This window comes from Paenibacillus mendelii (genome assembly GCF_024498075.1).
In the GTDB taxonomy this organism is placed as follows: domain Bacteria; phylum Bacillota; class Bacilli; order Paenibacillales; family Paenibacillaceae; genus Paenibacillus_Z; species Paenibacillus_Z mendelii.
Map to the genome: position 1 here is coordinate 1 of NZ_JANHOF010000012.1, position 57,671 is coordinate 57,671.

General features: G+C 50.6%; 49 protein-coding genes, 7 tRNA genes and 1 other RNA gene (1 of these 57 running past the window's edge). 51 read left to right on the forward strand and 6 right to left on the reverse strand.

The window, feature by feature from the left end; all coding sequences use genetic code 11:
• The first annotated feature begins 245 nt into the window (after nt 1–245).
• From NNL21_RS26135 to NNL21_RS26290, 32 genes are all read left to right on the forward strand, one after another.
• A tRNA-Met gene (locus NNL21_RS26135) sits at nt 246–322 on the forward strand.
• Between the two features lie 5 nt (nt 323–327).
• Nucleotides 328–403: transfer RNA gene (locus NNL21_RS26140), tRNA-Val, on the forward strand.
• A gap of 13 nt (nt 404–416) precedes the next feature.
• A tRNA-Asp gene (locus NNL21_RS26145) sits at nt 417–493 on the forward strand.
• A gap of 5 nt (nt 494–498) precedes the next feature.
• Nucleotides 499–574 (forward strand) — tRNA-Phe (locus NNL21_RS26150).
• A gap of 27 nt (nt 575–601) precedes the next feature.
• Nucleotides 602–687: transfer RNA gene (locus NNL21_RS26155), tRNA-Tyr, on the forward strand.
• A 16-nt stretch (nt 688–703) separates the two neighbouring features.
• Nucleotides 704–779: transfer RNA gene (locus NNL21_RS26160), tRNA-Lys, on the forward strand.
• Between the two features lie 164 nt (nt 780–943).
• Entirely contained in the window at nt 944–1,885 is a 942-nt protein-coding gene (locus NNL21_RS26165; protein ID WP_204821442.1) for an MraY family glycosyltransferase, read from the forward strand.
• 70 nt (nt 1,886–1,955) lie between these two features.
• Nucleotides 1,956–3,098 carry a PucR family transcriptional regulator gene (locus NNL21_RS26170; RefSeq protein ID WP_204821441.1) on the forward strand — a complete coding sequence of 381 codons (1,143 nt, stop codon included), beginning with the start codon at nt 1,956–1,958 and terminating at the stop codon, nt 3,096–3,098.
• Nucleotides 3,099–3,191: 93 nt separating this feature from the next.
• Nucleotides 3,192–4,313 (forward strand): ABC transporter ATP-binding protein, encoded by a 1,122-nt coding sequence (locus tag NNL21_RS26175; RefSeq protein WP_204821440.1) that lies wholly within the window; start codon nt 3,192–3,194, stop codon nt 4,311–4,313.
• A gap of 151 nt (nt 4,314–4,464) precedes the next feature.
• Nucleotides 4,465–5,022, forward strand: a complete 558-nt coding sequence (locus tag NNL21_RS26180) for a sigma-70 family RNA polymerase sigma factor (protein WP_204821439.1) — start codon at nt 4,465–4,467, stop codon at nt 5,020–5,022.
• A complete protein-coding gene (locus tag NNL21_RS26185) occupies nt 5,019–6,497 on the forward strand; it encodes a DUF4179 domain-containing protein (protein ID WP_204821438.1) in 1,479 nt (492 codons plus the stop codon). The genes NNL21_RS26180 and NNL21_RS26185 overlap by 4 nt, the downstream gene beginning before the upstream one ends.
• A 140-nt stretch (nt 6,498–6,637) precedes the next feature.
• A complete protein-coding gene (hprK, locus tag NNL21_RS26190; protein ID WP_204821437.1) occupies nt 6,638–7,576 on the forward strand; it encodes an HPr(Ser) kinase/phosphatase in 939 nt (312 codons plus the stop codon).
• A gap of 18 nt (nt 7,577–7,594) precedes the next feature.
• On the forward strand, nt 7,595–8,686 hold the full coding sequence (lgt, locus tag NNL21_RS26195; protein WP_204821436.1) for a prolipoprotein diacylglyceryl transferase: 1,092 nt from the start codon (nt 7,595–7,597) through the stop codon (nt 8,684–8,686).
• Nucleotides 8,687–8,690: 4 nt separating this feature from the next.
• The gene (locus tag NNL21_RS26200; RefSeq protein ID WP_204821435.1) at nt 8,691–9,362 is read left to right on the forward strand and encodes an HAD-IA family hydrolase; all 672 of its coding nucleotides are present in this window, start codon (nt 8,691–8,693) and stop codon (nt 9,360–9,362) included.
• Nucleotides 9,355–9,837 carry an acyltransferase gene (locus tag NNL21_RS26205; protein WP_204821434.1) on the forward strand — a complete coding sequence of 161 codons (483 nt, stop codon included), beginning with the start codon at nt 9,355–9,357 and terminating at the stop codon, nt 9,835–9,837. Before NNL21_RS26200 ends, NNL21_RS26205 begins: the two co-directional genes overlap by 8 nt.
• A 196-nt stretch (nt 9,838–10,033) precedes the next feature.
• A complete protein-coding gene (locus NNL21_RS26210; protein WP_204821433.1) occupies nt 10,034–11,248 on the forward strand; it encodes an acyltransferase in 1,215 nt (404 codons plus the stop codon).
• Nucleotides 11,249–11,504: 256 nt separating this feature from the next.
• A complete protein-coding gene (locus NNL21_RS26215) occupies nt 11,505–12,737 on the forward strand; it encodes an ATP phosphoribosyltransferase regulatory subunit (RefSeq protein WP_204821460.1) in 1,233 nt (410 codons plus the stop codon).
• Between the two features lie 71 nt (nt 12,738–12,808).
• Entirely contained in the window at nt 12,809–13,480 is a 672-nt protein-coding gene (gene hisG / locus NNL21_RS26220; protein WP_204821459.1) for an ATP phosphoribosyltransferase, read from the forward strand.
• 85 nt (nt 13,481–13,565) lie between these two features.
• Complete coding sequence (gene hisD / locus NNL21_RS26225) at nt 13,566–14,855, forward strand: histidinol dehydrogenase (protein WP_204821432.1); 1,290 nt, start codon at nt 13,566–13,568, stop codon at nt 14,853–14,855.
• Nucleotides 14,856–14,876: 21 nt separating this feature from the next.
• Nucleotides 14,877–15,476 carry an imidazoleglycerol-phosphate dehydratase HisB gene (gene hisB, locus NNL21_RS26230; RefSeq protein WP_204821431.1) on the forward strand — a complete coding sequence of 200 codons (600 nt, stop codon included), beginning with the start codon at nt 14,877–14,879 and terminating at the stop codon, nt 15,474–15,476.
• 1 nt (nt 15,477) lies between these two features.
• Entirely contained in the window at nt 15,478–16,098 is a 621-nt protein-coding gene (gene hisH / locus NNL21_RS26235; protein WP_204821430.1) for an imidazole glycerol phosphate synthase subunit HisH, read from the forward strand.
• Nucleotides 16,099–16,166: 68 nt separating this feature from the next.
• On the forward strand, nt 16,167–16,925 hold the full coding sequence (gene hisF, locus NNL21_RS26240) for an imidazole glycerol phosphate synthase subunit HisF (protein ID WP_204821429.1): 759 nt from the start codon (nt 16,167–16,169) through the stop codon (nt 16,923–16,925).
• Nucleotides 16,922–17,620: a bifunctional phosphoribosyl-AMP cyclohydrolase/phosphoribosyl-ATP diphosphatase HisIE gene (hisIE, locus tag NNL21_RS26245; RefSeq protein WP_204821428.1), complete on the forward strand. Its 699-nt coding sequence runs from the start codon at nt 16,922–16,924 to the stop codon at nt 17,618–17,620. Before hisF ends, hisIE begins: the two co-directional genes overlap by 4 nt.
• A 283-nt stretch (nt 17,621–17,903) precedes the next feature.
• Complete coding sequence (locus NNL21_RS26250) at nt 17,904–18,854, forward strand: ribose-phosphate diphosphokinase (RefSeq protein ID WP_204821427.1); 951 nt, start codon at nt 17,904–17,906, stop codon at nt 18,852–18,854.
• A 170-nt stretch (nt 18,855–19,024) separates the two neighbouring features.
• A complete protein-coding gene (locus NNL21_RS26255; RefSeq protein ID WP_204821426.1) occupies nt 19,025–20,770 on the forward strand; it encodes a tetratricopeptide repeat protein in 1,746 nt (581 codons plus the stop codon).
• A gap of 103 nt (nt 20,771–20,873) precedes the next feature.
• A complete protein-coding gene (gene trxB, locus NNL21_RS26260) occupies nt 20,874–21,821 on the forward strand; it encodes a thioredoxin-disulfide reductase (RefSeq protein WP_204821425.1) in 948 nt (315 codons plus the stop codon).
• 270 nt (nt 21,822–22,091) lie between these two features.
• On the forward strand, nt 22,092–23,042 hold the full coding sequence (locus tag NNL21_RS26265) for an ROK family glucokinase (RefSeq protein ID WP_204821424.1): 951 nt from the start codon (nt 22,092–22,094) through the stop codon (nt 23,040–23,042).
• Between the two features lie 193 nt (nt 23,043–23,235).
• A complete protein-coding gene (rapZ, locus tag NNL21_RS26270) occupies nt 23,236–24,123 on the forward strand; it encodes an RNase adapter RapZ (RefSeq protein ID WP_204821423.1) in 888 nt (295 codons plus the stop codon).
• Between the two features lie 8 nt (nt 24,124–24,131).
• Nucleotides 24,132–25,118, forward strand: coding sequence for a gluconeogenesis morphogenetic factor MgfK (gene mgfK / locus NNL21_RS26275; protein WP_305880971.1), 987 nt, complete (start codon nt 24,132–24,134; stop codon nt 25,116–25,118).
• A gap of 7 nt (nt 25,119–25,125) precedes the next feature.
• A complete protein-coding gene (gene whiA, locus NNL21_RS26280; protein ID WP_204821422.1) occupies nt 25,126–26,055 on the forward strand; it encodes a DNA-binding protein WhiA in 930 nt (309 codons plus the stop codon).
• Nucleotides 26,056–26,161: 106 nt separating this feature from the next.
• Nucleotides 26,162–26,431 (forward strand): HPr family phosphocarrier protein, encoded by a 270-nt coding sequence (locus tag NNL21_RS26285; protein WP_090583454.1) that lies wholly within the window; start codon nt 26,162–26,164, stop codon nt 26,429–26,431.
• 131 nt (nt 26,432–26,562) lie between these two features.
• Complete coding sequence (locus tag NNL21_RS26290) at nt 26,563–27,345, forward strand: SIMPL domain-containing protein (protein WP_204821421.1); 783 nt, start codon at nt 26,563–26,565, stop codon at nt 27,343–27,345.
• A 104-nt stretch (nt 27,346–27,449) separates the two neighbouring features.
• Here the strand turns inward: NNL21_RS26290 and NNL21_RS26295 are convergent, their stop codons facing one another.
• The 3 genes from NNL21_RS26295 to NNL21_RS26305 form a co-directional block, all read right to left on the reverse strand.
• Complete coding sequence (locus NNL21_RS26295) at nt 27,450–27,755, reverse strand: sporulation histidine kinase inhibitor Sda (RefSeq protein ID WP_256555486.1); 306 nt, start codon at nt 27,753–27,755, stop codon at nt 27,450–27,452.
• A gap of 234 nt (nt 27,756–27,989) precedes the next feature.
• Nucleotides 27,990–28,571, reverse strand: coding sequence for an ATP-dependent Clp endopeptidase proteolytic subunit ClpP (gene clpP, locus NNL21_RS26300; RefSeq protein WP_204821420.1), 582 nt, complete (start codon nt 28,569–28,571; stop codon nt 27,990–27,992).
• Between the two features lie 168 nt (nt 28,572–28,739).
• Nucleotides 28,740–28,814: transfer RNA gene (locus NNL21_RS26305), tRNA-Arg, on the reverse strand.
• Between the two features lie 227 nt (nt 28,815–29,041).
• Here NNL21_RS26305 and NNL21_RS26310 point away from each other — a divergent pair.
• The 7 genes from NNL21_RS26310 (at nt 29,042) to NNL21_RS26340 (ending at nt 37,360) form a co-directional block, all read left to right on the forward strand.
• Nucleotides 29,042–30,094, forward strand: a complete 1,053-nt coding sequence (locus NNL21_RS26310; protein ID WP_204821419.1) for a sugar-binding transcriptional regulator — start codon at nt 29,042–29,044, stop codon at nt 30,092–30,094.
• An 87-nt stretch (nt 30,095–30,181) separates the two neighbouring features.
• Nucleotides 30,182–31,186, forward strand: a complete 1,005-nt coding sequence (gene gap / locus NNL21_RS26315) for a type I glyceraldehyde-3-phosphate dehydrogenase (RefSeq protein ID WP_204821418.1) — start codon at nt 30,182–30,184, stop codon at nt 31,184–31,186.
• 268 nt (nt 31,187–31,454) lie between these two features.
• Nucleotides 31,455–32,636, forward strand: a complete 1,182-nt coding sequence (locus tag NNL21_RS26320; protein WP_204821417.1) for a phosphoglycerate kinase — start codon at nt 31,455–31,457, stop codon at nt 32,634–32,636.
• 59 nt (nt 32,637–32,695) lie between these two features.
• A complete protein-coding gene (gene tpiA, locus NNL21_RS26325; RefSeq protein WP_204821416.1) occupies nt 32,696–33,448 on the forward strand; it encodes a triose-phosphate isomerase in 753 nt (250 codons plus the stop codon).
• A 1-nt stretch (nt 33,449) separates the two neighbouring features.
• Nucleotides 33,450–34,991 carry a 2,3-bisphosphoglycerate-independent phosphoglycerate mutase gene (gene gpmI, locus NNL21_RS26330; protein WP_204821415.1) on the forward strand — a complete coding sequence of 514 codons (1,542 nt, stop codon included), beginning with the start codon at nt 33,450–33,452 and terminating at the stop codon, nt 34,989–34,991.
• 55 nt (nt 34,992–35,046) lie between these two features.
• Complete coding sequence (gene eno / locus NNL21_RS26335) at nt 35,047–36,339, forward strand: phosphopyruvate hydratase (RefSeq protein WP_204821414.1); 1,293 nt, start codon at nt 35,047–35,049, stop codon at nt 36,337–36,339.
• Nucleotides 36,340–36,595: 256 nt separating this feature from the next.
• Nucleotides 36,596–37,360, forward strand: coding sequence for a sugar phosphate isomerase/epimerase family protein (locus tag NNL21_RS26340; RefSeq protein ID WP_204821413.1), 765 nt, complete (start codon nt 36,596–36,598; stop codon nt 37,358–37,360).
• A gap of 48 nt (nt 37,361–37,408) precedes the next feature.
• Here the strand turns inward: NNL21_RS26340 and mgsA are convergent, their stop codons facing one another.
• On the reverse strand, nt 37,409–37,891 hold the full coding sequence (gene mgsA / locus NNL21_RS26345; RefSeq protein ID WP_204821412.1) for a methylglyoxal synthase: 483 nt from the start codon (nt 37,889–37,891) through the stop codon (nt 37,409–37,411).
• Between the two features lie 321 nt (nt 37,892–38,212).
• Between mgsA and secG the strand changes: the two genes are divergently transcribed.
• The 4 genes from secG (at nt 38,213) to ssrA (ending at nt 43,231) form a co-directional block, all read left to right on the forward strand.
• Nucleotides 38,213–38,449 (forward strand): preprotein translocase subunit SecG, encoded by a 237-nt coding sequence (secG, locus tag NNL21_RS26350; protein WP_204821411.1) that lies wholly within the window; start codon nt 38,213–38,215, stop codon nt 38,447–38,449.
• 443 nt (nt 38,450–38,892) lie between these two features.
• Nucleotides 38,893–41,955 (forward strand): ribonuclease R, encoded by a 3,063-nt coding sequence (gene rnr / locus NNL21_RS26355; RefSeq protein WP_204821410.1) that lies wholly within the window; start codon nt 38,893–38,895, stop codon nt 41,953–41,955.
• A gap of 151 nt (nt 41,956–42,106) precedes the next feature.
• Nucleotides 42,107–42,586, forward strand: a complete 480-nt coding sequence (gene smpB, locus NNL21_RS26360) for an SsrA-binding protein SmpB (protein WP_204821409.1) — start codon at nt 42,107–42,109, stop codon at nt 42,584–42,586.
• A 279-nt stretch (nt 42,587–42,865) separates the two neighbouring features.
• Nucleotides 42,866–43,231: a transfer-messenger RNA gene (gene ssrA / locus NNL21_RS26365) on the forward strand.
• Between the two features lie 490 nt (nt 43,232–43,721).
• Here the strand turns inward: ssrA and NNL21_RS26370 are convergent.
• The gene (locus NNL21_RS26370) at nt 43,722–46,166 is read right to left on the reverse strand and encodes a TOTE conflict system archaeo-eukaryotic primase domain-containing protein (RefSeq protein WP_204821408.1); all 2,445 of its coding nucleotides are present in this window, start codon (nt 46,164–46,166) and stop codon (nt 43,722–43,724) included.
• Between the two features lie 91 nt (nt 46,167–46,257).
• Between NNL21_RS26370 and NNL21_RS26375 the strand changes: the two genes are divergently transcribed.
• Complete coding sequence (locus NNL21_RS26375; RefSeq protein WP_204821407.1) at nt 46,258–46,800, forward strand: DUF6155 family protein; 543 nt, start codon at nt 46,258–46,260, stop codon at nt 46,798–46,800.
• Between the two features lie 195 nt (nt 46,801–46,995).
• A complete protein-coding gene (locus tag NNL21_RS36875; protein ID WP_204821406.1) occupies nt 46,996–47,169 on the forward strand; it encodes a WG repeat-containing protein in 174 nt (57 codons plus the stop codon).
• A gap of 351 nt (nt 47,170–47,520) precedes the next feature.
• Here the strand turns inward: NNL21_RS36875 and NNL21_RS26380 are convergent, their stop codons facing one another.
• Nucleotides 47,521–47,853, reverse strand: coding sequence for a transporter (locus tag NNL21_RS26380; protein WP_256555487.1), 333 nt, complete (start codon nt 47,851–47,853; stop codon nt 47,521–47,523).
• A gap of 60 nt (nt 47,854–47,913) precedes the next feature.
• On the opposite strand from NNL21_RS26380, the gene NNL21_RS26385 reads away from it, so the two are divergent.
• The 6 genes from NNL21_RS26385 to NNL21_RS26410 form a co-directional block, all read left to right on the forward strand.
• On the forward strand, nt 47,914–48,021 hold the full coding sequence (locus tag NNL21_RS26385) for a DUF6526 family protein (RefSeq protein ID WP_256555488.1): 108 nt from the start codon (nt 47,914–47,916) through the stop codon (nt 48,019–48,021).
• A gap of 624 nt (nt 48,022–48,645) precedes the next feature.
• Nucleotides 48,646–51,696 carry a cadherin-like beta sandwich domain-containing protein gene (locus NNL21_RS26390; protein WP_256555489.1) on the forward strand — a complete coding sequence of 1,017 codons (3,051 nt, stop codon included), beginning with the start codon at nt 48,646–48,648 and terminating at the stop codon, nt 51,694–51,696.
• Nucleotides 51,697–51,998: 302 nt separating this feature from the next.
• Nucleotides 51,999–53,516, forward strand: a complete 1,518-nt coding sequence (locus NNL21_RS26395; protein ID WP_204821404.1) for a hypothetical protein — start codon at nt 51,999–52,001, stop codon at nt 53,514–53,516.
• Nucleotides 53,509–56,652, forward strand: coding sequence for an S-layer homology domain-containing protein (locus NNL21_RS36630; protein ID WP_204821403.1), 3,144 nt, complete (start codon nt 53,509–53,511; stop codon nt 56,650–56,652). Before NNL21_RS26395 ends, NNL21_RS36630 begins: the two co-directional genes overlap by 8 nt.
• A gap of 391 nt (nt 56,653–57,043) precedes the next feature.
• A complete protein-coding gene (locus NNL21_RS26405) occupies nt 57,044–57,301 on the forward strand; it encodes a hypothetical protein (RefSeq protein ID WP_204821402.1) in 258 nt (85 codons plus the stop codon).
• A protein-coding gene (locus NNL21_RS26410; protein ID WP_204821401.1) for a retropepsin-like aspartic protease crosses the window boundary here: on the forward strand, nt 57,298–57,671 show its 5' portion. Its footprint extends 16 nt past the window's final position; only the first 374 of its 390 coding nucleotides appear in the window; it begins with the start codon at nt 57,298–57,300; its stop codon lies off the right edge, out of view. The genes NNL21_RS26405 and NNL21_RS26410 overlap by 4 nt, the downstream gene beginning before the upstream one ends.

A 57,671-nucleotide genomic window follows, 5' to 3' on the forward strand; every position in this document is an offset into this window, starting at 1 on the left:
CGAGGTGGAAGTGCAGCAATGCATGCAGCTGACGAATACTAATCGGTCGAGGGCTTATCCTAACGAAACATCCAGCTTTAGAGTTGCGCAAACTCGTATCCAGTTTTCAGGGTGTAACACCATGTGTAGGCTGACAAGCTCAGCTGAATCGATGGATTACACACAACGCTTGGCTGCGTTGTGTACCTGACTTTACCGGCTGCCCCAGCTGTGGTAAAGGATTTATATGATGGGGTCATTTGTGTGGCGGCATAGCTCAGCTGGCTAGAGCGTACGGTTCATACCCGTGAGGTCGGGGGTTCGATCCCCTCTGCCGCTACCATACATGGAGGCTTAGCTCAGCTGGGAGAGCATCTGCCTTACAAGCAGAGGGTCGGCGGTTCGATCCCGTCAGCCTCCACCATCAAACATATTGCGGAGCCGTGGTGTAGAGGCCTAACATGCCTGCCTGTCACGCAGGAGACCGCGGGTTCGAATCCCGTCGGCTCCGCCATTTCTGGCTCGGTAGCTCAGTCGGTAGAGCAGAGGACTGAAAATCCTCGTGTCGGCGGTTCGATTCCGTCCCGAGCCACCATTTTTTGTACAAGCTTCTTTATATCGTGGAGGGCTAGCGAAGTGGCCAAACGCAGCAGACTGTAAATCTGTTCTCTGACGAGTTCGGTGGTTCGAATCCATCGCCCTCCACCATTCCCTTACTTCGTAAGAGCCATTAGCTCAGTTGGTAGAGCACCTGACTTTTAATCAGGGTGTCGTAGGTTCGAGTCCTACATGGCTCACCATTGTTTTACAACCAACAACCTGTAGACCTTTGTCTACAGGTTTTTTGTTATGTATATTACATTTCATTCTTTTCATTCACAGGGTTCATTCTTAACGGGGGTAATTTGTTAAAGGCAGGGCAAACTGATGACTAAACAGGCTCCGTTCCTCGGGAGGAATCGTCATGCAGTATGTCATCGCCGCCGTCGCAAGTTTTGGAATTGTTTTTCTATGTGTTCCTCTACTGCGAAGGCTTGCTCTGCGCTTAGGATTTGTTGATCGGCCAACGGCAAGGAAAATTCACCGGAAGCCGGTACCGCTGATGGGAGGTGCCGGGCTGTATCTGGGCATTGTTCTGTCCCTGTTTCTTTTTCAAGGTGCAAAGCCTCTCAGTTTGACCATCAGTCTGGGCGGGGTGTTCCTGGTTGTGATCGGATTGCTGGACGATGCGGCGAAATCAAAGGGAAGGGATTTTCCGGTCTGGCCACGGATTATTATCTATGCCGGTGTTGCTACGGTTCCACTCCTATTCGGCATTCGAATTGTAGGCCTTTCGAGTCCGGGAGGGCTTATTGTACTGCCGGAGTGGTTCTCGAATTTTGCCTCCATCGCTTGGGTATTTGCATTAATTAATATGATTAATTTTATTGATGGCGTCGATGGTCTCGCCTCGGGGGTATCGACCTTGTCGTCCATTACGCTGTTTATTGCGGCTGTCTATAAGGGACAACTCGATACGGCGCTGCTCGCTGTCATCCTGGTTGGAGCTTGTATTGCGTTTCTCATCTTTAACTTCTATCCGGCACGGATATTTATGGGCGATGCTGGGGCCACCTTCTTGGGGTACACGCTCGCAGTCATAGCGGTTGATGGCGCGTTCAAAAGCGCGACACTGGTTACCGTAGCTGTCCCTCTGCTAGCGCTGGGCGTACCGATTCTGGATACGACCGTCGTCATGCTCCGCCGCCTGTTGTCCGGTAAAGGACTCCATCGGGCAGACAAGCTCCACACCCATCATATACTCATGCGGTGGGGACTGACACAGATTCAGACAGTTTCATTCATCTACTTAATTGCAGCCCTTTTTTCCTTGCTGTCCATCGTGGTACTCCTTGCTCTAAGCTGAAATTAGACTTGATGTATGTTACAATGACCTAAAATAGAGAGCTGTATGCTCACATGATAGGGGCTAACCGATGAGTGAAGCTAACTGGATGGAGCAATTGGAGAAGGTAATCGCACGACCTATCCGTCAGCTGCAGGTGCCTATACAAGAGTGGAATAATCTTGTAAGCGCAACTGATGAAAGCCACAGGCTGTATTTACAAAAGAATACGGTTTCACCCGGCGATTGCATGAAGCTGCCGACCGGTCTTCTATGGTTTGCGGTTCGTGGATTGGATCTCAACATGGAAGTGATTGAGGTGGATTCGGGGTCGCTGACGGAAACGGAGATACGCTTAATATCTTGGACGCTCTCGCAATTGAAGACGGTCCAAGCGCCGAGCTATGCAGGCCTAACGGATTCGGAGCGCCATGCCAATGAATTGGGCGCCTGGATCGTGGAACGGCTGGACAGTGGGGACATCCAAACCTCTGTGCCAGATCGGCTCGTAGGCAGGGGTAAAGTGTTTACCACAATGATTCCCTTTCTTCTTGTAAGTGAACAGACAGAGCTAGGCCGGACAAGCTATAGCGAGCTGGAGAAGCTGCTTCGGACCTTTCTGGCCGAAGAGGTCATGCTGATTCCGCTGCAAGAGCAGGAGTGGCTGGTGCTCGGCCCCGTATCACTTATTCGGGATGCACAATCGGAGGACCGGGAAGACGAATCGGAGGAGTCGCTTGAAGAGAGTCTAGCCTCCATTGCCATGGGCCTTCACGAGATGTTAGCCAGTGAATGGATCGGCGAGTGCCATCTCACGGTCTCTCATCCGATATCCCCGATCCATTCTATTGTCGCCACGGCAGCTCTTCTGCGAGAGACGGTTAATCTAGGGCGTGCTTTTCATGTCGGTACGAACATTCATTTTCCGTGGCTCCTTCATTTGGAGCGATTGCTGAGTACGATTCCAGAAATACAGCGGGTGCGATTCGTAGAACAAGCCTTGAAACGAACCGATGTCTTCTTAGAGCCCGAAATATTAACGACGTTAGAGACGTTCTTCTCACTGGACTGTAACGTTAGCGAGACAGCCAAGAAGCTGTATATTCATCGGAATACCCTCCTGTACCGGCTGGATAAATTGAAGCAAGAAACAGAGCTGGATGTGAGGCAGTTCCGGGATGCTGTTCTCGTAAAAATCATATTACTATTGTACAAAGTGACGAAAAGGAAGTAGTTTTTTTGTAAAGTTTGTGCATAGTAAACAAGTACTGCACTGATATAAGATAAGTATAAGGATGAACAACTACTCGTTTAGGGGGAAATTAGCATGGCTGGTGTACGCTTAGAGCATGTTTACAAAAAATATTCGGGTTCAGATAACGCTTCTGTTAAAGACTTTAACCTTGACATTAAAGACAAAGAATTTCTAGTTCTTGTCGGTCCTTCCGGTTGCGGTAAATCGACGACGCTGCGGATGATCGCAGGTCTTGAGGAAATTTCCGAAGGTAAACTGTTCATCGGCGAGCGTCTTGTGAATGACGTTGCTCCGAAAGACCGCGACATCGCGATGGTTTTCCAATCCTACGCTCTTTACCCACACATGAACGTGTACCAAAACATGGCCTTCGGCCTTAAACTTCGTAAATTCAAAAAAGCGGAAATCGACAAACGTGTTCGTGAAGCCGCTAAAATTCTAGATATCGAGCATTTGCTTGAGCGTAAGCCAAAAGCACTCTCCGGTGGTCAACGTCAGCGTGTCGCGCTAGGCCGCGCTATCGTTCGTGAACCACAAGTCTTCTTGATGGACGAACCGCTTTCTAACTTGGATGCTAAACTCCGTGGTCAAATGCGCGCGGAAATTTCCAAACTGGCGAAACGTCTTGAAACGACCGTTATCTACGTAACACATGACCAGATCGAAGCTATGACAATGGGCGATCGCATCGTGGTTATGAAAGACGGTATCATTCAACAAGCGGCTTCACCGGAAGAGCTGTACAACCATCCAGTAAACATCTTCGTAGCCGGCTTTATCGGCGCGCCTTCGATGAACTTCATCAACGGTTCGCTTTCTGATCAAGGCGGAGGTGTTCGTTTCAAAGCGAACAACATCGACGTTTTGGTACCAGAAGGCAAAGCACAATTGCTTCGTGAAAAAGGCCTGATCGGCAAAGAAATCATCGTAGGCGTTCGTCCAGAAGATTTCCACGAAGAGCCAGTATTCTTGGAAGCTTCTCCACAAACGCTAGTTACGGCTCACGTAGAAGTTGCAGAGAACCTCGGTCACGAGATGTACCTGTACTTGAACGGACTAGGCAAAGATACCGTAATCGCTCGTGTTGACGGCCGTTCAGGCGTTAAAGAAGGCACGAACGTGAAGCTTGCGATCGATATGAACAAAGTTCATGTCTTCGATAAAGAAAGCGAACTGAACGTGTTCGAAGTTTAATTAACTTCATCGACGAGAGTGATAAGGCAGTCATCCATTAGGATGACTGCTTTTTTATTTTGCGGAAAACCGTTTACGCAGGTTCTCCGTCTAATCCATGTTGGCGGTTCGAGAAAGAGGATAAGCGGTAGTTACCGCCTTGGAGGATCGAATGAATAAGAAACAGTTGGCAGAAGCTGCTGCTAGAGGGGATGAACAAGCGTTTCTGCAGTTAATGAATAACGAGAAGCAGCAGATGCTGAGGATTGCATACGCCTATATGCGGAATGAAGCAGATGCATTGGAGGCTATCCAAGAAACCGTGTGCCGGGCATGGCTTAAACGAAACAGTCTAAAGAAGCCGGGCTATATCTCGACATGGCTCATTCGTATATTAATTCATGTCTGTACGGATGAGCTGCGGCGTCGTAAGCGAACGATTCCTGCGGATACGCGGCAAGAATCCCTGCAGGGCGGGATGGAGTCCGATCATCACTCGCTGGATGAAACAGATGCTGCAGAAAACCGGTTAGATATTGCTTATGCCGTAGAACAGCTGGAGGGGCCCTATAAGGATGTCATTCGACTCAAATATTATGAGGATATGACGATTGTGGATATTGCCGACATTCTGCAGCGGCCGGACGGTACGATTCGAACATGGCTTCATAAAGCGTTGAAGCAGCTGCGCAAGTATATGGCGGACAGAGGAGGTGCGAAGGAACGATGAACGAGAAGCAAGGACGCATTCCGAACGATTCGAATGGGGAACAGGCGGCGCAGCACGGGGAAAACAAGAAGCGGGAGAAAATAATGATGCAAGGTGAGAGTGTAGAGCAGCCGGAGGTGGAAATGGATGAAACCAAACTAGTTGAATCCTTGCGAGGGGAAGGACTCCGGTTGGAAGCCATAGCATCGGGGATATCGGAGGTGAAGGTGGAGGAGGCTATTCGCCGTGGTTTAGAGCGGGGGAAAGAAAGGTCTAAGCCCAGACGCCGATGGCGCATCGGCATGGGGATGGGGGCGTCGATAGCCTGCTTCGTGCTTCTCTTTGCATTCACGGTCAGGGTATCCCCGGTCTTTGCCAGTGCCATGCGGGACATTCCGGGTATTGGGGCATTCGTCAAGCTGGTTGAGCATGATTCTGCTCTGATGACTGCAATCGATAAGGATTTTATCCAGCCGATCGGCAAGACCGTTGAGAAGAATGGCGTGCAATTGACGGTTGAGGGCATTATTGCCGACGAGCGAAGGCTGGTGGTTCTATATACCTCCAATGTAACCAAGGGGTGGGGCGAAACCCGCGTGAGCTTCAGCTTCTATGACGAGCAGGACAAAGAACTAACCGGAACGATCATGGCCGACTATAGCTCTGTGGGCAAGACAGCAAACGAACCGCGTGAGGCCCAGGACATGGTGGACCTGCAGCTTACCAGCTCTGTTAAGATGCCGAAGCAAGTGAAAATGAAGGCGATGGTTAACGATACGGAGCTGGAGGTTCATTTTCCAATTGATCATTCCCGGTTCGAAGGGCTCTCTCAAGAAATGGAGATCGGCAAGACGGTCGAAATTGACGGGCAGAAGATCACCTTCGAAAGCGCGAAGCTCTCTCCGCTGCAGCTTGAGGTAGTCGTTCGTGACGATCCGGCTAACAGCAGCCGGGTGAAAGGGTTTATTCGAATGGTGATTGAGGATGAGCGAGGGGAATCCTGGCGTTGGACCAACTCGTATGGACTTCCGGAAGGCGGGAGGGTCTACCACTTTGAGAGTAACTACTTTAATCGTCCGAAGCAGCTGATGATTAAGGCGGATGGTATATTCACCGTAGCGAAGGAATCCAAGCTTATTGTCGATACGGAGAAGAAGAAGATTATCGAGGCTCCGGACGGACGTGTCATACTTGAGGCTGTCGAAGGGAAAGAGGATCACCAGCTGCTGACGTTCTCGATTGGACAGTTGGATGAGGTCGAGCTGATTAATGCTTCGTACAATCTGGTTGGATCTAAATTTACAGATGGAACCGGCAAGCAGCACGAGCTTGCTTCGATTAACAATTTTATGAGCGGGTCCTTCGAATCGGGCCAGAACAAGAAGAATGTCTATGTCCCGCTGCCCAAGGGTGATTATCCACAGCCGCTCACCTTTCAAGTGGAAGATTATCCAGGCTATGTGATGAAGCCGTTCGAGATCGAAATCAATCCCTAGGGCAAGTGTGATGAAAAGCATCGAAAGTAACGGCAACGTTGCGTTCGATGCTTTTTTTCGATACGATGATCATATTGGAATTTTTTTATAGAGCTCTGTGTCAGTATGCAGCAGGTAATGATTGTGAGGGAGGCCGAACCATGGCTAAGAAGGTAAAGGTGTCCGAGCTTGTCCAGCAGTTTCAGCTGGAAATCGTAAGTGGAGAAGACGGACTGCGTCGCAGTATTACGGTAGACGATTTATATCGGCCTGGGTTGGAGATGGCGGGTTATTTTCATTACTTTCCGGGGGAACGGGTACAGATTCTCGGTAAGACTGAGCTGGCTTTCATGGAAACGCTGAGTAATGAAGAACGTGTGGATCGTATCGGACGATTATGTGACGATACAACGCCTTGCTTTATCGTAACAAGGGGGCTGGAGGTGCCGCGGGAGCTCATTGACGAGTCGAACCGCACACAAATCCCGGTTCTCCGCAGCACTGTCGCCACAACGATTATTTCAAGCCGCATTACGAACTTCCTGGAGCGCAGGCTTGCACCTTCTGCAACGATCCACGGTGTTCTGGTCGACGTCTACGGCGTTGGGATGCTGATTACAGGCGGCAGTGGGATCGGTAAGAGCGAAACGGCCCTAGAGCTGGTCAAGCGCAGTCACAGGCTCGTTGCCGACGATGCGGTTGAGATTCGTCAAACCTCTGACGGTCAGCTGCACGGCAGTGCACCGGAGCTGATCCGGCATCTGCTGGAAATACGCGGACTAGGCATTATTAACGTCATGACGCTATTCGGGGCGGGGGCCGTCCGCAATATGAAGCGGATTAGCGTGGTGATCAAGCTCGAGAACTGGCAGCCCGATAAGCAGTACGACCGGCTGGGTCTGGATGAAGAGCTGACGCGTATCATCGATACCGATGTACCGCTCGTGACGGTACCGGTCCGTCCGGGACGCAACTTGGCGGTCATTATCGAAGTGGCGGCGATGAACTTCCGGCTGAAGCGGATGGGGTATAATGCGGCACTGCAATTCACGAACAAGCTGACGGAGACCATTGCAGACGATACGGACGATTTCGATTGATAAAGGAGATACATACGCATGATAGGACTTCGTTTAGATCCAATCGCTTTCGCGCTTGGACCGATTACAGTTCATTGGTATGGCATAATACTTGGCACGGCAGCGCTGGTCGGTTTATTGCTGGCGGTTCGTGAAGGCAAACGGTTCGGCCTATCGCCGGACTTCTTTATGGATTTGCTCTTGTTCGGCGTACCGTCCGCTATTATTGGCGCCCGCTTGTACTTCGTAGCCTTCAAGTGGGAGGACTACAAGAATAATCTGCCGGCGATCTTTCAAATATGGAACGGCGGTATTGCGATCTACGGAGCATTGATTGGCGCATTCCTGTGCGGCTATTTCTATTTCCGCTACAAGGGCTACAGCTTCTTGCGTATCGCCGATATATGCGCACCTTCACTCCTTGTGGGGCAAATGATTGGCCGCTGGGGCAATTTCGTTAATCAGGAAGCGTACGGTGGACCTGCGGAAGAAAGCTTCCTGCGGGACACGCTCCATCTGCCAGCTTGGATTGTCGACCAGATGAACATCAACGGTGTGTTTCATCATCCGACGTTTCTATATGAGTCGTTATGGAATTTAGCTGGGCTGATTCTCCTGTTGGTGCTCAGACGCAGAGCGTTCCTCCGTGCCGGTGAATTGTTGATGTCTTATTTCATCTGGTATTCGATCGGCCGCTTCTTTATTGAAGCCCTGCGTACGGACAGCTTGGCATTCAAAGGGCCAGCATGGCTTGCGTCGTTAATGGACGGGCTGTGGTCGCCGATGACGCTACTGTTCGAACAAGGCTACCTGGATCCGGAATACGGGAACGTGCGGATTTCGCAGTTGATAGCGGTCCTTCTTGTTATCGCAGCTGTAATCATCATTATAATCCGCAGAAAAACTGGAGCTGCATCTGTGCGCTATAGCGATCCGATCATTTCACAGAAAACGGGTCTTCCTGCAGGTGTAACGGCCGAGCAGGCCGGTGATTCTGCAGCAGGAAAAGCATCCCAGCCGATTCAAAAGGGCGGCTCCGCGGGTAAGCCTACTGAGGCGGGAGCGGGACAGGAATCATCGTTATCAGGCCCTGAGGGCGAAGCGAACACGGAATCAGCGAAGAAGGAGTAACACGATGACAACAGGAATCCGTACGCTATTGTTTGATTTGGATGGAACCATTCTCGATACGAACGAGCTGATTATTCAGTCGTTTCTGCATGCGCTTGATGGTTTGATGCCGGCTGGTTTCGGACGGGAGCATATTATTCCAAGCATGGGACTGCCGCTGGCCGTTCAGATGCAAGGCTTCTCCAAGCTGGAAGAAGTATCGCATCTGGTATCGATATACCGCGAGATCAATCTGCGGCTTCACGACGAATACGTGAAGCCCTTCCCTTATGTGCAGGAAGTATTGGCAAGGCTGCATGCGGAGGGCTTCCAGATCGGGATTGTGACGACGAAGGCGCGGCTAACAACGGAGCGCGGCTTACGGTACACAAAGCTATATGACTATGTCGTGCCTGAGGGTGTCATTACAATCGATGATGTCGTCAATCCGAAGCCGCATCCCGAGCCTGTGCTCAAAGCGATCGAAGCGCTCGGAGCCGATCCGGCGACGACGATGATGATCGGTGACAGCACGGTCGATATCGAAGCGGCAGAAGAGGCCGGCTGCATATCAGTCGGTGTGGCCTGGTCGTTGAAGGGCGAAGTGAAGCTGCTTGAAAGCGGAGCCCGTCATATTATTCACGACATGAGGGATTTATACGAGTTAGTCGGATTGGAGCGGGAGCCGCTTGCGTAACGTAGAGCGTTATCCGGTCGAGGGACCGAACGCCCTGTGGCAAATGTACCGGACAGTCAGCAGGGTAAAGGCGGTCAAAAACTTTATCTGTATTCAATTTACCCGCTATTGTCCTTCACTGCCGGTCAAAAACTGGGTTTATCGGAATTTGCTCGGCATGAAGGTTGGTCAGCATAGTGCGTTTGCGCTGATGGTCATGGTCGATGTATTCTTCCCCGAGCGCATTAGGGTGGGGGACAACACGATCATTGGTTATAATACGACGATATTGACGCATGAGTATTTGATCCGGGAATATCGGTTGGGAGATGTCGTCATTGGCTCAGGTGTGATGATCGGAGCGAATACGACGATTCTGCCAGGGGTTACGATAGGGGACGGTGCCGTTGTTGCCGCCGGATCAGTCGTTCATAAAGATGTTGAGCCAGACGCATTCGTCGGAGGTAACCCCATCCAGACGATTACTCGGCAGTAGGGGGAGGCCAGCCTCAATCTATCTGCGGACGGTGAGCCGTTGCTGTTACACAAATGATTTGATAACTAGGGAAGGCGTGGGATATATTAGTAGGTATTCCGGAAAACGATACCCTGCGATACCGTTCATCAGCAAGTGAATACGGAAGAGTGGAGTGCCGCTACCGCCTCAGACGATGCAAGGAAGGGGATAAGGTATGGCCAAAAGAGAGACGGTTCGGGAATTGAATATCCTTCGCGCCATTGCAATATTTGGTGTATTGATGGTGCATGCAACTTCATTATCTGTAGCAAATCTCGTGAAACACGATTCTTTCTTCATCTACAACCTGTTGAATACGCTAGCGCTGTACTGCGTTCCGACGTTCGTCTTTCTAACCGGATTCACCCTCTTCTATAACTACTACGACCGTCCAATGTCCGGTGGAGACTGGTCCCGGTTCTTCAGGAAACGGCTTGTCTACATCGTCATTCCTTATCTATTCGCTTCTCTTGTCTATTACAGCGGCGTTTACTTTGTTCTTACCAGGCATCCCCTCAATCTAGCCAGCATCAATGAATTTATAAGACAACTCGGGGAAAGGCTCGCTACCGGCGATGCGTACACACATCTGTATTATGTGCTGATTACGATTCAGCTCTATGCGATGTTCCCCTTGCTGTTAGCTCTATTCCGCCGTTGGCCGCGGCTCGCGGCTTGGGCAATTCCGCTTGGATTTGCTGTGCAATGGAGCTTCTATGCCATGAATCGGTATGTTCTGCACATCCCGTCCAAAGGAACCGTTGCGTTCACCTACTTTGCACCTTTTCTGCTGGGGGTATTTATAGGCATCTATTATGAGCAGGTGCGGAAGTGGCTTCAGCCCGGTACATGGAGCCTTCGTTCCCGAAAGGCTGTCTGGACAGTGCTGCTGTGGGTCCTGTGGGCAGCCTCCGCTGCGTTATATGTTACGGTGTGGTATATAACCCGGATTGATAATAAAGCCCTTTATCACCTCTGGTACGAAGGCGGATATAATCTATTCACATTCACCTCGATTCTCGTACTGCTCCAAATCGTCTACCCGTTGTACCGGAAAGCGCCGAAGCAATGGGTCAAGGGGCTGGACGAATTAGGGACGTTGTCATTCGGGGTGTATTTGGTGCATCCGGGCTTCCTGCTGCTTTACCGGAAGCTTTCCCCGGCTGTACCGTTGAATTGGGTTTATCATGTATGGGTGGCAGGGGGGTTCATATTCGCGCTGGGAGCGTCCATTGCATTATTGGTCATCCTGTACCGTTACGTTGGGGGCATATCCTATGTGCTCGGCAATCTGCCAGACCGTTATATCGGGCGACATGGCCCGGCAGCGGCCCCGACAGATAGCCTCATGAAAATAAGCAAGGTAAGAAGGGCGAACCGGGGGCGATAAGCTTCCGGTCGCTTTCTCGTTAGGGGCATTTGCATCTCTAAGCTGCAGGACCTGATGGGGCTTCTATCGTGCAAAGCGGCAAGATCATGTATGCGGTTGCGGGGCGATACCGTCTTTCCGCTCCGTTGAACAGGAGGGTTATTCCTCTTGACGAAGATGGGCAGGCGTGGTACTATTACGACTAAATCCTTTATTTTGGCAGTATGGTAACATGGTAATACATTAACGCGATAAAGCGTCTGTAGGTGAACGAATGATGTCCAAACCGAAAGTGTTCGAGAAACCGATTGGGGTTAAAGATTACTTGCCGCATGCTGTCGTTAAGCTGAGGCAGATTGAAAACCAAGTGCTGGCATGCATGCGATCATGGGGCTATGAGCAGATCATGACCCCGACGATGGAATATTACGATACGGTGGGTGTCGCAAGTTCGACATCTGACCGCAAGCTGTTCAAGCTGTTGAATAACCGTGGTACAACGCTCGTTCTTCGTTCGGATATGACGGCGCCGATTGCCCGCGTTGTTTCGTCTGTGTTGAAGGATTCGCAGTTTCCGCTGCGTCTTTCATATCATTCGAATATATTCCGCGCCATTGAAGAGGAAGCTGGTCATGAGGCGGAATTTTTCCAGACGGGCGTTGAGCTGGTAGGCGATGCATCGGCAGAGGCTGATGCTGAGGTCGTGGCTTTGGCGATTGCATCGCTTAAAGCAGCGGGCGTGGACCGGTTCAAAATCGCTATAGGACACGTGGGATTCCTTAACGGATTGTTCGAAGATACGTTATCCGGACGGACGGACGCACAGGAAGAGCTGAAAGCCTGCCTGCTTGGACGCGATTATGTCGGCTATCGGGAACGATTGCGCGAACTGGCGATTGCTGAGCCCGTTCAACGTGAGCTGGAAGGGATCCTGCGTCTGCGCGGCAGTCAGGAAATATGCCTGCAGGCGCTGCAGTTAAGCTCGAATGCAACGGCCCAGGCATCGATTCGCCATCTCTTAGAGATGTGGGATGTATTGAAGGCATATGGCGTATGTGAGCACGTGCTCATAGATCTAACGATGATCGGCGACTTTTCCTATTACACCGGGATGACCTTCGAGGGGTACGCAGCTGATCTTGGATTCCCGGTAGCCAGCGGCGGCCGTTATGACAACCTGCTGAAGCAATTTGGTCGGCCGGCTCCAGCGACGGGCTTTGCGCTGAAGACGACGCGTATCCTGGAGCTGATTGGGGATAGCGAGAGCGACCTCGAGGAGCGAGTGCTGATCGGCTACAATGACGCCGGGAGAGCACTGGCGCTGGCTAAAGCGCAGCAGCTGCGTGAAGCGGGCACCGTCGTCATTACGGAGAAGATGGAACAATCGACTGCTGCCGAGGTTACGGCTGCCGCCGAGCAATCGGAGAACGGTGAGAAGGTTGTTTACAAAGGAGAAACGTTTGCGGCATTCATTCGTTTCTTCGGCGAACAGGAAGGTGCTTCGTTATGAGCAGGAATGTAAACGGAGGTATAGGCGCTGAAGCGCTCCAGACAAGCTCAGGCGGGCTGGAGACGATGGACATGGGCATTCTTGCAGCTGCTCTTGAAGCCAGTGGACGTGACCTGCTTAAGGTAGCTATGCCTAAAGGCCGTATCTATAAGCAGGCCTCGAAGCTGTTCCGTGAGGCGGGGCTCCCGATTCCGAGCGACTTCGACGATACGCGCAAGCTGATTATTGAGCTGCCGGAGGCGGGCATGTCGTTCATTATGGCGAAGCCGGTGGATGTGCCTACCTACGTTGAATACGGCGTGGCGGATATCGGAATCGTAGGCAAAGATGTGCTTATGGAAGAAAATAAGGATGTATACGAGCTGCTTGACCTCGGCATTGCGAAGTGTCGGATGTCGGTCATCGGTCTTCCGGACTGGAAGCCGGTCATTCATCCGCGCGTGGCGACCAAGTACCCGAATGTGGCTTCGCAATATTTTCGCGAGCTGGGCCAACAGGTCGAAGTCATCAAGCTGAACGGTTCGATCGAGCTGGCGCCGCTGATCGGTCTGGCAGACCGGATTGTCGATATGGTCGAGACCGGGCAGACGCTCAGAGAGAATGGGCTCGTCGAGATGGAATCGATCTTCGGGATTACGAGCAGGCTGATCGCGAACCGTGTTAGCTACCGGATGAAGAATGAAGCGATACAAAGCTTATGCGATAAGCTCCAGCATGTAATTGGCGCCAAGCCAAACGCGTAACAGCCATGGTGTGTCAGGCAGAAGACATTAATTATGTTAAGCATCGCCCAAGAGAATGCGGCGATTCGGGAAGGAGGCGAAGCACATGCGTATGCTGCGTGCGGAGCAATTTGGGTTGAAGCGCGAGGTGGAGTACGGCACACCGGAGCAGAATGAAGCGGTTCGGCAGATCGTCGAAGCGGTCCGGAATGAAGGAGACACGGCAGTGCTCGCGTATACGGAAGAGCATGACCGGGTGAAGCTTGCGGCCGGGTCGCTGCGCGTGACAGAAGGCGAGATTCAGGCGGCGTACGATCACGTGGACGAAGCGTTCCTGGTAGCCATCCGCGAAGCGGCTGCCAATGTTCGAGCCTTCCATGAGAAGCAGGTTCGCCAGTCATGGATGGATCTTCAGCCCGATGGATCGATGCTTGGACAAATTCTTCGTCCGCTGAAGCGGGTCGGCGTCTATGTACCGGGCGGCAAGGCTGCGTACCCTTCATCGGTGCTGATGAACGTCATTCCGGCACAGGTTGCCGGTGTACCGGAGATCGTGATGGTCACGCCCCCCGCAACAGGCGGCAAGGCGGGGATTGACCCTTATATCCTGGTAGCCGCTGCAGAAGCTGGCGTGAAGGAGATGTACCGCGTTGGCGGCGCACAAGCGGTTGCCGCGCTTGCTTACGGCACGGCGTCGATTCCGCCGGTCGATAAAATATGCGGGCCCGGCAATATCTACGTCGCGCTTGCGAAGCGGGCTGTATTCGGCGTCGTCGATATCGACAGTATCGCAGGACCAAGCGAGATCGTTGTTCTAGCCGACGAGCAAGCGGATGCCGCTTATGTAGCGGCCGACCTGCTGTCGCAGGCGGAACATGACGAGATGGCCTCTGCCATTCTCGTAACCACGTCAGAAGAGTTTGGTAACAGGGTGGCAATTGAGGTGGAGAAGCAGCTGGCGGATCTGCCGAAGGCGGCAATTGCCCGCAAGTCCATCGACAGCAATGGCGCGGTGCTGCTGGCCGAATCACTCGACGAAGCGATCGCGGTAATTAACCGGATGGCGCCGGAGCATCTTGAAGTCATGGTCGAGGATCCGATGTCGATACTCGGCCGGATTGAGAATGCGGGTGCGATTTTCATTGGGCCCTACAGCTCCGAGCCGGTAGGGGATTATTTTGCAGGACCGAATCATATTCTTCCGACGAACGGCACAGCCCGGTTCTCTTCGCCTGTGAATGTGGATGACTTCGTGAAGAAATCGAGCCTGATTTATTACAGCAAAGAAGCGCTGCTAGCTAATGGCGATAAGATTATGACGCTTGCCCGCCATGAAGGACTTGAGGCGCATGCGCGAGCGATTGAACTTCGGCTGCAGCGAGAGGGCCGGGAATAAACAATGAAAGAAGGGCATCTCATGACGGATAATGTCATCCGCGCGGCCGATGTGGCGCGCAAGACGAATGAAACAGACATCAAGCTGGCGTTTTCAGTGGATGGCAGCGGAACGTCGAATATCGAGACGGATGTACCGTTTCTGAATCATATGCTGGATCTGTTTACGAAGCACGGGCAATTCGATCTTACCGTTGAGGCCCGGGGCGATGTTGATATCGACGATCATCACACGGTAGAGGATATCGGGATTTGCCTTGGACAGACCATTCGCGAAGCATTAGGCGACAAGAAGGGCATCAAGCGGTATGCGTCCGTGTTTGTTCCCATGGACGAGGCGCTTGCTCAGGTCGTGATTGATCTCAGCAACCGCCCTCACTTTGAGTATCGCGCTCAGTACCCGTCGCAGCAAGTAGGCAGCTTCTCCACGGAGCTCGTACATGAGTTTCTATGGAAGCTTGCGCTTGAGGCTCGCATGACGCTTCACGTCATCGTTCATTACGGGGTGAATACGCATCACATGATCGAAGCCGTGTTCAAAGCGCTCGGCCGGGCGCTTGATGAAGCGACCAGCATTGACCCACGCGTACAAGGAGTGCCCTCGACGAAAGGAGTGCTCTAAGATGATTGCGATCATTGATTACGGCATGGGCAATCTTCACAGCGTCAGCAAGGCGGTAGAGCGGCTTGGCTACAAGGCTGCGGTTACGGCAGATGCCAAAGAAATCATGGAGGCGGACGGCGCCATATTGCCAGGGGTCGGCGCATTCGGCGATGCCATGCAGAATCTGCGGAACACCGGGCTGGACGAAGTGACGAAGTTCTACGCTTCGTCCGGCAAGCCGCTGCTCGGTATTTGCTTAGGCATGCAGCTGCTGTTCGACGAAAGCGAGGAGCATGGCCGGCATGCCGGCCTCGGGCTGCTTCCGGGAACGGTGGTCCGCTTCCGCGGTGACTACAAAGTGCCGCACATGGGCTGGAACAAGCTTGACTTCCGCCAGCCGAGCCCGTTGTTTGAAGGGCTTGCCGAAGGCCATGTCTACTTCGTGCACTCCTTCCATGCCAAGCCGCAGCGCGAAAGTGATCTGCTTGCAACGACAGACTATCATCAGAATGTGACTGCGATCGTAGGGAAGGGCAATGTGTACGGCATGCAGTTCCATCCGGAGAAAAGCAGCGATCTCGGCATGAAGCTTCTAGGGAATTTCTTAAATCTAGCCGTTTCACGCGAAGCGGTTCGTTAATCGTACCGTTTAGTAGGGAGCGGGCAGCGGCAAACGGGTCCGTATTTCAGATAGGAGGCGGCATCGTTATGCTAGCCAAACGAATTATTCCATGTCTTGATGTAAAGGACGGCCGAGTAGTGAAGGGCGTCAATTTTGTTAACTTACGTGATGCCGGCGACCCCGTCGAGCTTGCGGCAACATATGACCGGGAAGGTGCGGACGAGCTCGTGTTTCTCGATATTTCGGCATCCGTTGAAGGCCGCGCTACAATGGTCGAAGTGGTGAAGCGCACAGCCGGTGAAATTACGATTCCGTTCACGGTTGGCGGGGGCATCTCCCATGTCGATGATATGAAACGGCTGCTTCGCGCAGGCGCCGACAAGATCGGCATAAATACGGCTGCAGTGAAAAATCCGACCCTGGTTAAGGACGGCGCCCGCAAGTTTGGCTCGCAGTGCATTGTTGTCGCCATCGACGCCAAGTTTAATCCTGAATGGGGCGAGTGGGAAGTCTATACGCACGGCGGCCGCAATGCCACAGGCATGAAGGCGGTAGCCTGGGCGCAGGAAGTGGAGCGGCTGGGTGCGGGAGAGATCTTGCTCACCAGCATGGACGCGGACGGCACGAAGGACGGCTTTGATCTGAAGCTGACGCGTGCGGTGTCGGACTCGCTCGGCATCCCGGTGATCGCCTCAGGCGGAGCAGGGCGCGTCGAGCACTTCTACGACGTATTCGAGCAAGGGCATGCGGACGCGGGACTTGCGGCGACGATTTTTCACTACAAAGAAATGACGATACGCGACGTTAAAGACGATCTGCGGAAGAAAGGAGTCGAAGTACGATGAGCGCAACGAACATCGAGACTGTGGCTGAACAAATCAAGTGGGATGAAGCTGGACTGGTGCCGGTGATTGTGCAGGATCAGATTAGCAAAGAAGTGCTCATGATGGCGTACATGAACCGGGAGTCGCTGGCGAAATCGGCTGCAACGGGCGAAACGTGGTTCTGGAGCCGGTCGCGCAGCGAGCTCTGGCATAAAGGCGCAACCAGCGGACATACGCAGCGCATCGTCTCCATGCATTACGATTGCGACGGAGACACGCTGCTCGTCCTTGTGCAGCAGGAGGGTGCGGCATGCCATACAGGCCGTTACAGCTGCTTCTATAATGAGGTTGGCGGTATTGCCGGCACGGAGGCGGTCCAAGCGGATGCGCCTAAGAAGGAAGGGGCTGCCGATCGTTTCGCGATGCTAAGCCAATTGGAGAGCGTGATCGCCAAGCGTTACGTGGAGCGTCCGGAAGGGGCGTACACCACGTACTTGTTCGAGAAAGGCGTCGATAAAATTCTGAAAAAGGTCGGTGAAGAATCGGCTGAGGTCATCATCGCTGCTAAAAACAAGGATAACGACGAGCTTCGCATGGAAGCAAGCGATCTCATCTTCCACCTTATGGTGCTGCTTCGCGATCGTGGATTATCCCTCGATGAAGTCATGGCTGAGCTTGGCCACCGTCACAATAAGAATAAGCAGAACTCCAATTAAAGGCTGGCTGAGAAGCCCATTAACCGAGCCGCGCAGGTGCGAAGCTCGGTTATGTGCTGTCCGGCCAACGTCCGTCCGGTGGATGGATGAGGATGAATCCAATTTGGCTGAAGCGCGTGCGCTGCTGTAAGAAGTCGGATTTCCTCTATTGGAGAGGTTTGATGGTCAAAAACGACGAATGCTGGCTTTTTGAATTATTCTCGTTTCCATGTATAATGAATGTTGTCGAAACAAGCTGCTACGAATGTAAAAATTAAGTGGTCCAATCGCTCAGGAGGGTATCATGTTTAGCGACAAGCTGCGTATTTTCTCGGGTTCTTCGAATCCAAAACTTGCTGAACGGATCAGTGCCGAACTCGGCCTGCCGCTTGGCAAAATTAAATTGTCTCGTTTCAAAAGCGGCGAGATCTATGTTCACTATGAGGAGTCGGTCCGCAACTGCGACGTATTCCTTGTGCAATCATTCTCGCATCCAATCAACGATCACTTGGTCGAACTGCTTGTCATGATTGACGCCGCGAAGCGTGCTTCCGCGCGTACGGTCAACATCATCATGCCGTATTACGGATACGCGCGCCAGGAGCGGAAAGCTGCACCGCGTGAGCCGATTTCGGCAAAAATGCTTGCGGACGTACTGACCACTGTCGGTGCGAATCGCGTCATCACCATCGACCTGCATGCGCCGGCCATCCAAGGCTTCTTCAACATCCCGGTAGATCATCTGACCGCGCTAGATTTGATCAGCGATTATTTGAAACGCAAAGACATCCGGAACCCCGTCGTCGTATCCCCGGATGCCGGACGTGCCTCCACGGCGGAGAAGCTGGCGAACTATCTCGATTCTCCGTTTGCCATCATGATCAAGAAGCGGCCCACCCACAATGAATCCATCATTACCCACGTTATTGGGGATGTTGAGGGCGGTACGCCGATCATCATTGAGGATATGATCGATACGGGAACGACGATCGTCAACGTCGTAGAAGGCCTCAAGGAACGCGGTGCCGAGGACGTATTCGTATGCGCCACGCATCCGTTGTTCTCCGGCCCCGCGCTGCAGCGATTGGACCATCCGAATATTAAAGAAGTCATCGTTACCGATTCGATCTCCCTGCCGGATAACCATTCCGACCGGTTCACCGTTCTGTCGGTAGCGCCAATGCTGGCCGAAGCGACCCGCATCATTATTGAGGGCGGTTCGATTAGCACGTTATTCAAGAATGCAGGCGTATAGCAACTGAATAATCATCTATTTAACGGGCCTTATGACTAGATAAAAACCATCAGGATTGAGATGACAACGCTTCGGTTAACCCGCGATTTGCCACATATTCTTTCGTGTGTGGATAGGCCGCGCTATGGTATAATCGTAGAACTTAGATGTACCGGGGAGGTGCCTTGCGGATGAAAGAGAAGAAACGTGCGGCTGCGAGCCAAAAAACGAAAGTTATACCGATTCAATGGGACGCGACGTTCTTTTTCGAGCGAGCGGTTCGCTCGCTGGATCGATATCATTATGACAAGGCACTGAAATATTTCCGGCGCGCCGTGGAATACGAGCCGGATAATCCGGTAAACCATTGCAATATGGCCGGTATCCTGTCGGAAATGGGCGATTACGAGGAATCGAACCGCATTCTTCGCCTCATCATCGATGAGCTTGATCCCACGATGACGGAGTGCCACTTCTATATGGCCAATAACTTTGCCAATATGGAGATGTACGAACCTGCCGAGGATGCGCTCGTGCGTTACTTGGAGGAAGATGCCGAAGGCCAGTTTCTGGACGAGGCTGAAGAAATGATGGAGCTGCTCCACTTCGAACTGGAACGGCCGACCAAGCTTGCTTTTATCAAGGCGCGAGAAGGGTTCTATGAGCATGATCAAGCCCGGTCGATGCTGGAGGAAGGCAAGTTTGTCGAAGCGGTGCGTCTATTAGAGAGCATCGTGGAGAAGAATACCGAATTTCTCGCGGCGCGCAACAATTTGGCGCTTGCGTATTATTACATGGGTATGTTCGACAAGGCGATGCATACGATCGGTGAAGTACTCGATATTGAGCCGGGGAACCTGCATGCGCTTTGCAACCTGGCCATCTTTCATCAGCATGCGGGTAACGAAGAAGAGCTTCGTCCGCTTGTGTCGCTATTGTGCAAGACCGTTCCCTTTCATCAGGAGCACGTGTTCAAGCTGGCGACTACGATGGGCATACTGGGCGAGCATGGCGAAGCCTATCGGCACTTTGTGCGTCTCATGAAGGAGGGATCGCTTCGAAGTGATCCCTGCCTGTATCATTATACCGCTGTTGCAGCATGCAATACGGGGAAATTAGCCGAAGCCGAGCGATTGTGGATTCAAGTGGCCAAGATGGATCCGCAATCTAACGTGCCAGGCTATTATTTGGAGCAGCTGGGACGCGTACGTGAGGGCGGGGAGCCCGCACCGACGAGCTACCACTACCATCTCCCGTTTGAGGAACAATTCAAGCTGTGGGAGAAGTCGAGCGATACGCTGCCAGACCATCTGAAGCGAGATCCGCTTGTACGCTCATCGTTCTTCTGGGCACTGCGCCACGGCGACCGTCACACTAAGCTTCAAGTTATCCAGGCGCTTGGCATGATTGCCGACAATGAAGTGAAGGACGCGCTCCGTGACTTCATCGTAGAGCCGCAGGAGGATGACTACCTGAAGCGGATTGCCATCTTCGTGCTCCGTACAATCGGCGTTCACGAATCACTTAAGGCCGTGCTTGAAGGGGAAGAAACCGTCATTGAACATAGCCGCATGCCTTCTAGACTCCCGGTATGGGAGGATAAGTGGCAAGCGGTTCTAGAGGCTGCGCTTATCCGCATGAATAAGCACTACGACTTGGTTCAGCAGCACGATCTTCTTACGCTGTGGATCGAATTCTTGTCGAGAGTCTATCCGGATGTGCCGAAATTGGGTAAGGTAGAAGGATGGGCCGCCGCGCTAGAATATTTAACAGCGAAGATGCATCGGCGGGCGATTTCATACCACGAGGTATCCGAGCGATATGGAACATCTATTGCGACCGTGAGCAAATGCGCGAAGCGTATTGATGAGATTTGCGGCATTAAGGAAAAGATGAAGATGATCTTCCCTGCGCTAACCGAACAAACTCGTGATTAATCAGATAAAGAGCTTTGCCCCGAATGCATGATTGTCTCGGCCGGAGCCGAAGCTAAGAAAAGCATTCCGTGGAGTAAGGGTCGATTGTGAAGGAGGCAACTACATGTACAAATCCATTATTATCGGAACCGGCCCTGCCGGTTTGACGGCTGCTATCTATCTGGCTCGTGCAAACATGAATCCTTTGGTCATTGAAGGACCGGAGCCGGGCGGTCAGCTGACGACGACGACGGAAGTCGAGAATTTCCCTGGATTCCCTGAAGGCATCATGGGTCCGGATCTCATGGCGAACATGCGCAAGCAGGCAGAGCGCTTCGGTGCGGAATTCCGTACGGGCTGGGTGAACTCGGTCGATATGTCGAAGCGTCCGTTCACCCTTCAAGTAGAAGGACAGGGCGAGCTGCAAGCGGAGTCGATCATTATATCGACCGGCGCTTCGGCGAAGTACCTTGGCATCGCGAACGAGCGTGAGAATGTTGGCCGCGGCGTCAGCACATGCGCGACGTGTGACGGGTTCTTCTTCCGCGGGAAGAAGATCATCGTAGTCGGCGGCGGCGACTCGGCGATGGAGGAAGCAAACTTCTTGACTCGCTTTGCATCTGAGGTTGTTCTTGTTCATCGCCGCGAAGAAATGCGCGCCTCCAAGATTATGCAGGATCGTGCCCGTGAGAATGGCAAAATCAGCTGGTCGCTTAACCGTACGCCACTTGAAGTTGTAGCTGGCGATATGGGTGTCACGGGCCTGAAGGTTCGTAACAACGAGACGGGTGAAGAGGAATTGATCGAGACGAACGGAATCTTCGTTGCGATTGGTCATACGCCGAACACCAAGTTCCTTAACGGACAGCTTGAAACGGACGAGACGGGTTATCTGATTGTGAAGCCGGGAACGAGTGAAACGAATATTCCGGGTGTCTTCGCCTGCGGTGACGTTCAGGACCATAAGTATCGTCAAGCGATTACGGCAGCAGGCAGCGGCTGCATGGCGGCGCTCGATTGCGAGAAGTACCTTGAGGGCCAGCCTGTTCATGACTGGAGCCAATCGCTGTAGCATCTGGATTGCTCTATAGGTTATATCTCAGAACGAGCGCTTTCCTGTATAAGGGAGCGCTCTTATTATTGTCCGGATCGATCTGTGGTAAAGGCTGGAGAGGTCCCAGTGGGCACTGCGTCAAAGAATGAAGCAGATGGAATCCATCTGCAGGGTTATCCATTAAGAGAGCGGTGCTCAAGCCGCATCCATTACCTTGACCTATTGGGGACGTTCAATTATAGTTGGAACATAAAGCAACACTACCATTATTGTAGAGGTGGACTTGGAATGTCTGAAAAAATTGTAGTTGGCGTTGATATCGGCGGTACCACCATTAAAGTGGGTATTTGCGATACGAACGGCGAACTGCTCCATACCTATGAAGGACCGACCGGTACCGAGAAAGGTCCGGATTCGATATGTGAGAATATCGCCGCCTACGCCCGGCTCATCGTGGAACAGTCTTCCTACAGCTGGGACCAGGTAGAAGGCGTTGGTATTGGCGTTGCCGGATTTATTGATATTCCCAACGGAATCATTAAGTTTTCGCCTAATTTGCATTTCCGCGACGTCCATCTCAAAGAATTTCTTGAGGATAAGCTCCAAAAGAAAGTGCTCATAAACAACGACGCAAACGTGGCGGCTCTTGGTGAAGCATGGGCTGGGGCTGGCCGCGATATTATGCATTGTGTCTGCTACACGCTGGGAACCGGCGTTGGGGGAGGCATTATCATCAATGGCCGTGTGATTGAAGGCTATGCAGGTGTGGCGGGAGAACTCGGCCATATGTCGATTGTGCCGGATCTGGAGGCCATTCAATGCGGTTGCGGTAAGATGGGATGCCTGGAGACTGTCTCTTCGGCGACCGGTATTATCCGCATGGCGAAGGATGCCGTAGAACGCGGCGACCGTACCTCGCTATCTTTTGTCGAGAACATTACGGCCAAGGATGTCATTGACGCAGCTAGGACGGGCGATGAAGTGGCTTCGCGCATCGTATCTCGCGCCGCCTATTACCTTGGCAAGTCGATGTCAGCCGTAGCGATTGTGCTTAACCCGCAGCGATTCATTGTTGGCGGCGGCGTTTCGTATGCCGGCGAGTTTCTGTTTGAACAGATTCGTGAGGTCTTCATTAAAGCAACACCTGAAATTATCGCAGAAGGCGTGGAAATTGTACCGGCTATTCTCGGCAACAATGCGGGCGTAGTAGGAGCAGCCGGATTGATTATTCGTTCATAGCTGCTTGCACGCGCATGTTGAAGCAGGCCTGTAGCGGGTAAGTAAGTTATGCAGGCAATAGAGTATATTTAATCGTTACGCAGCGCCAGTGCAGCTGCCGGCTCACGGATGTGATACGGCACTGCCCTGCAATGCAGCCGTCTCGTTCTGTGAGCGGCGGGTTTATAAGCAGCGTTTTTCGGAGGTGTAGACGATGGATACGGGAACAGCGATGGCAAAGCTGGTTATCATCACGGGCATGTCCGGTGCGGGTAAGACAATCGCCGTGCAGAGTCTGGAGGACTTCGGTTTTTTCTGCGTCGACAATTTGCCGCCGGTCCTCATTCCGAAGTTCGCCGAGCTAATCGAGCAGTCTAACGGAAAAATCGGTAAGGTGGCACTCGTCATCGATCTGCGGGGACGCGAGTTTTTCACGGCACTATCGGAATCGCTCAGCTACATGAAGGACCATTACACCATCGGATACGAGATTTTGTTTTTGGATGCCACAGATAGTGTCCTCGTTCAGCGTTATAAGGAAAGCCGGAGGCGGCATCCGTTGGCGCCAGAAGGACTGCCTCTGGAGGGCATCAAGCTGGAGCGCCGTATGCTGGAGGATCTGAAGGGCTGGGCAACGCAGGTTATCGATACGAGTAATTTGAAACCTGTACAGTTGAAAGAACGTATCATGTCTAGATTCACGAATACGGATTTGAGTACAATCTCGATCAACATCACATCATTCGGGTTCAAATACGGCATACCCATTGATGCGGATCTGATTTATGATGTCCGCTTTTTGCCGAATCCCCACTACGTGGAGCATTTGCGCCCGAATACCGGTCAAGACCCGGAAGTCTACGATTATGTCATGAAGTGGCCCGAGACGCAGACCTTTCTGACCAAGCTGCTCGATATGCTTCAATTCCTGATTCCGCTTTACCGGAAGGAAGGCAAGAGCCAGGTTGTCGTTGGTATAGGGTGCACAGGCGGTAAACATCGTTCAGTTGCGATCGCTGAGTATTTGGGCCGCATGCTGGGCAGCAGTGACACGGAGTATGTCCGTGTCAGCCATCGCGATGCTGATCGCGATCGGCACTGAGGTGGATAATGGAGAAGAAGGTTAGAATAGAGCGTCACCCCCGTATTGTCGTCATCGGCGGCGGTACGGGTCTGTCTGTTATGCTGCGCGGCTTGAAAGAAAAGCCGCTCGACATAACGGCAATCGTTACCGTTGCCGATGATGGCGGCAGTTCCGGCATACTAAGGAACGAGCTGCAGATGCCGCCGCCGGGCGATATTCGGAACGTGCTCATAGCGCTTGCCGATGTAGAGCCGCTGTTGTCGGAGATGCTGCAGTATCGCTTCAACAACGGCACCGGTCTGGCAGGTCATAGTCTCGGCAATCTTATGCTTGCCGCAATGACAGACATTGCAGGTGACTTCGTGACCGGGATACGTGAGCTTAGCCGGGTATTGGCCGTACGCGGCCGCGTTCTGCCGGCTGCAGGACAGGCGATCGTGCTTCATGCGGAGATGGCCGACGGAACGATCGTAACCGGGGAATCCGTTATACCGAAATCCGGTCAAGCGATCAAGCGTGTGTTCATCGAACCGGAGCAGGTCGAGCCGCTGCAGGAGGCGGTGGATGCCATCCGTGAGGCGGATGCGATCCTCATCGGTCCAGGGAGCTTGTATACGAGCATCATCCCAAATCTGCTCGTGCCGAAGCTCGCTGAGAGTATAGTGGAATCAGATGCGGTCAAACTGTTTATATGCAACGTCATGACGCAGCCAGGCGAGACGGACAACTACTCCGTGGGCGACCATCTGCAGGCCGTGTATGAGCATATCGGTCATCATTTGTTCGACTATGTAATCGTGAATGATGGGGAAATCCCGCCGCAGGTACAGGAGAAATATGCGGAGAAGGGTGCCAAGGCGGTTCACCTGGATCTGGATGAAGTAACACGGCGCGGGTACAAGGTTATTGCCGACAGGCTGGTTTTGTTCCGTACCTATCTCAGGCACGATGCGGCAAGATTAAGCCATCATATTTACCAGCTTGTAGAAGACTGGATGAATCGAAAGGGGTGAGACGTAGATGTCTTTTGCAGCGCAAACCAAAAAAGAACTAACGCTTATCGAAACCGACTCATGCTGCGAAAAGGCGGAATTGTCTGCTCTCATTCGTATGAACGGCTCTGTCCAGTTGACGAATCGCAAAGTCATTCTAGATATTTCAACGGAGAACGCGGCGATTGCCCGGCGTATATATTCGCTGATTAAGAAGATGTTTACGGTCCATATTGAACTGCTTGTCCGTAAAAAAATGCGTCTAAAAAAGAATAACGTTTATATTGTGCGTATACCGGTTAAAGTGCAGGAGATATTAAGTGAGCTTCGTATTGTTTCTGAAGGCTTCATGTTTAATCAGGGCATAGATAAGAATATGCTTCGCAAAAGCTGCTGCAAGAGATCCTATCTGCGCGGAGCTTTCTTGGCTGGAGGATCGGTAAACAACCCAGAGGGTTCTTCTTACCATCTGGAGATAGCATGTATGTATGAAGAGCATTGCAAAGCGCTCGTTGACCTTGCCAACAAGTTCGATTTGAACGCGCGCTGTATCGAACGCAAGAAGGGGTTCATCTTCTACATGAAAGAGGGCGAGAAAATCATCGAGCTCTTGAACATCATAGGAGCCCACCAAGCCTTATTTAAATTTGAAGATGTCCGCATTATGCGCGATATGCGCAATTCCGTTAACCGGATTGTCAATTGTGAGACGGCAAACTTGAATAAGACGATTGGCGCCGCCGTTCGGCAAATCGATAACATAAAACTGCTGCAGAAGGAAGTTGGACTTGAAAGCTTGCCGGATAAGCTTCGCGAGGTAGCTGAAATCAGGCTGCTGCACCCGGATATGAACCTCAAAGAAGTCGGCGAGATGCTTAAAGGGAAAGTGAGCAAGTCGGGTGTGAACCATCGACTTCGCAAAATTGACGAGATTGCGGAAAAATTAAGGAACGGGTAGCATTAGGCTAGTGCTGTTCTGGGAAAAGTGGTATAATAGGGACTAAAATGACGTTAGCACTCGTGATCATCACACGAATGAATTTAGTATAGGGGGTAAGGTTTCCATGACAAGGCATCCGGTTGTCGTTCGACTGAAAACAGGTCTCCATGCAAGACCGGCCGCACTTTTCGTTCAGGAAGCAAATAAGTTTTCTTCCGAGGTCTTCGTCGAGAAGGACGATAAAAAAGTCAACGCAAAATCGATTATGGGCATTATGAGCCTTGCCATCAGCTCGGGTACCGAGGTCACCATAAGCGCGGAAGGTTCGGATGCAGATCAAGCTGTAACCGCTTTAGTCAACTTGGTCAGCAAGGAAGAATTGGAAAACCAATAAACCGTGGTAAAGAAGCTCCCAATAAGGGAGCTTTTTTCGATTTCAGCGGACTTTCAGACTAGTGGAAGAGTATTGCAACAATACTAAGAAAAGACACGTCTAAGAAATAAACGAAGAAGGAGATGATTCGAATGGGTGATGAAAAGAAGAGTTATCGACGTTATTCCATGCTGCTGGTCGTACCGGTACTGGCTGCGGCCATCGGGATCGGGGTTGTAATCGGAGCAGGGGGCCCAAAAGCAGAGGTGCAGGCAGCTGCGGCAGACGGAGGAGTGGAGAGAGGCTTGATTACGGTATCCGGTAATGGGGAGCTGCAGGTAGCTCCAGATGTCGCTTATATCAATGTGGGCATTGAGACGCGGGCGGCGACCGCTAAAGAGGCGCAGGCCAAGAATGCCAACCAGTTCGCGGCCATGGAGAAGGTGCTGTACGATACCTACAAGATGGCTAAGAAAGATGTGAAGACGGTCGGATTCTACGTACAGCCGGAATATAAATATAATGAGAAAGACGGGACGAGTAAGGTGACGGGCTATGTAGCGACACATACGGTCCAGATCACGTCGCGCAACCTAGAAGGTATTGGACAGCTGCTGGATAGCTTGTCGGCGGCAGGAGCGAACCGGATCGAGGGCGTTACGTTCAATACGGAGAAGCAGGAGCAATATGAGCTGCAGGCACTCGAGAAGGCAATGGCGAATGCCAAAGCAAAAGCGGAGACGCTGGCAAAGGCTGCAGGCCGTTCGGTCAAAGGCGTTGCCGCGATTTCTCAAGGGAATGTAAGCAGCACGCCGATATTCCAGCGTAATATGAATATGGCGGCTGAAAGCAAAGCAGACGGCGGTGCAACCTCGGTTCAAACCGGTGAGATTACAATTACGACTACTGTAAGCGTTGCTTATGAAATGCAATAAATAGAAGGTAACAGAAAGAAGGCAGGGGCCCGGAGGCACCTGCCTTCTTTCTGTGTTCTTGTACAGGTAAATAAATAACTAGCACTGCATGAAGCAGATTGTCGTTAGTTTCGTTCGTGTACTTCCAAGCCGCGTTGTTGGATGGCGTGTTCAATTAACGATATGAATTCATTAGATAAACGCATAGCCTTCGCTTCGTGATAGACCTCTACAAGGTGCGTGTCGCTCAGAGGCCGCAGCAGCAGAGATTTGTCCTGCATAGGCAAGAACAAATTCAACGCTTGTGGATCCGCAGGCGCTTCTGTCTCGTAAGGACGGTCATAGTCAGTCGAATAGTGGGCGAAGACAGGCTCGGTATTAGTAGAACGAATGAAATTACGCACATTGGCAATTGGATTCGATAGTTTCATAAGGGTGCAACTCCGTTAATAAGATTTCTTGAAACAGCCTAGACGCAGGTGAAACTGGAATCATTTAGTACATGATAGCATGAATATTTGAAGGAGTCGTTATGAGTTCAGCCGGGGGAATTTTTGTTGACAGAACTTTGTAAGTGTGTTATATAGCGGGGCTTACTTGGAGAGGCTGATGAAAGAGAAAGAGCGTCAACCGTTAATAACGGTCGACGCTCTTAGGGTGGTGTCTTATAGTTTGTCGATAACTTTGTCGACCAGTCCGTAAGATGCAGCTTCAGCTGCACTCATGAAATAGTCGCGATCCGTATCCCGTTCGATCTTATCAAGCGGTTGACCGGTACGTTCGGACAGGATTTTGTTCAGTGTATCACGCGTTTTGAGAATGTGCTTGGCGCGAATTTCAATATCGCTGGCTTGACCCTGCGCCCCGCCAAGAGGCTGATGGATCATGACTTCGCTGTTCGGGAGAGCGTATCGCTTGCCCTGTGCGCCCGCTGCGAGCAGGAATGCGCCCATGGATGCGGCTAGTCCGACGCATATCGTGGAAACATCCGGTTTAATGAACTGCATCGTATCGAAGATGGCGAGACCTGCGGAGACTGAACCTCCAGGGCTGTTGACGTAGAGGGAAATATCCTTCTCCGGATCGTCAGCGGCAAGAAAAAGCATCTGCGCGATAATGGAGTTAGCGACCATATCATTCACCGGTGTGCCAAGAAAGATAATGCGGTCCTTCAGAAGCCGGGAATAGATGTCGTAGGCGCGCTCGCCGCGGTTGTTTTGCTCAATGACCATAGGTACGAAATTCATGTCTAAGTAGTCCCTCCTTAATATGTTGTGCTAATTTGGAAGCTCAGCTTCCGAAAGTAGGTGATGTGCTTCATGTATAACCATCATAACGGAAAGTGAATTGAAAGTCAAAGATGGTCAAACGTTGGGTACAAAAAAACCGGCGATAGCCGGTTGTTAGTTGTAATATGGCGCGCCCGCGAGGGATCGAACCTCGATCTCAGGCTCCGGAGGCCTACGTCGTATCCATTGGACCACGGGCGCAAAAGCGATAGCGAGGATTAGTATATCTAATTTTCGGGGAAAAAGCAATATGGGTTTAAAAAATAATTTTGTGTAAATGGTGTCGGCAAACGGTTTCATAGGCAAAACCCTTCTTGCCCCGCGTCCAGCTTTGGAGTACAATAGCAGTGGGACTAAAAAAGCTTACGCGGGACGCATTGTGTCCATGGTCTACATGCTTAATTTCGGCAATGGAGTGAACGTGGAAAATGCAGTCTCTCATTGAATTGCAGCAGCAGCTTGTGCCGGATATGCTCGTAGTGATGAAGAAGCGTTATTTAATTCTGCGCCAGGTTATGCTATCCGACATGATCGGACGCCGCACGCTGGCCGCATCCCTAGATATGACGGAGCGGGTATTGCGTGCGGAGACGGACTTTTTGAAGGCGCAGGGACTTCTTCATATTGATTCTGCTGGCATGCGGATTACGGAAGCGGGCAAGCGGCTTCTGGAGGATATGGAGCCGTTCTACAAAGCGATGTTCGGCTTGTCCGATCTGGAGACACGCATTCGTGACCGGTTTGGCTTAAAGCAGGTCATGATTGTGCCGGGAGACTCCGATAGCTCGCCTCATGCGAAGCGGGAGCTCGGACGTGCAGGCTGCTCGGCGCTCCGTAAGGTGATGGAGAAGGATGATGTCGTTGCCGTAACCGGTGGATCCACGCTTGCCCAGGTAGCCGGCCAGCTGACGACCCAAACCCCGCTGAAAGGGAATTGGTTCGTACCTGCAAGAGGCGGGTTAGGCGAGAGCCTCGATTACCAAGCCAATACGATCGCATCGACGATGGCCAAGCGGACGGGCGCGCAATACAGACTGCTCCATGTGCCCGATCATTTGAGCGAAGAAGCTTACCTGTCCTTAATGCAGGAGCCGAATATCCGCGAAATCGTAGAAGTGATCCGTCATGCACGCATTGTTATCCATGGTATTGGAGACGCCTTGGTCATGGCGAGAAGAAGACGCGTCGACGGGTCGGTTATTGAAGCGTTGAATGCGGAGGGAGCACTTGCGGAAGCATTCGGTTATTATTTCGATCGGAATGGCGATGTTGTTCACCGCATGCCGACAGCCGGACTTCGGCTCGAGGATATCACGGCAACCGAGGTGGTTATCGCGATTGCGGGCGGACGAAGCAAGGGTGAGGCGATCGCAGCCGTCATGCGCTTCGGGCATGATGACATACTCGTCACCGACGAAGCTGCAGCACTTGAGATCGCAGCTATAATCGATGAAGAAGAGAATCAAGACATGAACGCGTGATCTTGACGTATGCATGCAGCCTGGCGCTGCGTACACGAACGTCTTGAGATAGATTTTAAAAAAATATGTTTTTAGGAGGAAATAACAATGGTTAAAGTAGGTATTAACGGATTTGGTCGCATCGGACGCAACGTATTCCGCGCAGCATTGAACAACCCAGATGTCCAAGTGGTGGCTGTAAACGACTTAACGGATACGAGCACGCTCGCTCATCTGCTTAAATATGATACAACGCACGGCAAGCTTGACGCTACTGTAGAAGCGAAAGAAGGCGCGTTGATCGTTAACGGCCGCGAAATTAAAGTATTCGCAGAGCGCAACCCAGAGAACCTTCCTTGGGGTCAAGTAGGTGTGGAAGTCGTTGTTGAATCGACGGGTATTTTCACGGCGAAGGAGAAAGCTGAGCTTCACCTGAAGGGCGGCGCTAAGAAAGTCATCATCTCCGCACCGGCTACTAACGAAGATATCACGATCGTTATGGGCGTTAACGAAGACAAGTATGACCCATCGGCTCACACCGTTATCTCCAACGCTTCTTGCACAACGAACTGCCTGGCGCCATTCGCAAAAGTGCTTAACGACAAATTCGGTATCGTTAAAGGCATGATGACGACGGTTCACTCTTATACGAACGATCAATCCGTACTTGACCTGCCGCATAAGGATCTGCGCCGCGCACGTGCCGCTGCAGAGAATATCATCCCTTCGTCGACGGGCGCTGCGAAAGCTGTATCCCTCGTACTGCCTGAGCTCAAAGGCAAACTGAACGGTATGTCGATGCGCGTTCCTACACCTAACGTTTCGGTTACGGATCTCGTTGCTGAGCTGAAAGTTAACGTTACGGTTGAAGAAATCAACGGCGCTCTGAAAGATGCTGCCGAAGGCCGTCTGAAAGGCATTCTTAACTACTCCGACGAGCCGCTTGTATCGAGCGACTACAACGGTGACCCAGCATCCTCCACGATCGATGCTCTATCGACGATGGTTGTTGAAGGCAACATGGTAAAAGTTGTTTCTTGGTATGACAATGAGTGGGGCTACTCAAACCGCGTCGTTGATCTTGCCGCTTACATCGCTTCCAAAGGTCTGTAATACGGACACCTACTTCGAAGGAGCTGCCCGTGCAGCTCCTTCTCGTTGGTTGATGCGGTATAACGGCTGCTCGAAGCTTTGTTTTCACACATACAGATAAAGAACCTGCCCGGCTTGCCGAACGAGACGAGGACAGGTATGGATAGGATTAATAGTGGTGTAACGAATAGATGATTGAATGTCCAGGGAGGCCTCCGATTATCCGCGAGGATAGCGGCGCTGATCACAGCTTCTGGAGGTTCGACAAAACCAAGGAGGGTCTACATCGATGAACAAGAAGAGTGTGCGCGACGTTGAAGTAAGCGGTAAGCGCGTGTTTGTGCGCGTTGACTTTAATGTGCCGCTGGAGAACGGAGCCATCACGGACGATAAGCGGATCCGCGAGACGCTGCCGACGATTAACTACTTGATCGAGAAAGGCGCTAAAGTCATACTTGCCAGCCACTTCGGCCGTCCTAAAGGTCAGGTTGTAGAGGAGCTGCGCTTGACGCCGGTTGCAGCACGTCTGTCCGAGCTTCTTGGGAAGCCGGTTATCAAGGCGGATGCGGCGATTGGTGAAGAAGTGGAAGCCCAGGCCGCTGCTCTGAACGCCGGTGATGTATTGCTGCTTGAGAATGTGCGGTTCTACCCGGGTGAAGAGAAGAATGATTCGGAGCTTGCGCAGTCCTTCGCGAAGCTGGCGGACTTGTTCGTGAACGACGCATTCGGCGCGGCACATCGCGCGCATGCTTCGACGGAAGGTATCGCTCACCACCTCCCTGCCGTTTCCGGTCTTCTTATGGAGAGAGAGCTGGACGTGCTTGGTAAGGCGCTCAACAATCCGGAACGTCCATTCACGGCTATTGTCGGCGGATCGAAGGTAAAGGATAAGATTGATGTCATTAACAAAATGATCGAAATCGCGGATAATATCGTGATCGGCGGCGGTCTTTCTTATACGTTCTACAAAGCGCAAGGCCATGAGATCGGTAAATCGCTTGTCGATAACGAGAAGCTGGATCTTGCCCTTGGATTCATTAACAAGGCTAAAGAGCTCGGCAAGAACTTCCTCTTGCCGGTTGATATCGTCGTAACGGATGATTTCAGCGCGAATGCCAATACGAAGATCGTGGATATCGACGGCATCCCGGCGGAATGGGAAGGTATCGACATCGGACCGAAGACCCGTGAGATCTACGCGGACGTGATCAAAAACTCCAAGCTGGTCGTATGGAATGGACCGATGGGCGTATTTGAAATCGAACCGTTCTCGCATGGTACGCAAGCTGTTGCCCGCGCATGTGCGGAAACGTCCGGTTACACGGTAATCGGCGGCGGCGACTCGGCAGCGGCGGCGGAGAAGTTCGGTCTTGCGGACAAGATGGACCATATTTCCACGGGTGGCGGCGCCTCTCTTGAGTTCATGGAAGGCAAAGCGCTACCGGGCGTAGTTGCTTTGAACGATAAGTAGTGGCATGCTGGTGAAGGCGAATTAAATTTTTCTTCAATATGTGTTAGGAGCTGAAGAACATGCGGAAACCAATTATTGCGGGTAACTGGAAAATGTTTAAAACCGTATCCGAAGCAACTGCGTTCATCGCAGCTGTGAAGGGTAAGGCGGAGGTTGAGGGCGTAGAGGCGGTTATTTGTGCGCCATACACAACGCTGCCGGCACTAGTCGAGGCGGCCAAAGGATCGGCTATCGCGATCGGTGCCCAGAACGTGCACTTCGAAGATAACGGTGCTTTCACGGGTGAAATCAGCGGCGTTATGCTGAAGGATCTCGGCGTGAAATACGTCATTATCGGACATTCGGAGCGCCGCGCTTATTTTGCGGAGACCGATGAGATCGTGAATAAAAAGGTTCATGCGGCATTCAAGCACGGCTTGACGCCAATCGTCTGCGTGGGCGAGAAGCTAGAAGAGCGCGAAGCAGGCCAGACGAAAGACGTGTGCAAGGTGCAAACCGAAGCGGCTTTCCAAGGCTTGTCCACAGAGCAGGCGGCGGAAGTTGTTATTGCTTATGAGCCAATCTGGGCGATCGGAACAGGCAAATCCTCAACGTCTGCAGACGCGGAGGATGTTATTGCCTACATTCGCGGTATTGTGGACGGGCTGTATAACAGTGAGACAGCGAATGCGGTCCGTATTCAATACGGCGGCAGCGTGAAGCCTGGCAATATTCGCGAATATATGGGACAATCGAATATTGATGGCGCTCTTGTAGGCGGTGCAAGTCTGGAAGCGGCGTCTTATATCGAACTGGTCGAGGGGGCGAAGTAAGATGACGGCTCCGAAACCGGTTGCGCTTATTATTATGGACGGATTCGGCCTTCGGAACGACTTGACGGGCAATGCGGTTGCGCAAGCGTCCAAGCCGAATTACGACCGTTACATGTCGACCTTCCCACACACGACGCTGACAGCATGCGGCGAGGCGGTTGGCCTTCCGGAAGGCCAGATGGGCAATTCCGAAGTGGGCCATCTCAATATTGGCGCCGGACGGATCGTCTATCAGGACCTGACTCGGATCGGCAAATCGATCCGCGAGGGTGAGTTCTTCGACAACGAGACGCTTATTGGGGCAATTAACCATGCAAAGACGAATGGCAAGAAGCTTCATTTGTATGGTCTCCTCTCGGATGGTGGCGTACATAGCCACATTGCTCACTTGTTTGCTCTGCTTGAGCTTGCGAAGAAGCATGAGCTGACTGAGGTTTATATCCATGCTTTCCTGGATGGCCGCGATGTTGCACCGGATAGCGCGAAGGGGTATCTGGAACAGCTGCAAGCGAAGATTGAAGTGGTTGGCGTAGGGCGGATCGCGACTGTGCAAGGCCGCTACTATGCAATGGACCGCGACAAGCGATGGGAGCGGACGGAGAAATCGTACCGCGCCATGGTCTATGGCGAAGGGCCGCAATACGCCGATCCGATTCAAGCGGTTGTGGAATCCTACGAGAAGTCGGTTTATGACGAGTTTGTCATGCCGACGGTTATCGTAGGTGCGGAAGGAAAGCCGGTCGGCCTTGTGGAATCTGAAGATGCGGTAATCTTCTTCAACTTCCGTCCGGACCGTGCCATTCAGCTGTCTCAAGTGTTTACCAATGAAGATTTTCGCGGATTCGACCGTGGCGTGAGTGCGCCGAAGAACCTGTACTTCGTCTGTCTGACGCTGTTCAGTGAAACGGTAGGCGGATTCGTTGCGTATAAACCTAAGAATCTCGATAACACGCTTGGTGAAGTGCTCGTTCAGAACAACAAGAAGCAGCTTCGCATTGCCGAGACGGAGAAGTATCCGCATGTGACCTTCTTCTTCAGCGGCGGACGAGATGTCGAGCTACCGGGTGAAACACGTATTCTGATCAGCTCGCCTAAGGTTGCGACCTACGACCTGAAGCCTGAGATGAGTGCGTATGAGGTCGCTGCAGCTGCTGTGAAAGAGATCGAGTCGGATAAGCATGATGTGATCATTCTAAACTTTGCGAATCCGGATATGGTCGGTCACTCCGGCATGCTGGAGCCGACGATCAAAGCTGTGGAAGCAACGGATGAATGTATGGGCAAGGTGGTTGACGCGGTACTTGCCAAAGGCGGCGTTTGCCTCATTACGGCGGATCACGGCAATGCCGATATGGTTATCGACGAGCAAGGGCGCCCGTTTACTGCGCATACGACCAATCCGGTACCACTCATTGTCACGAAGGCTGGCGTTACCTTGCGCGATAATGGAATTCTGGCAGATATTGCCCCGACGATTCTGGATCTGGCAGGTCTGTCGAAGCCGATTGAGATGACCGGTATCACGTTGATTGAGCAAGCTTGAAGAAAGACGCTAAGCGATAAACAACCCATAATACAATATAAGGAGTGTTCCGTTCATGTCTATCATTACTGACGTATATGCACGCGAGGTGCTTGACTCCCGCGGTAACCCGACGGTAGAAGTTGAAGTTATTCTTGAATCCGGTGGCAAAGGCAGCGCGATCGTACCTTCCGGCGCATCCACTGGCGCTTACGAGGCTGTAGAGCTTCGCGATGGCGACAAAAGCCGTTACCTCGGTAAAGGTGTGCTAAAGGCTGTTGACAACGTAAACTCCATCATCGCGCCTGAAATCATTGGTCTTGACGCACTGGATCAAGTGTTGATCGACCGCAAAATGCTTTCGCTTGATGGTACGCCAAACAAAGGCAAGCTGGGCGCGAACGCGATCCTCGCTGTATCGATGGCGGTTGCCCGTGCTGCAGCTGACGCACTGAGCGTTCCCCTGTACACGTACTTAGGCGGATTCAATGCTAAAGTGCTTCCGGTTCCGATGATGAACATCGTGAACGGCGGCGAGCATGCGGACAATAACATCGACGTTCAAGAGTTCATGGTTCTGCCGGTTGGCGCAGAGAGCTTCAAGGAAGCGCTCCGCATCGGCGCAGAAATCTTCCACAACCTGAAGTCGGTTCTCAAAGACAAAGGCCTTAATACGGCTGTAGGCGACGAAGGCGGATTCGCTCCGAACCTGGGCTCCAATGAAGAAGCCATCACAACGATTATCTCGGCAATCGAGCGCGCAGGCTACAAGCCGGGCGTTGACGTATTCCTGGGTATGGATGTAGCTTCCACGGAATTCTTCAAAGACGGCAAGTACCACCTCGAAGGCGAAGGCAGATCGTTCACGCCTGCAGAGTTCGTAGACCTGCTTGCATCATGGGCGGATAAGTACCCGATTATTACAATCGAGGATGGCTGTTCTGAAGATGATTGGGAAGGCTGGAAGCTGCTGACCGAGAAGCTGGGCGGCAAAGTACAGCTTGTCGGCGACGACCTGTTCGTCACGAACACCGAGCGTCTGTCCCAAGGGATCGAGAAAGGCATCGGCAACTCCATTCTGGTTAAAGTGAACCAAATCGGTTCGCTTACCGAGACGTTCGATGCGATCGAAATGGCGAAACGCGCAGGCTATACGGCTGTGATCTCGCACCGTTCCGGTGAGTCCGAGGACAGCACGATCGCGGATATCGCGGTTGCTACGAATGCCGGCCAAATCAAAACAGGCGCGCCGTCCCGTACGGACCGCGTTGCCAAGTACAACCAATTGCTCCGCATCGAGGATCAACTGGGTTCGACGGCTCAATACGCAGGCAAAAGCGCATTTTACAACTTGAAGAACTTCAAATAAAAATGGCGCAATAGCAAAATGACAAAAGAATGTCCCAAATGGAAGCCTATTTTCCATGAAGACGTTCGCTATAATAGGGGAGAGAAGGCGTGGTTTACTGCGCCTTGCTCTCCTCTTTTTGTTGATCATCAAATAACAATATTGCATAGTGGAAGCGGGATGCTGGCGGACCTATGTGTGCGAAGCGTGATCTTAGCTTGCGAGTGAGAAAATGAAGTGGTGAATCGCCAAAAAAACGTTGAAAGCGGTGGATGATATGACAAAACCGGTAGTTGGCTTGCAGTTGTACACGTTGCGTGACCAGACAGAAAAGGATTTTCTCGGAACAATCCGCAAGGTTGCGGAAATGGGCTATAAAGCAGTCGAATTTGCGGGTTACTACAACACGCCTGCGAAGGAATTGAAAGCGCTTCTGGATGAGCTTGGTCTAGAGGCTCCTTCTGCGCATGTGGGTCTGAATTTCGGCGAACCGGAAAAGATCGAACAGGATCTGGCACAACAGATTGAGTATGCCAAAGAAATCGGTCTGAAATATATCGTGACGCCTTGGGCGCCGCTCCCGGAAAACCCGACGGAGGATGACGTCAACCATTTGGCTTCCATCTTGGAAGCGGCAGGGAAACAAGTGGCGGCTGCAGGATTGAAGTATGGATACCATAATCACGATTTCGAGTTTAAGCTTGTGAACGGTAAGCCTGCTATGGATCTGCTGCTTGAGAAGGTGCCGGCAGAATACCTGATTGCTGAATTTGATCTAGGCTGGGTACATATGGGCGGTCAGGATCCGGTTGATTATGTGACGCGTTATGCGGGGCGGGTGCCGCTTGCTCACTTCAAGGACTTCGGCCAAGGACGCCGGGATACCGAGGTTGGTAGAGGTGTCGTCAACCTGAAGGGTGTATTGGGCGTTGCGGAGAAGGTCGGCATCGAATACTTTATCGTGGAGCAGGAGGAGTTCGCTTCCTCATCGCTCGAAAGCGCGAAGATCTGCCTGGACTTCTTCCGTGAGAATGGCTATTAATATGAAATTGTGAGGAAGGGACGATGCTATCGTCCCTTTTTTTCATAATTAGTGGCGTTCTGCAGCGGCTGATCCGATTTTACGGGGCTTGTCTGGGTGTCTGTCCTTGAGGGTCGTCACATTCACGGGGCAATTATAATGAACCACATCCCGCCAGTTGAAGTCCCCTCGCTCAAGCGCGCGTACCAGCAGCTCCGCAGTTGCCATGTTGGTGGCAACCGGAATGCCGTATACATCGCAGAGGCGGAGTAACGCTGAGATGTCTGGCTCATGTGCTTGTGCGACAAGAGGATCGCGGAAGAAAACGAGGAGATCCAGGCTGTTTTGCGCAATTAAGGCTCCGAGCTGCTGGTCGCCGCCTAAGGGTCCGGATTTAAATCGGAAAATCTCAAGAGAAGTATTATCCATGATGAGCTGGCCTGTTGTACCTGTCGCGAAGAGTTCATGTGCTTGAAACAAATGTTGATAAGCAATTGTGAAGTTTATCATCTCTTCTTTCTTTTGATCATGTGCAACGAAGGCTACTTTCATAGGAATCACTCTCCGATGTGTTTATTATGTTAGTTAATATAACATATAATCTGCTTTTGTGGTTGGTTTTGAACTAATAATTATGAAAATATATTTGATATGTGTAATGTTAAATAACATAATGTGTAATGTATATGATTAGGCCATTCATGGTGAAGCTGCAAAATAAGCTTGCACCGTGCGGCCGCTTGCAAGTTACAAAGATGGATAATGCTTGTATTCGTCTACCTTCTGTGATACAATAAAAATGTTGTTTCTAGGCTTTGTCCCACAGGACATGGCTACGGTAAATGCGAATGCTTCAGCGTTGGAGGTGGAACTGTGGATATTTTCTTCAAAATTTTGTTGATCATTTTCTCGTTGGGCTTGATTGCAGTCGTTCTCCTGCAGAAAGGGAAGAGCGCCGGACTTTCGGGCGCCATCTCCGGCGGTGCTGAGCACTTGTTCGGCAAGCAAAAGGCGCGCGGACTGGATCTTTTCTTGCAACGGCTAACGGTCGGACTGGCGGCTGGATTCTTCATAACCGCATTGATCGTTGCTTATCTGATTAAAGTATAATCGTCAATCGTTACGGAAAGCGGGAGGATGGCTCCCGCTTTTTTTATTTGAACCACGAAGTGGAATCGTAAACATCGTTAACCTTGTCGAAAGCCGAGAGCGGCGGATTGATTTGACTGGTTGACGGTGTTTTTTTAATGAGGCGGTTTATTAGCATCATAAATGATTGCACTGAATAACCCTCCGTCAAGTTGGACGAAAGAGCCGGGCTTGGTTTGAAAATGGATGCTTTTGTGTGAAGAAGGATGTAGGGCGGTCTAATGGGATGGATTGGAAGAGACCGTCCAAGCCCATCAATTGTAAACCATCCGCGATATGGCAAATATTTTTGCGAAAACGGATGGCGTTGTTTCATTTCGTGTATACTAAATCTATATGAGAATCTATCAACCTGAGGCTGCAACTGCTTATATAGAGAGAAGCGGCATGCGAGTGGAGGCATTATGATAACAGAGCAGATCCTGCTTGATTTTATGCGAGAAGCGGCTTATAAGCCGATGACATACCAAGAGCTGCATCAGGAGCTGGGCGTTGAAGGAACGGAGTCGTTCAAGGCGTTTCTTGTCATGCTGAACAAGCTTGAAGACGAGGGGCGGATTATCCGCAACCGTAACGACCGGTACGGTGTGCCGGAGCGAATGAATTTACTGCGGGGACGTGTGCAGGCGCATGCCAAGGGATTTGCGTTCCTGCTGCCGGAGGATAAGGCGCATCCGGACGTTTATTTGCATGCCAATGATTTGGCCAGCGCGATGAACGGCGATATCGTACTCGTGCGGGTTACCTCCAAGAGCGAGAACGGCGGACGCATGGAAGGCGAGGTTGTACGCGTTGTAGAGCGTGCAGTCACGCAAGTGGTTGGCACGTTCGATAACCACGAGGCTTACGGTTTTGTGGTGCCGGACGATAAACGAATTAACCGCGATATCTTTATTCCGAAGGGGCAATTCCAGGGTGCGGTGAGCGGACAGAAGGTTGTTGTCCGTATCGTATCCTATCCGGAAGGGCGTTCGGCAGCCGAAGGCGAGATCGTTGAAATTCTGGGTCATAAGGATGATCCGGGCGTCGACATTCTATCCATTATCCGTAAGCATCAGCTGCCGGAAGGCTTTCCGGAGGATGTGCTGGAGGAAGCGGAAGCGGCTCCGGAATCGATTACGGAGGAAGAGATCATCAGCCAAGGCCGGCGCGATCTGCGCGACCGCGTTATTGTGACGATCGACGGCGAGGACGCCAAGGACCTGGACGATGCGGTGAATGTGGAGCGGCTGCCTAACGGCAACTATTTGCTCGGCGTGCATATCGCGGATGTGGGGTACTACGTGACTGAAAAGTCCGTACTCGATCAGGAAGCTTATCGCCGCGGCTGCAGCGTGTACTTGGTGGACCGGGTCATACCGATGCTGCCGCACAGACTGTCCAACGGCATATGCTCTCTGAATCCGCAGGTGGACCGCTTAACGATGTCTTGCGAAATGGAATTCGACGCAAAGACGCTCAAGCGTGTACGGCATGACGTGTTCACCAGCGTGATTCGGACGAAAGAGCGCATGACGTATACGAATGTGCGTAAGATTTTGCAGGATGAGGATCCAGAGGTCACGGAGCGCTACGCCGAATTGGTGGACACCTTCAAGCTGATGGAAGATCTGGCCATGCGTCTTCGTTCGACCCGGATGAAGCGCGGCGCCATTGACTTTGACTTTGTGGAAGCGAAGGTTATCGTCGATGCGAGCGGCAAGCCGGTGGACATCGTGAAGCGCGAGCGTTCGATCGCCGAGCAGATCATTGAGGAGTTTATGCTGGCCGCCAACGAGACGGTTGCCGAGCACTTCTACTGGCTGCGCGTGCCGTTTCTATACCGGATCCATGAGAACCCGGATTCGGAGAAGCTGATGGCTTTCGTGCAGTTTGCAGCGAATTTCGGCTACACCATCAAAGGCAAGGGCGGGAGTGCGATTCACCCGCGTGCTCTGCAAACCTTGCTGGAAGATATTCGCGGGACCAAGGAGCAGACGGTCATCTCGACGGTTATGCTGCGTTCCATGAAACAGGCGCGATATGAAGCAGAGAGTCTGGGTCACTTCGGCCTTGCAGCGGAGTTCTACTCCCACTTCACCTCCCCGATCCGGCGTTATCCGGACTTGGTCATTCATCGCGTCATGCGCGAGGTGATCGAGAATGGGGGAATGCTCTCCGAAGCGCGGATGGAGGCGCTTGGAGCCCGGATGCCGGATATTGCCCAGCAATCCTCGGAACGGGAGCGGGTTGCTGTCGAGGCGGAGCGGGATACGGATAAGCTTAAGAAGGCCGAATTTATGTTGGATAAGATTGGCGAGGAATTTGATGGTATAATTAGCAGTGTGACGAGCTTCGGTATCTTTATCGAGCTGGAGAACACCGTGGAAGGGCTCATCCGGCTCAGCGAGCTGACGGATGATTACTACCACTTTCACGAGCAGCATATGCTGCTCGTCGGCGAGCGGACGTCGCGGATGTTCCGCATCGGCGATGAGGTGCGCGTGCGCGTCGAGCATGTGAACATGGACGAACACACCATCGACTTTGCGCTGGTGGAGTCGAAAGGTTCCGTGGCGGCTCGCGGAGGCGAGTTCGCTGCACGGGGCAAACGCGCAAGCGGCGGGGCAGACCGCGGCGCGGCTGGTGGTTCCGGCGCCCGCGGGGGACGCGGCGGGCGCAGCGCCGCAGGCGGTGAGCGCGCTGGAGCGGCCGGTGGCCGCGGACAGAAGCGGGCTGGCGCGAGCGAGCGCGTGGGCGCAGCAACGGGAGCGCGCGGCGGCAGTGCCGGCGGAGCCCGCGGTGCGGGCGCACGTGCGGGCCGAGGCGGAGCGGAGCAGCGCGGCAGCGGCGCACGCGGCGTATCGATGCCGGCACGACGCGGCAGCGAGAGCGGTGCCAAGGTTGAACGTGAACGAACAGGATGGAAACCGGAGGACGATTATAATTTGAACCGAATAATGGGAACAGAAGACGGGACGGTTGTTGGCAGCGAAGGCGCTGCTTCGAACAAGGGGAAAACGGAGCAAGAAGGCGAGAACCAAGGTGGTTCTGCTCCTCGCAGCGCCGCAGTACGAAAAGATATGTGGGGGCTGCCGATTCTTGGTACCGGAGGCGTAATCGATGAAGGGGAGTATGAGCATTTCTCTCCAGGCTTCGGATCACGCCGTGGCCGGCCAGGCGGCGGAGGCCGTAACCAAGGCGGGGGATCGAATGGGAACCGCCGTGGCGGCGCGCCGAATAACGGTACGAAGAGCCCGAGCGGTAACGCCGGCAGCGGCGGGGGGAACCAGCGCCGCCGCAAGAAGCCTGCTGAGAGCGGTGCTGCGAATGAGGGCAAGGCTAATGAGAACAAGGCAACGAATGCGAGTTCGAATGCCGGTGCTGCACCAAATGGGGTAAAGAAAAAGCCTCGCAAGAAGAAGAACCGCGAAGGCAATCCGGCGGGTAGCGGAGCTGCGGCTGTCGAGCCCAAACAGCAGAGCTAATTCGCTGTATGTAAGGCGCAGTAAACCTGCGTGACTTCTTGATTTCAGCTTGTAAAGTTGTTACAATGGACTCCTGATGAACGCGGTTAGGAGTCCATTCGTTTCATGAGATCTCCGCAGCGGTTCAAGTCTAAAACAAGAGGTGATTGGCATGGGTAAGAAGAGTGACGGGAAACAGCTCGCCCAGAACAAGAAGGCTTCCCATGACTATTTCATCGAAGATACGTATGAAGCGGGAATCGTGCTGATGGGAACGGAGATTAAGGCGCTGCGAGCCGGGAAAGCGAATATTGGCGATGCTTTCGCAACGATTCGCAACGGTGAGATGTTCATTCACAACATGCACATTAGTCCCTTCGATCAAGGTAACCGGCATAACCCGACCGACCCGACACGGGCACGGAAGCTGCTTCTGCATAAGACGCAGATTCATAAGCTGCTTGGTCAGTCGAAGCAGGAAGGCTACTCCATCGTACCGTTGAAGATTTATGTTCGTAATGGCTATGCCAAGCTTCTTATTGGATTAGGTAAGGGTAAGAAGCAATACGACAAGCGAGAAACAGCGGCGAAACGGGATGCACAGCGTGATATTCAGCGTGCACTGCGTGAGAAACAGAAGGTCGCAAGATAAGTCATGTAAGACAAGTTGGTACTTGTGGCGCTCGCCGCCAATGTTTCCAGAAAGACATCGGCGCAATAAGCTGGTGGTTGTGGTATACTAAATAAGCAGCAACGTAAGGCAACTGATGCAATGCTCGAAGCGTTATGCCGATCACCTTCCGGGTGCGGTACGTCGCCAGAGCGCCTAAGCTAAACGGAACATGAAGAAGTGATCGCCTCGATTCGCCACTCAATAGTGACGAAGGCAGATGCGAAATTCACCTTCAGACGACGCCGTTTATGCGAGATTGGGGGCGTTTATGGATTCGACGGGGATAGTACGAGCATGGGTTGCGGGTAGTGGGGACGCGTCCACTTCATCAACGCTAAAGCCTATTAAACGGCAAACAACAAACAAACTACGCTTTAGCAGCTTAATAACCTGTTAGCGTGCTCCTCCTCAGCATCGCCCATGTGACTGGGATAGGGGCTCAACTATAGTGGGATACGACGTTCGGTCTCCGCCTGGGGTCGACGTAAGAAGATAATCAGGCTGACCTTTGCGAAAGCCGGTTACGGGGCGTTCGCTAGGGTGACATCAAAACTGTGACTACACCCGTAGAAGCTTGTGTGGCGTGATCTTCGGACAGGGGTTCAAATCCCCTCGCCTCCACCAATATGTAGAACCCCAACCGCGTGAGGTTGGGGTTTTTGCTTTCCTCGACACTCAACTTCAGAATAAGCTCTACATGCTCCTTATAGACGACCACCTTGTCTACATAGTTTCCGATGAATTTCTTGATTTCTGGGATGTTGCGATCCGTCACATGATCTTTGAAAGCAGCTAGTAGTTGTTTCAGGACGTCCTCGGTTATGGCTGATTTTTGTGCTTTTGACCTATAGATAAAGTCAACGATAAATTTTCCAGTTCTATTTTCTCCCAATACTTCTAAGTCCGACGGAACACGAGGCAAAGTTATTGCTAGGGTCAGATCATCAGATCTGACGAGTTATGCCACCTCTCCAAACATCTGGATTAATACGCTCCGGCGAATTGTGGTTTTGCATAGCCAAGGTTTAATTTCTAGAATCCCTTTCCCAGCAAGGCTTTAAGGCCATTTTAAGGAAAGGGGTTCAACACACCCATTCTATTTTTATGCACTTTTCTACAACTCAGCCCCCTTATACCCCATCTTCCGATAACCCTTCACTCTTTTCTTGAACATCGCCATCAACATAGGCACCTGAAGATCGATATAATCATATATTTTCACTTCTTCTTTATTGGCATGACTTCGGTGCAAGCGGCCCGCATATTGCTGCAAGGTGCCTGACCAAGAGATGGGATGGACAAGGAACAAGGTGTCCAGTCTGGCGTCATCGAAGCCTTCCCCTATCAGCTTGCCGGTAGCGATGATTATCCGTTCTTGATCATCCGGAATAGATGCGATTTGGGTGCGTAGAGCTTCTCTCTGCTTTTTTCCCATTCTGCCTCTAAGCACAATTATGTTTTTGGAAAAGGCCTGCAATCTCTCTGCAAAATATTCAGCATGAGCAGTCCGTTCGACCAGCAGCAGCGGAGAGCGGCCTTCATCCAGGCAGGTAAGCAAATCGTCAAAAATAAGCGTGTTGCGCTCCTCGTTATCTACAAGTTGCTGATAGATATCCTGAATACCTGAAACCACTTTTCCAGGTATAGTCTGAAAATGGGTATGCCGGGGAACGACTCTTAGTGTAAATCCTCTGGAGCTGCTTAAAGTTTTGGCATCTACCTTCAATAGCACTGGTCCAAGCTGGAATCGTACGATGGCTTCTTGTCCGTCCTGACGTTTAGGGGTGGCAGTTAAGCCAAATACATACTTTGCGCGGACTTCCCGTAGAACCTGTTCGAAGCTGTAGGCTGATACGTGATGGCACTCATCCACAATGACTTGACCATATTCACTTACGAAGGGTTTAACATTCCCTTTATAGTTGAGGCTCTGAATGACAGCAATGTCGATAATGCCGGTTCGTTTCTTTTTGCCGCCGCCGATCATACCGATTGCTTGTTTTGGGATTTCCAAAAAGGTTTGCAAACGTTCCTGCCATTGCTCCATAAGCTCCCGGCGGTGCACCAGAATAAGGGTGTTTGTCTTTCTTGAAGCGATGATGCTGGCTGCTACGACCGTTTTACCGAATGCGGTTGCCGCCGAGAGAACGCCTATATCCCGGTTTAGAATTGCTCTGGCTGCTGTATCCTGAAGAGTAGTCAGTGTACCGGTGAACTCTGCCTCTATTGAAGTTCCAGACGAACGTTGATCGTCAAGTAATACTTTAACTTGATTTTGCTCAAAAATGGATATTAAATCATGCAAGCATCCCCGTGGAAGAGCTATATGATTCTCCAGATCCTCTGCGCATGAGATAACCCGGGGTTTACCGTAGGTGGATAGCCGCATAGCTTGTGCTTTATAAAAATCGGGGTTGGAGAACGATGCTAGTTTAATCAGAGCATGAACGGTACTTGAAGGAAGTCCGGATTTAGGAATATAAAGTCGATCTGATTGTAGAATCTGTATTTCAGAAGGCAATGATTTCATCAAAATCGGCTGCTCCTGAATATATTTACTCTGTTCCTCTGCCATTCCAGCCACTTCATCGTCAGTTGCTGCTATCAAGGTGTCATTGTTGAATAGTCTATATTCTCCATGCTTGTATATAAATTGCCTCACCTCATCCTCGGTCAGTTTACCAAGTCCGGATAATATACCCCATTGGTCAGCATAGGGCTCAAAGTGTTCATCAACAAAGACGCTGTTTCCCTGTTTACGTGGTCCGCCTTGAAGCGGAAGAGCAATGAGGTTCCCGAATCCGCCTTTGGGCAGTGTATCCTGATTGGGAAACAGACGGTCATAGGATTCCATGCCGAGTTGATATCTTTTGTTCATGGTTAAACTCAGCAAAGTCATTCCCAATCTTCTGGCTGTAGCCGCTTCAATATTTTGACTGAAGAAAATCCAAATGTGGCCACCATTGCCGGAACGTGAGCGCTCCAACAGTGCGGGTATTCCATGACTTGTGCATAGCTGCATCACGGCAGCAACATCCTGCTTCCAATCGTGTTTGTCAAAATCCATGGCCAAAAACCAACAGGTCTCATCAGGTAGCATTGGATATATGCCAATCGTTCGGTCCTGTCGTGCATCTAAATGGGATGATAGCACTTCGTTTGTAAGAGGCATGAAGCTCTGGTGTTTGCAGACGGAGCATTTTACTCTGGGTTTCTCGCAAACGGAAGTCCACTCATTGGCGCAGGCGGGCGAGTATCCAGACTTGCCTTGTTTGTTGCTCCAGCGAATCGGATATACATTATCTCTGCCTCGAAAATAACTTCTATATAAGGCGAGCTTATCCCCTACCGTAGAGTACTGGTGAACATTGGTCTCTCCAACAGTTGTCTCATTGCTTTCTTTTGCCGGGGAGGTGGAATAAGACATTATTTGTACATTTGTACTTGTTATATTTCCATCATCACTAAGCCCCAAGAGATTTCTCAACCGGGAGATTTCCAGCTTAAGTTCTTCAATATGCGCTAGAGCCGCGTTATATTTATCCTCCATAGTGTCCATTGCTTAGTCCTCGCGTTTTATTTATATTATACCTTGTAAGCTGTAAAGTAATAATGCTGGGAATTATAACCTGATTAAGGGGATTAACATAATGCTGAAATTAAGAAACTCAACCATTAAAAAGCATTTGAACAAACTTACGAGGGGAGAGCTTGAGGCTGAAATCTTGAATTTGGTCAAGAAATACCCGATCATTCAAGAACATTATTTTTCAGTGTTATTTCCTGATCAAGGTGAGGTCTTAGGCAAGTACAAGAAAATTATTGAGAAGGAATTTGGCCACCACAAGGGAGAGATTTTGCGGTACCCGATTATGAAGAAAGCAATAAAGGACTTTAGTAATGTTTCAAACAATAAGGAGCAAATTGCAGAAATAATGGTTTTTACAGTGGAATGTGGAGTGGACTTCACACTTTCATTTGGAGACATTGATCAAAAATTCTACCATACTATAGCAAGCGTATATGAACAAGCCTTAAAGTATATTGTAGACAATCAATTAGAAGACAAGTTTGTAGATCGATGCAAAGAATTGATGCAGAGCAGTCAGGATATTGGCTGGGGTTTTGGATTTGATATGATGGATTTGTATGATGATTATTTGGGACACATGGATGAAGAAGACCTTAAGTAGCTTATACGGAGGAATTATTAACCGCAAGGATTCAAGAGAAGAATTGCAACGGTTATTGAAAAAGCCAATCAGCATGCAGTCGCAGAGGCTATAAAGGCTGGAGCCTCCATTTATTATATATAAGACGGCAAAAGGATTGAAATGTTGTTTTAAATATGTACAGGTTGTACAGGCTGTGCAGCTTGTTTGTTTTGCTTGTACGCCCAATGTATAGCCCTTGACAAGAGCGGCAATATTGCCATTCCGTGTATTTATGATCTTGCGAGTATGTTTATTGACGGTTTGTCAGCCATACAAAAAGACGGTAAATATGGGTATATGGACACAAGTGGAAATATAGTTATTCCCTGCGTTTATGAAAGCGGGTGATGCTTTTCTGAGGGGATTGCGGCGGTTGTAGTTTATTTTTAATAGGGCGTTCGCTAGGATGACATTAAAACGGTGCTACACCCGTAGAAGCTTGTGTGGCGTGATCTTCGATAGGGGTTTGACTCCACCACGTATATCTACAACCGCATGAGGTTGTGGATTTTTCTTTTTCTGTGGTTTAAAAAAGACTACGCGATGATTTCTTGAATTTCGCCTCCCAAAGAATACGCTGATACAGGCGTATCTGGTAATGCCGCCCTGATAAGAAGTGTATCTTTGTCATTCAAACTCCATAAAAACACACACGAAAAGTTCCATTCCTAGTGGAACGGAACTTTTTCGCGTGTTCATTTAGAAACATGTAAAGGATTGAATGGACTGCAAGCTCAATCCAGTATACACCCAAAACCTTCCGTTCCACTGAAACCCCGCAACCGAGGTGCGCCCTACGAAAACCGGGTAAAACCAGAATTGATTTCTATTCACGAGCCAAACGTACGTATTCCGAAATAAACAACCAGCAATCGCTCCCGGGTCGACAGCAAAGGGCGAAACTGTAGGTTGCTGAGGGGTGAATCCCGGGGGAGGTGAGCTGGGTCCCATGGGTCCCGGCTGCCCCGGCTGTCCTGGTGGTCCCGGCTGCCCTGGGAATCCTGGGGGACTTGGAGGTGGGAAAAATGACATGATCGTGTCACTCCTTAATTGATGGGCTAAAATATTGTATGTAGGAGCGGAGATAAGTGAATGGGCGTATCCAATATTTTCTTCATGCGTTTCTCGGAGGATGAAATGTTTCCTGGATTATGCAAGAAGGCTGCCGACACTGGACTAGAGCCGGATAAGATCAAGTAATCTATTAAGCATTGGCGAGCGAGTGTAAGTGCCGGGACGCCCCTAACCCTGCTGTTTAGAGCCTGGATCACCTATCCTCTTTGAAGGCGATGAGGGAGATGAACTCTATATTAGTTATATCTGGGGTGCGCTCTGCTTCGCGAGGACAATTGAGAAGTCCACAACGGACTTGACCATTCTCGACGTGCGTCCGCGCATTGATGCTATATGAGATTAATTATTTGCAAAATGTAATCAGGGTTACAGATTGATCACCTTAAATGAATTTACAATAGTAGAGGATAACATTCTAGGATGTTATAGGACAACGATTTGATCTACATAGATAAGATGGCGCCACGCATGTATTTGGACGTGTTATCGACGGGAAGCGGCTATCGGCTCAGCATCGGGAACGTTGCCGTAGAGGTTGATGCTTCTCTACTGGAGTGGCTAGCCGTCGAGAACGTAGCAGTCAACGCGGGGATCGCCAATTACTGTAGCGCTTGTAACAATGTTAAACAGTCATTTTGTTATTTTAGCAGTTGATCATAAACGTTTGCGGTTTCCAACAACGAATGATTCTCTATGCGAAAGGACGGAAGAACGGTGACAAGGATAAGTAGAAAATTAGCAATTATGATTTTGATTATTCTTTTAACAATAGGCAGTATTCCGGGGAAGTTCGGCGCAGGCATTGGCGGTATATCGGCTGTTGCAGCGGCTGGTAACATATCCAGTCAAGACGGGATCGGATATAGTGGCTCCATTGCTGCGAATGAAGTGGCGGGGACCGCTTTTACGGGATACCAGGCCTGGCCCAGCGGATTTACAAAAGGATCCTCTGCCTTTGTTGGTGGCGTGTATGACGGTACGAGTATATGGATGATACCTTACAATGCCGACCAACTGATCAAGGTTAATCCGTCCACCGGGGAAATGACGGGATATAGCAATTGGCCCGCCGGCTTCACTAAGGGGAGCAATGCATTTGCTGGAGGCGTTTATGACGGAACGAACATATGGCTAATTCCATATAGTGCAAATCAGATCATCAAAGTTAACGCGACTACAGGTGAAATGACGGGGTATAGCAGTTGGCCGGGCGGATCGAGAGGCAACGATCAATTTATCGGAGGCGTTTTTGACGGAACCCATATATGGCTCACCCCCTATTCCGGCAGTCGTTTGATCAAGGTGGATGCAACGACTGGAGCCATGACTAGTTATAATAGTTGGCCAAGCGGGACAAGCCTTGGCAGCTATCCGTTTTATGGTTCTATTTTCGACGGAACCAGTATATGGCTGATTCCGAATGGTGCCGATCGTCTAATCAAGGTTGATCCGGCAACCGGGGAAATGACTGGATTCAACAATTGGCCCAGCGGGTTCACCAAAAGTGCAGATGCATTTTGTGGAGGCGTCTTCGATGGCACGAATATATGGATGATACCGAATAATGCCACTCATGTGGTAAAAATCAATGCGGCAACCGGAGTCATGACCGGATACAATGGATGGCCTAGCGGATTTACAAAAGGGAGCGGCAGCTTTGCAGGCGGCGTGTATGATGGTACGAATATATGGCTGGTGCCGCTGTCGGCTGACATGTTAATTAAGGTCAATGCCGCGACCGGGGAAATGACGGGATTCAACAATTGGCCTAGCGATTTTACGAAAGGCAGTAATGCGTTCATGGGTGGCGTTTATGATGGGGAAAATGTTTGGATGATTCCGTTTTTGGCCGACCGTCTTATTAAGTTCGGGGATAGCTCCGATTTGAGCAGACTGACGCTCAGCGAAGGTGCATTGTCGCCAGCATTCAGTGCAACGACAACGAGCTACACGGCAAGCGTAGGGAGTGAAGTGACGAGCATCGACGTAACGCCAACGACAGCGGATGTCGAGGCAACGGTGACGGTGAATGGCTTGTTCGTCACAAACGGTCAATCGCAAGCGACGGCGTTGAACGTTGGGGACAACACGGTAACGGTGGTGGTTACCTCAGGTAACGGCAACATGAAAACGTATACCGTCACGGTGACGCGGGCTGCGTCTGCGAACGCCGATCTGAGTGGACTTACGCTGAGTAGCGGTACATTGTCGCCAGCATTCCGTGCAGCGACAACGAGCTACACGGCAAGCGTCGGCAATGAAGTGACGAGCGTCGACATCACGCCGACGGCGGCGGACGCCGAAGCCAAGGTGACGGTGAACGGTTCGGCCGTCGCGAGCGGGCAAGCGAAAGCAATGGCGCTGAACGTTGGAGACAACACGATCACGGTTCAGGTCACCGCGCAAGACGGCATTACGAAGAGAAGCTACACCGTCACAGTAACGCGGGCGAACAACATCAATAACGGGAATAACAGCAACAGCGGTTGGACACAAAGTATAATCAACACGGACACGGACACGGACACGGACATGAATACAGATACGGATACGGATACGGCAATCTTGATCAACGGTAAAATGGTGAATGCTGGAACGATGACAATTTCACGAAGGAATGAGCAAACGGTCACTTCCATAACCGTCGATCTGAACAAGCTCGTTGAGATGCTGAAACTGGGTGGTGAACGCCCCGTTGTGACGATCCCGTTCAGTAACCATTCCGATGTTGTGATAGGTGAGTTAAACGGCCTTATGATTAAGACGATGGAAGAAAACCATGCGGATCTGGAAATCAAGTCGGAAAAAGCCAGCTACAGAATTTCGGCTCAGCAAATCAATATCGATGCCATTTTGCGACAGCTTGGGACGTCGGTGGAGCTTAAAGACATTAAAGTTCAGGTGGAAATAGCCTCATCCACTATGGAGAACGTAAAGTTCGTCGAAGATGCGGCGCGAAATTCAAACCTCACCCTTATCGTTCCGCCGCTTGATTTTACCGTGAGAGCCATCTATGGCAATCATCAGGTGGAAGTAGTAGAGTTTAGCGCTTTCATCGAACGTTCGATCGCTATACCGGAAAGCATCGATCCGAGCCGAATTACGACAGGCGTAGTTATCGATGCGAATGGAACGATTCGTCAAGTGCCTACAAGGGTTATTCAACAAGACGGCAAATATTTCGCGATTATCAATAGCTTAACGAACAGTACTTATTCGGTATTATGGAGCAATGTGGAATTTAGCGATGTTGCTCATCATTGGGGCAAGCAAGCGATTAACGACATGGGCTCGCGGATGATCGTGCAAGGCACGGGAGAGGGTTTCTTCAGCCCTGACAAACCGATTACTCGTGCCGAATTTGCGGCAATTGTCGTACGGGGACTGGGATTAAAGCCGGAAAACGACGCCACAGGCTTTGTGGATGTGAAAGCTTCGGATTGGTATAGCGACGCCGTTCGAACTGCGAAACGGTATCAATTAATCACCGGATTTGAAGACGGCAGCTTCCGACCGATGGAGATGATTACACGCGAGCAAGCAATGACGATCATTTCTAAGGCGATGACGCTTACCGGATTAAAGGATCAGCTGCCGGTTCAAGACGCAATTGTAACGCTTAAACCATTCGTGGATGGAGGACAGGTTGCCTTGTGGGCGCAAAGCGACGTAGCGGCTTGCATCCTGGCGGGAATCATCACAGGTAGAAGCGATGCTACTATTGCGGCGAAGGCAAGCGTCACAAGAGCGGAAGTAACGATCATGCTGCAACAATTGCTGAAGAAGTCTGATCTGATTTAAGGGGAGAATCAACACGAGGTCGTAGGATACATGACAATTGGTTAAATATACTAATTTGTCATATGACAATATTGATGACAGCAGTAACTATTTACTAAAATGATGTAATTATATAATAGATAGGTTACATACAAGATTGAGCTAGTAAGTTTACTATTTGTCAACTCTTATTCTTCCAAGGCCAGTATGTATACGCTTTTCAAGTATATGTGTAGACGGACAGATAGTTTTAAGTTAATTCATATCCAAGTGTGAAATTAATAATAGTCTATTGATGTTTTTTGATGAAATGGGGAGAAATAATGAAAGAAAGAATTCTAATTCTATTCATGACTATTGTTATTGTATTCACGATAATCACACCCGGGTTGGTACCAAGAGCTGAAGCGGTAGGGGGCACAGTTACAAAGTCCTATACAGCCACGATGGATACCATGGAATTAAACGGTCATATTCAGTTTGACGGCATTCATGATAATGATGGGGATGGTTTTCTTAGTATTGGCAGGAGTAACGACGAATTCGGGAATGTTCGGCAGAGGGCTGGCATAACGTTTGATTTGGGTGTGCCAGAAGGGAGTATTGTATCAGCAGAGTTGGTCTTGACTGTTGCTACTGTTATCAGAAATCCTAACCATACTTTGTATATGGAAGCCAGAGGATCTGCGGCGAATGATTTGAATTATGTAACCTTCCCCTCGTTAGATACGAATAGTCCTTATTCAGATAAATTCACTGCGAAAAGCACTGCGGAAGTGCCTATGGGTACTTATCTTCAGAATCAATCCATTACATTTAATGTGAAAAGTGCTATAGATGCTTTCACAGATATCTCAGATCGTAAAATCACCTTTATGCTCAATGGGAATGAGACAGATGCAGATAGCGGCTGGTTCTCCATTCATTCCTTGGAGACTTACGGGAATGTTGCATATCGTCCGAAGCTAGTCGTTACTTATGAGACTGGACCGGTTAATACCCCTCCTACGGGTTCTTTTACGATTATGGAGGGAGCAATGACAAGCACAAGCACAGTCAATTTATCCGTAACAGGATCAGATCCTGATGCAGGGGATAGCGTTACCCATATGAGATTTGCGAATAACGCTGCTAACTTATCAGCGGCATCTTGGCTGCCATTCAGCAATACAGCAACATTCAGTCTATCTGGAGGAGATGGGTCGAAGACCATCTATATGCAGTTGAGGGATTCCAACAATGGGATCTCAGCCAATTCTTCTCAAACCATTCTATTGGATCAGACTGCCCCAACAGGTACGCTGATTATTAATGAAGGTGCCTCATGGACCTATACGGATGGAAGCGGCTCAGGAGTTGAGCAGGCGCGTCTCTCTAATATTAACGGCAGTTGGCAGACCAGCTGGTTCAATATCGCTGACCTGAACGGGAGGTCATGGGTCCTTCCGGCTGGCGAGGGAGCTAAGACCGTATATGTACAATATAGAGATAAAGTCGGAAATTCGAACAGTTCTGTTATTAGCAGTACGATTACAGTTGATACAATAGCTCCTATTATTTCGAATGTAGTGAATAACAAAGCATATAACAGCACAGTTACGCCTCTATTTAACGAAGGCAGCGGATTGCTCAATGGGAACCCCTATTCCAGTGGTACAACTATCACGCAGGATGGAGCGTATACGCTGTTCGTTACTGATTCAGCAGGCAATGGTGCGATGGTGAGCTTCGACGTTACCTATCGTGCTGGGAGTAACGAACGGCGGAATATACAAAGCGAATGTAACAGTCACCTTCAACGAAGGGACAGCGACCTTAAACGGAGCAGCTTTTGTGAATAATACATCAGTAACACTAGATGGTGTGTATACTCTAGTCGTAACAGATGATGCAGGCAATAAAACAACGGTTAACTTCGAGATTGATAAGGTCGCACCTACAGTGACAGGGGTTGCGAACAATGGAAATTACAAAGAGGCTGTTAATGTAACCTTTAACGAAGGAACAGCAAAATTGAATGGTGCGGCGTTTGCCAGCGGGACGGATATTGATCAGGATGGCAGTTATACTCTCGTCGTAACGGATGCGGCAGGAAACGTAACTACCGTAAGCTTCAAGATTGACACAGTAGCTCCTACGGTTTCGGGCGTAACCGCTGGAGGAATATACAAAGCAAAGGTAACGCCGAGCTTCAACGAAGGAACGGCAACGTTGAACGGAGCTGCCTTTACCAGCGGTACGGATGTTGTACAGGATGGTATTTATACCCTGGTCGTAACGGATGCGGCAGGCAATGTGGCAACCGTTAGTTTTGAGATTGATAAGACAGCACCTAACGTGACAGGTGTAAGCAACGGTGGGTTTTATAACTCGGAAGTAACCGTTGGCTTCAACGAAGGAACAGCGACACTGAACGGGGCGGCCTTTGCTAAGGATACAGAGATTGATCAAGATGGAGCCTACACGCTTGTTGTCACAGATGCGGCAGGCAATGTAACAACAGTAAGCTTCATGATTGATACGGTAGCTCCAGTTGTGACGGGAGTAGCGGATGGCGGAGTTTACAAGATAAGTAAGACGTTAGACTTCAACGAAGGAACAGCAACGTTGAATGGAGCAGCCTTTACGAGTGGTACAGAAGTTACACAAGACGGTATCTATACGCTTGTTGTCACGGATCAGGCAGGTAATGTAACAACGGTAGGCTTCACGATTGATACGACCGCTCCCGTTGTCACTGGAGTTGCGAATAATGGAATATTCAAATCCAAGGTGACGGCAGAATTCAACGAAGGAACGGCGACGCTGAATGGAAATGTCTTTGTCAGCGGTATGGAGATCGTACTGGATGGGGATTACACGCTGGTTGTAACGGACACGGCAGGAAATGCAACAACCGTTAATTTTAAGATTGACAATGTGGCACCAATTGTTACGGGAGTAACGGAGGGCGGGATTTATAAGTCGGTAACTCCTGGATTCAACGAAGGAACAGCGAAGTTGAATGGAACTGCTTATATAAACGGTACAGAGATTGATCAGGATGGTGCGTACACGCTGGTTGTAACGGATGCAGCAGGCAATGCGACAACCATTCAATTCCAAATTGATGCAACTGCACCAACGGGTACGGTAATCATTCAGGCGGGTGCAGAATGGACGAATGTGGCGGACGTTACACTCACTCTGACTAGCAACGACGGAAACAATGGCAGCGGTATAGTGGAGATGCGCTTTTCTAGCAACGGAAGTGACTGGGGAAGCTGGGAACCATCAGCGGTAACAAGGGCTTGGAGTCTTGTAACGGGTGACGGCGAGAAGGCGGTATATGTACAGTTTAAAGACAAGGCTGGCAATGAGAGTGGAACAATCCATGACGTTATAAAGCTAGATCAAACGATTCCTACAGGAACAATCGTCATAAACAGTGGCGCAACCACGACAAACAGCAAGTCAGTGACCGTAACTTTGACTTCTTCAGATGGCGCAGGCAGCGGCGTTACAGAAATGCGTTTTTCCGAAGATAATCTAACATGGTTGAATTGGGAGAACGTATTGCCTGCGAAAAATTGGAGCTTTACGGGTAGCTCGGGATTAAAGAATCTTTATGTCCAATTCCGAGATGCTGCGGGTAATGTTAGTGTGGCAAACAAGGCTTCAATTACCTACCAAGAAAGCTATGGTTCTTACGGCGGCGCTTCAGGAAGTACGGGGAGCACAGATAACGCTTCTAGTCCTGATGTTGTCATTAGTACGGGGAGTAAGTCAGAGATAGCAGCTAAAGTTGATATCAAAATGGTAGAAGGAAAACAGGTAACAACAGTCTTATTGGAAGAAGCTCAACTTAATGGGATGCTGAATGAATCGGGCAACAAACCGGTTATTACCATTACGGTTCATAACAATTCCGATACCGTCAATTTGGAGATGGACGCTGCACTCCTGCAAAGCTTAGAGAACAACAATGCAATCATTCAAGTGTATACAGAAAGCGTTATATATACGCTTCCCTTAGCTCAAGTTAGCGTTAATAAATGGCGTAATCAATTAGGAGCCGATATCCCTCTGAAGGATATGAAGATCAAGGTAGAAGTGAGTAATCTGCCTACCTCGACATTTGTATTCAAGAATTCGGGTGATGGACAGGTTACACTTGTCGTCCCGCCGGTAAGTTTTTCTATAAAAGGGTTGCATGGGAACAAGGAAATAGAATTGAATCAATTCGATGCTTTTGTAGAAAGGCGCTTTGCAATACCCGCAGGGATAGATCCTGCACGTATTACGACGGGAGTAAAGCTAATGTCGGATGGTACGATTATTCATATCCCGACGAAGGTAATACGTGAAGGAGGGCGTGATTACGCAATCCTTAATAGTAGGACCAATAGCATTTATGGACTTATCTATAATCAAAAAACCTTTAATGATGTATCCAACCATTGGGCTCAAGAAAGTATCAATGACTTAGCATCAAGACTCGTCATTAATGGAGCAGACGAAAAGCGGTTTTTACCGGATGGCGAAATTACGCGCGCAGAGTTTACGGCTATTATTATTAGAGCATTAGGCTTAAGCTCAGCTAACAAGACGTTTCATTTCAAGGATGTAGCGGAGAAAGCATGGTATCATCAAGCAGTTCAGATCGGATATTCTTATGGGCTGGTCGATGGACATAGCGATGATTCCTTCAAACCTAATGAGAAGATTACTAGACAGGAAGCGATGGTGATTTTATCTAGGGCAATGAAGCTTGTGGAGCTGAATAAGGAGATAGACAATACGAAGCAGCAAGAATTAGTCAACCATTTCGCAGATAGCCAGCAATTGGCCTCTTGGGCTCGTCAAGCTGCAGCGTTAACCATTGAAATCGGCGTTATCGGCGGTTACAAAGGCAAACTGCGTCCTCTGCAAAATATTACGAGAGCAGAAACCGCGGCAATCATTCAGCGATTTCTTCAAAAAGCGGAGTTCATTTAATAAATAGGTAGATGATAAATGGCTACCACCTGCGAATGGAACGTGAACATGCAGTGGAGTTTATCGTAGATATTGCAAAAGGAATGCATTCGTTGGATACAATGGCTCATCTTTTAAAAGAACATTCTGTAGACAGATGATTCATAAGGCGTCTGCTCAGGTGGCATCAAATCTGGAACTACACCCGTAGAAGCACATGTGGCGTGATCCTCGGACAGGGGTTCAAATCCCCTCGCCTCCACCATGTAAATCCACAACCGCAAGTGGTTGTGGATTTTTGCTTTCCTCCATTTTCAGCTTCCGAATGAGCTCTAAGCCGAACCGAACCCGATTCCGGTCGGGTTATTGTTATGATACAATAAAAGAAACAAAATTGTTCGGAGGTGGCGAGATGCGTTGGGAAGAAGTGCAGGAGCGCTTTCCGAAAGAGTGGGTCGTTTTGGAAGCGACAAAGGCACACTCGAAGGAAGGACACCGTTATATTGAAGAAGTTGTCGTCATCGATACGTTTTCGGATTCGACAGAGGCGATGCGACGTTACGGTGAATTGCATCGGGAGCATCCTCATCGCGAATATTGCTTTTTTCATACATCTCGTCCCGAATTAGTTGCGCGGGAACGATATGTGGGAGTCCGGGGGCCTAGATGAACATTGTTCAGGAACATGGATTGCCTTTTGTGAGTGTTACAATTATTTTCAGAGGTAAAGAGTTAGAAATGAACAAGGTTCTGCTAGACACAGGATCGGCGAGTACGTTATTCAATGCTGATCTAGTACGAGAAATCGGTGTTGTTCCAGAAGAGAATGACGTCGTGGATACTATTCGAGGTGTAGGCGGAGTGGAATTCGTGTACACTAAAAGTATGGATGCCATTCACTTTGATGATCTGTCTATAGAGCAATTCCAAGTGGAAATTGGAAGTATGGACTATGGCATGGAGATTGACGGAATCATTGGCTTTGACTTTATGAAAGCGGCAGGACTTGTGATTGATACTCAATCCATGTTAGTCAGAGC

Excerpts from the sequence above, each read along its gene's own strand:
- NNL21_RS26405 (WP_204821402.1), top strand. The coding sequence starts at position 57,044 with ATGCGTTGGGAAGAAGTGCAGGAGCGCTTTCCGAAAGAGTGGGTCGTT.
- NNL21_RS26255 (WP_204821426.1), top strand. The coding sequence starts at position 19,025 with ATGAAAGAGAAGAAACGTGCGGCTGCGAGCCAAAAAACGAAAGTTATA.
- whiA (WP_204821422.1), top strand. The coding sequence starts at position 25,126 with ATGTCTTTTGCAGCGCAAACCAAAAAAGAACTAACGCTTATCGAAACC.
- gpmI (WP_204821415.1), top strand. The coding sequence starts at position 33,450 with ATGACGGCTCCGAAACCGGTTGCGCTTATTATTATGGACGGATTCGGC.
- hprK (WP_204821437.1), top strand. The coding sequence starts at position 6,638 with ATGGCTAAGAAGGTAAAGGTGTCCGAGCTTGTCCAGCAGTTTCAGCTG.
- mgfK (WP_305880971.1), top strand. The coding sequence starts at position 24,132 with ATGGAGAAGAAGGTTAGAATAGAGCGTCACCCCCGTATTGTCGTCATC.
- NNL21_RS26170 (WP_204821441.1), top strand. The coding sequence starts at position 1,956 with ATGAGTGAAGCTAACTGGATGGAGCAATTGGAGAAGGTAATCGCACGA.
- NNL21_RS26295 (WP_256555486.1), bottom strand. The coding sequence starts at position 27,755 with ATGAAACTATCGAATCCAATTGCCAATGTGCGTAATTTCATTCGTTCT.
- NNL21_RS26285 (WP_090583454.1), top strand. The coding sequence starts at position 26,162 with ATGACAAGGCATCCGGTTGTCGTTCGACTGAAAACAGGTCTCCATGCA.
- clpP (WP_204821420.1), bottom strand. The coding sequence starts at position 28,571 with ATGAATTTCGTACCTATGGTCATTGAGCAAAACAACCGCGGCGAGCGC.
- tpiA (WP_204821416.1), top strand. The coding sequence starts at position 32,696 with ATGCGGAAACCAATTATTGCGGGTAACTGGAAAATGTTTAAAACCGTA.
- NNL21_RS26290 (WP_204821421.1), top strand. The coding sequence starts at position 26,563 with ATGGGTGATGAAAAGAAGAGTTATCGACGTTATTCCATGCTGCTGGTC.
- NNL21_RS26380 (WP_256555487.1), bottom strand. The coding sequence starts at position 47,853 with ATGTCATTTTTCCCACCTCCAAGTCCCCCAGGATTCCCAGGGCAGCCG.
- eno (WP_204821414.1), top strand. The coding sequence starts at position 35,047 with ATGTCTATCATTACTGACGTATATGCACGCGAGGTGCTTGACTCCCGC.
- NNL21_RS26175 (WP_204821440.1), top strand. The coding sequence starts at position 3,192 with ATGGCTGGTGTACGCTTAGAGCATGTTTACAAAAAATATTCGGGTTCA.
- rapZ (WP_204821423.1), top strand. The coding sequence starts at position 23,236 with ATGGATACGGGAACAGCGATGGCAAAGCTGGTTATCATCACGGGCATG.
- NNL21_RS26375 (WP_204821407.1), top strand. The coding sequence starts at position 46,258 with ATGCTGAAATTAAGAAACTCAACCATTAAAAAGCATTTGAACAAACTT.
- NNL21_RS26250 (WP_204821427.1), top strand. The coding sequence starts at position 17,904 with ATGTTTAGCGACAAGCTGCGTATTTTCTCGGGTTCTTCGAATCCAAAA.
- lgt (WP_204821436.1), top strand. The coding sequence starts at position 7,595 with ATGATAGGACTTCGTTTAGATCCAATCGCTTTCGCGCTTGGACCGATT.
- hisG (WP_204821459.1), top strand. The coding sequence starts at position 12,809 with ATGGGCATTCTTGCAGCTGCTCTTGAAGCCAGTGGACGTGACCTGCTT.
- gap (WP_204821418.1), top strand. The coding sequence starts at position 30,182 with ATGGTTAAAGTAGGTATTAACGGATTTGGTCGCATCGGACGCAACGTA.
- hisIE (WP_204821428.1), top strand. The coding sequence starts at position 16,922 with ATGAGCGCAACGAACATCGAGACTGTGGCTGAACAAATCAAGTGGGAT.
- NNL21_RS26200 (WP_204821435.1), top strand. The coding sequence starts at position 8,691 with ATGACAACAGGAATCCGTACGCTATTGTTTGATTTGGATGGAACCATT.
- hisD (WP_204821432.1), top strand. The coding sequence starts at position 13,566 with ATGCGTATGCTGCGTGCGGAGCAATTTGGGTTGAAGCGCGAGGTGGAG.
- NNL21_RS26370 (WP_204821408.1), bottom strand. The coding sequence starts at position 46,166 with ATGGACACTATGGAGGATAAATATAACGCGGCTCTAGCGCATATTGAA.
- smpB (WP_204821409.1), top strand. The coding sequence starts at position 42,107 with ATGGGTAAGAAGAGTGACGGGAAACAGCTCGCCCAGAACAAGAAGGCT.
- rnr (WP_204821410.1), top strand. The coding sequence starts at position 38,893 with ATGATAACAGAGCAGATCCTGCTTGATTTTATGCGAGAAGCGGCTTAT.
- NNL21_RS26215 (WP_204821460.1), top strand. The coding sequence starts at position 11,505 with ATGTCCAAACCGAAAGTGTTCGAGAAACCGATTGGGGTTAAAGATTAC.
- hisH (WP_204821430.1), top strand. The coding sequence starts at position 15,478 with ATGATTGCGATCATTGATTACGGCATGGGCAATCTTCACAGCGTCAGC.
- hisF (WP_204821429.1), top strand. The coding sequence starts at position 16,167 with ATGCTAGCCAAACGAATTATTCCATGTCTTGATGTAAAGGACGGCCGA.
- NNL21_RS26185 (WP_204821438.1), top strand. The coding sequence starts at position 5,019 with ATGAACGAGAAGCAAGGACGCATTCCGAACGATTCGAATGGGGAACAG.
- mgsA (WP_204821412.1), bottom strand. The coding sequence starts at position 37,891 with ATGAAAGTAGCCTTCGTTGCACATGATCAAAAGAAAGAAGAGATGATA.
- NNL21_RS26165 (WP_204821442.1), top strand. The coding sequence starts at position 944 with ATGCAGTATGTCATCGCCGCCGTCGCAAGTTTTGGAATTGTTTTTCTA.
- NNL21_RS26340 (WP_204821413.1), top strand. The coding sequence starts at position 36,596 with ATGACAAAACCGGTAGTTGGCTTGCAGTTGTACACGTTGCGTGACCAG.
- NNL21_RS26180 (WP_204821439.1), top strand. The coding sequence starts at position 4,465 with ATGAATAAGAAACAGTTGGCAGAAGCTGCTGCTAGAGGGGATGAACAA.
- hisB (WP_204821431.1), top strand. The coding sequence starts at position 14,877 with ATGACGGATAATGTCATCCGCGCGGCCGATGTGGCGCGCAAGACGAAT.
- NNL21_RS26385 (WP_256555488.1), top strand. The coding sequence starts at position 47,914 with ATGGGCGTATCCAATATTTTCTTCATGCGTTTCTCGGAGGATGAAATG.
- NNL21_RS26395 (WP_204821404.1), top strand. The coding sequence starts at position 51,999 with ATGAAAGAAAGAATTCTAATTCTATTCATGACTATTGTTATTGTATTC.
- NNL21_RS26310 (WP_204821419.1), top strand. The coding sequence starts at position 29,042 with ATGCAGTCTCTCATTGAATTGCAGCAGCAGCTTGTGCCGGATATGCTC.
- NNL21_RS26265 (WP_204821424.1), top strand. The coding sequence starts at position 22,092 with ATGTCTGAAAAAATTGTAGTTGGCGTTGATATCGGCGGTACCACCATT.
- trxB (WP_204821425.1), top strand. The coding sequence starts at position 20,874 with ATGTACAAATCCATTATTATCGGAACCGGCCCTGCCGGTTTGACGGCT.
- NNL21_RS26210 (WP_204821433.1), top strand. The coding sequence starts at position 10,034 with ATGGCCAAAAGAGAGACGGTTCGGGAATTGAATATCCTTCGCGCCATT.
- NNL21_RS26320 (WP_204821417.1), top strand. The coding sequence starts at position 31,455 with ATGAACAAGAAGAGTGTGCGCGACGTTGAAGTAAGCGGTAAGCGCGTG.